A 57,671-nucleotide genomic window follows, 5' to 3' on the forward strand; every position below is an offset into this window, starting at 1 on the left:
CGAATTGAAGCAGGGTATGGAGAAATATCCACAGACCCTCATCAATGTGAAGATCAAGGAGCGCGTCAAGCTGGAAAGCATACCGGCGGTGCAGCAGGTCAAGGAGGAGGTGGAGCGGGAACTGGGGCAATCGGGACGGGTGCTGCTGCGGCCTTCCGGCACCGAACCCCTGATCCGGGTCATGGTGGAGGGACGTGACGCGTCGCAGGTGGAAAACCTGGCCCAGCGTATCGCCGGCGTGGTGGCCGAGTCCCTGGCAGCGTGACGGCCCGGAAGACTCAAGATATCCTTTCGCACTTGAAGGAAGCGCGGATTAACGCCGGCGGGATGGTTCGATAAATGAGAATTTTGCATACAATGCTACGCGTGGGAAATCTGGATCGTTCCATTGCGTTTTATACCGATGTGCTCGGTATGCGCCTTTTGCGTCGTGAGGATTATCCGGAGGGTTCCTTTACCTTGGCTTTTGTGGGGTATCAGGGCGAAAGGGAAGGCACGGTGTTGGAATTGACCCATAATTGGGACACGGACCATTACGACCTGGGTAGTGGTTTTGGCCATATCGCCGTCGAGGTCGAGAATGCGCAGGCGGCCTGCGAAAAGGTGAGGCAACTCGGGGGAAAGGTGGTGCGTGAAGCCGGTCCCATGAAGCATGGCAGGACGGTGATTGCCTTTGTGGAGGATCCGGACGGATACAAGATAGAATTCATCGAAAAAGGAACCCAAGGAGTGGATTGAATACGCGCCCTGTAAGGCCTCTATCGCGAAAAACTGTTTTTTATTCAGAGCCTGAGTCCGGCCCGAGAGCAAGTGGCGGATTGCGGTATTATCTGTTCTAATTTGATTTGGATTCGCTGGCCATGGGAGCCGGCGCAATAAGAATAAGGAGAAAGAGGATGTCAAAAGGGCAAAACTTGCAAGATCCATTTTTGAATGCGTTAAGAAAAGAACACGTGCCGGTTTCCATTTATCTCGTGAATGGCATCAAGCTGCAGGGAAAGATCGATTCTTTCGACCAGTACGTGATCATGCTGAAGAACACCGTCAGCCAGATGGTTTATAAGCATGCCATCTCCACCATCGTCCCCGCGCGGCAGGTGAGGGTACCTCACATGTCTGAAGGCGCCGAGGGCGAGGAATAGCCCCATCCGTCCAACCCGCATCCATCCGCCGTTCGGGTCATCGCGCGGGAATGGCAGGTCCGCTTACGCGGCAGTCCCCGCCCGTGCCATGACCAGCTTCGAGCCGATCCGCAAAGTGTTTGTCCCGCTTGGCGCGTTAGCATGCAGTAGCACGCTGAGGAGCCGTCGCGCCAAGGGGCGCCACCCCCTTGTTTGACAGGCCGCAAACCGGCGAACGCGCCGTCCTGGTTCACCTGGAAACCCGGGGCGATGGGGAAGACTTGCTGGAACTCAAGGAACTGGCCCGATCCGCCGGAGCGGAAACAGTCGGCGTAGTGACTGGCAAGCGGCAGATCCCCGACGCACGCTACTTCATAGGCAGCGGCAAGTTGGAGGAATTGGCTCTGACCGTGGCCGCAACGGGTGCTGAACTGGTTCTGTTCAACCATATGCTCTCCCCGAGCCAGGAGCGCAATCTGGAGAAGGCGCTCAATGTCCGGGTCGTGGACCGCACCGGCTTGATTTTGGACATCTTCGCCCAGCGGGCGCAGTCCTTCGAGGGCAAACTGCAGGTGGAACTGGCGCAGTTGCGTCATCTCTCCACCCGATTAGTTAGAGGCTGGACCCACCTGGAGCGGCAGAAGGGCGGCATCGGACTGCGTGGTCCCGGCGAGACCCAGCTGGAGACGGACAAGCGCCTGCTTGGCCACCGGATCAAGGTCATCCAGAAGCGGCTGGAGAAAGTGGCGCAGCAGCGCAATCAGGGGCGCAATGCCAGACGCCGGGCGGAAGTACCTGTGATCGCCCTGGTCGGCTATACCAATGCCGGCAAGTCGACCCTGTTCAACTGCCTGACCCGCGCCGAGGTCTATGCGGCCGACCAGTTGTTCGCGACCCTGGATCCGACCTTGCGCCGGCACCAATTGGACAACCGGCAGGTGATCATCCTGGCGGATACCGTGGGCTTCATCCGGCATCTGCCCCATGAATTGGTCGCGGCCTTCCGCTCCACCCTGAGCGAAGCCAGCGATGCGGACCTGCTGCTGCATGTCATTGACGTCAACGACGAGCGCATGGAGGACACCATCGCCGAGGTCGATGAGGTGCTGGACCAGATCGGCGCTTCCGATGTTCCGCAGATCAAGCTGTTCAACAAGATCGACCTCAAGGAGGAGCCCGAGCCGCGCTTCGAGCGGGACGAATCGGGCGCAGTCGACCGCATCTGGCTGTCCGCCCGTGAAGGGCTGGGCCTGGAACTGCTGGACCAGGCGTTGGCCGAACGCTTTTCCGGCGCGCCGCTGCGGATGGAACTCAGATTGAGGGCCGACCAGGGAGCGTTGCGGGCGCGCCTTTACACCGTGGCCCGGGTTTTGCGGGATGAGCCAGGCGAGGATGGGTGGACCCTGGAAGTGGAAATATCGAGGCGGGATGCGGCGTTGCTGCCTGTCGAAAGCCAGCGGCAATCACAGCCTGACGAGAGCGAGGCTGTCCGCGCCATGCTGGCCGATTGAAGCGGCTCTTCCGGTTTTTTGAATGAGCTGATGTTTTCCTGGATAATTTCCGTTACAGGATTGTCATTTAAAGTAGGCGTTCAACCGAGTGCCAACAAAAACGAAATAGCGAAGGAGTCACAACATGTCCTGGAACGAACCGGGCAGTAACAAGAAAGACCCCTGGAGCGGGCGGGACCCGCAAGATGCGCCGCCGGATCTGGACGAGGTCATGCGAGCCCTACAGGAAAAGATCGGCAAGTTCTTCGGCGGTGGCGGCGGAAGAGAACCGCGGGATCCCGTGAAGACTGCCGCAGTGCTTGCGGCGGTGCCTCTCGCCATCTGGGCCTTAACGGGTATCTATATCGTGGACGAAGGCAACCGCGGCGTCGTGACGCGTTTCGGCAAGTATGCCGAAACCACTTTGCCGGGCCCGCATTGGCATCTGCCCGCGCCGATCGAAAGCGTGACCATCGTCAATGTGGAGCAGCAGCGCTTCATCGAGGTGGGCTACCGCTCCGGTGGACGCCAGCAGTCCATGGGATCGGTGCCCAAGGAAGCCCTGATGCTGACCCAGGACGAAAACATTGTCGACATCCGGCTGGCCGTGCAGTACCAGATCAAGGATGCGAAGAACTACCTGTTCAACGTGCTCGATCCCGACGTGACCCTTAAGCAAGTTACCGAGAGCGCCGAACGCGGCATCATCGGCAAGAGCAGCATGGATTTCGTGCTCACCGAGGGCCGTGGCGGCATCGCCGAGGAAATCAAGGAGGAAATCCAGGCCATTCTGGACGGCTACAAGGCCGGCATCCGCGTCACCACGGTGAACTTCGTCGACGCCCAGCCGCCCGAAGAAGTACAGAGCGCCTTCGAGGACGCCATCAAGGCACGCGAGGACGAACAGCGCCTGAAGAACGAAGCCGAGGCTTATGCCAACGAAGTGGTGCCGAAGGCGCGTGGCGCGGCGGCGCGACTTCTGGAGGAGGCCGAAGCCTACCGGCTTAAATTGATCGCCAAGGCCCAGGGCGAGGCCGGCCGCTTCAAGCAATTGTTGGGCGAGTACGAAAAGGCGCCCGAGGTTACGCGCGAGCGACTCTACATCGATACCATCGAATCGGTCCTGGAGAAGTCCAATACCTTGATGCTGGACGTGAAGAGCGGCAACAGCCTGTTTTATCTGCCATTGGACAAGATGCAAAAACTACCGGCCCTGACTGACGCCGTGCGTGGATCAGACACCGAGACGGCTGCCGTGGAGGGACTGGATACCTCGGCTAGAAGTGGCGCGCGGGCTGCGGTGACGCGGGGCCGTGAGGGGAGGGGACAATAATGACCATGAACAAATCCATCATTGCGCTGCTGGTTCTGCTCGCGTTTGCATCCATGTCGATGTTCACGGTGGGTGAGTCGCAAAAGGCGATCAAGTTCAGACTGGGCGAGATCGTGGAGACCGACTATACCCCCGGCCTGTATTTCAAGCTGCCGCTCATCAACAACGTCAAGAAGTTCGACGCGCGCATCCTGACCCTGGAATCGAAGCCCGAGCGCTTCCTGACCTCGGAGAAAAAGAACGTCATCGTCGATTCCTTCGCCAAATGGCGCATCAAGGACGTGTCCAAGTACTACACGTCGGTGGCCGGTGACATCATCCAGGCCAACATTCGCCTCGACCAGATCGTCAAGGATGCCATGCGCGGCGAATTCAGCAAGCGCACCATCCGCGAACTGGTTTCCTCCGAACGCGGCCGCATTCATGATGTTCTGATCAAGTCCGCCAACCCGGGGGCGGATGAGATGGGTATCGAGATCCTCGATATTCGCGTGATGCGCGTGGACCTGCCCAGCGAAGTGAGTTCCTCGGTTTATCGCCGCATGGAAGCCGAGCGCGCCCGTGTTGCTCGCGAGTTCCGCTCGCGCGGCGCAGAAATGGCGGAGCGCATTCGTGCCGACGCCGACCGGCAGCGTGAGGTCATTCTCGGTGACGCGTACCGCGATGCGGAACTGAAGCGCGGCGAAGGTGATGCGGCCGCGTCGGAGATCTACGCCCAGGCCTATGGCAAGAACAAGGATTTCTTCTCCTTCTACCGCAGCCTGACCGGTTACAAGGCGGTCTTCCGCGGCGATGGCAACAGCATCGTGCTGGAGCCCGATTCCGAGTTCTTCCGTTACTTCAAGAAGTCCAAGTAAGCCAACAGTCCGCAGCAGGTTCCGCCCGGCCCCGGTTTTTTTTCGGAACCGTTTCCGGGCGGAATCGTATAAAATGGCGCCCGGTCCGCGCGAGGCTCATGCCTACTCGCGGCCGGGTGCCTTTTCGCGTCACACTAATCCCATAGTTCAGATCGTAAACATGTTGTCGCAAGACCGTTGGTTGTTGCCGGAAGGCATCGAGGAAGTTTTGCCGGCCGAAGCCCGGCGGCTCGAGGTCCTGCGGCGCAAGGTGCTGGATATGTTCGCCGCATGGGGCTACCAGCAGGTCATCCCGCCCTTCATCGAATACATCGAATCCCTGCTGACAGGAACCGGCCACGCCTTGGACCTGCAGACCTTCAAGCTGATCGATCAGATGTCCGGCCGGCTCCTGGGCGTGCGCGCCGACATGACCCCGCAGGTGGCGCGCATCGATGCCCGCAACGCCCTGCAGGATGTGCCGGCGCGCCTGTGTTACCTGGGAACCGTGCTGCATACCCAGTCGGACCATCTGGAGCGTTCGCGCAGTCCCATGCAGGTGGGTGCGGAACTGTACGGTCATGACGGCGCCGCCAGCGATCTGGAGATCATCCGCCTCATGCTGGAGATGTTCCATGTCGCCGCCATCGAACGCGTTTTCCTGGATCTCGGTCACGTGGGCGTATATCGCGGCCTGGTGCGGCAGGCGGGATTGGACGGCCAGCAGGAATCGGATCTGTTCGACATCCTGCAGCGCAAGGCCTATCCGGAGTTGGACGAGTTTCTCGGCGCCACGTCGGTGCCGGAGGGCTGCGCGGACATGCTCGGCGCCCTCATCGATCTGAATGGGGGGCTCGAGGTCCTGAGCGCGGCGCGGCAGAGGCTCGCCGCGGCGGAGCCCGAGGTGCATTGCGCCCTGGACAATCTGGAACTGATCGCTACCAGTCTGGCGCAGGCTTTTCCCGACCTGCCCATCCACTTTGACTTGGCGGAGCTGCGGGGTTACCACTATCAGACCGGGGTGGTTTTCGCCGCCTTCGTGGAAGGCTACGGCCGCGAGGTCGCGAGGGGTGGACGCTACGACGAGATCGGGAAGGTTTTCGGAAAGGCGCGTCCCGCGACCGGCTTCAGCGCGGATTTGAAGATCCTCGCGCGCCTGGGGCAGGTTGCCGATGAACCGCTGGAGCCGGTGTTTGCCCCTGCGGTGGACGATCCCGCCTTGGCCGATGCGGTGCGTGCGCTGAGGTCGCAGGGCCAGGTGGTGATCCAGGAACTCGAAGGCCAGCGGGTCGATGCCGCCGCCCTGGGTTGCCGATACCGCCTCGAACGTGGTCCGCGTGGCTGGGACAGGGTCGCGCTGGACGCCTGAGCGTGCGCCCAAAAAATTTTCGTAAAATTTGGAACAACAAGAATGGGTAAAAACGTAGTTGTCATCGGCAGTCAGTGGGGTGACGAAGGCAAGGGCAAGCTGGTGGACCTGCTCACGGAGCGTGCTGACAGCGTGGTGCGCTTCCAGGGCGGCCACAACGCAGGTCACACCCTGGTCATCGATGGTAAGAAGACCGTGTTACACCTCATCCCCTCCGGGATTCTGCATTCTGGCGTTCGTTGTGCCATCGGCAACGGCGTGGTGCTTTGCCCGGAAGCCTTGATGAAGGAGATCGGTGTGCTCGAGGCGGCCGGCGTTCCGGTACGCGAGCGCTTGACCATCAGCGAGGCCTGCGCACTCATACTCCCCGTGCATGTGGCGCTGGATCAGGCCCGCGAGCGCGCCCGCGGCAGCAAGGCCATCGGCACCACGGGCCGCGGCATTGGCCCAGCCTACGAGGACAAGGTGGCCCGGCGCGGCCTGCGCGCCGGCGATCTGCTAAACCCCGATGGTTTCGCGGAACGCCTGCGCGAGTTGCTCGAGTACCATAACTTCGTGTTGAAGCAGTACTACCAGGCCGAACCGGTGGATTTCACGGCAACCCTGGACCATCTTCTGGCCCTGGGCGACCAGGTGAAGCCGATGCTCGGCGACGTGGCGGAAATGCTCTACGCCTATCGGGATGAGGGCAAGAATGTGCTGTTCGAAGGCGCTCAGGGCGCCATGCTGGATATCGACCACGGCACCTACCCCTATGTCACCTCGTCGAATACAACGTCGGGCGGTGCCGCATGCGGTACCGGCATCGGCCTGCTGGATTTCGACTATGTACTCGGTATCACCAAGGCCTATTCCACCCGTGTCGGCAATGGGCCTTTCCCCACCGAACTCAGTGATGACGTGGGCCGCCATCTGTCCAGCAAGGGTGCCGAAGTGGGCGCCACCACCGGGCGGGCACGCCGCTGCGGGTGGTTCGATGCGGTGTTGATGCGCAAGTCAGCCAGGCTCAACAGCCTGAGCGGCCTCTGTTTGACCAAACTGGACGTGCTGGACGGCTTGGAGACCATCGGTTTGTGCGTCGCCTACCGAATGGACGGGCATGAGACCGACACCGTGCCGGTGGGCGCGGAGCGTTACGCGCGGTGCAGTCCGGTCATGGAATGGCTGCCGGGTTGGAGCGAATCCACCGCCGGCATCACCGATTACGATCAGCTTCCCGCCAACGCCAAGGCCTACATCCACCGCATCGAGGAACTGCTGGGCGTGCCGGTGGATATCCTGTCCACCGGCCCGGACCGGGTGGAAACCATCATTTTGCGGCATCCCTTCGCCTGAACCTGGCGAGGCGCGCCGCCTCTACCGGGTGATTGGAGACTGGCGCCTTCGTTGTCTGAGGGCGCCGTAGCAATTTTTGGCCGCTGCGCCTCCCCTTAATGACCCCGGCGGCTGACCAGGCCTCATAGCTCCCCGCCTTATACCTTCGGCCGACCTGAAGGCCGCAGCACGACCGTTCCAGGCTGACGCGGTCCTACGCGGAATCTGCGCCAGCCCCATTTCACCATTCTGACAAGCAACAGCGCATCAACACCTGCGTACTGGCAGGCATGCGTGCGTGCGGACAACCCGCGATCCGGTGCGTTGACATGCCATGAACGCATAAGCACCGATGTCCAAGCAACGGTCGACATAGCAAGGCGATACGAGTGAGGAATTTGTGTAGATGCCGCCGCTAGACGCTGCGTGACCGGGACTTTGGTGGTTGAGGTAACGCCAGCAGGCTGAGTACATTGCTTATGGGTGGGAGGTAAGGTATTAAGAACAGAATATCAAGGTTATACATATTTAATTCAATTATTTATTGACCAATTCGGCGTGCTTTTTGTTTCTCCGATTATAAGGTATTGGCGTATTTCTGATGGTTATGTTTTGATAATCGTAGGGTCCTCGTTGCTCTGGGTTAAATGGATAAAATAAGGAGTGTGAGTACCACTATATAACCTGTTTATTGAGTTATTTCACTCAGTTACTCCATCTGATCTAGTGGATTGATCTGTAGTAAGTTTATTGATTTCAGGGATATGCGACAGAGTTTTGCGTATGGCCCGAATCGTGCTCATTACTCGTGGCGGGTGAGGGGGTAACCGGATGTATGAAATTGCTTGGTTTGAATAGCAGGTTGCTTGTGTTTGACGCGGCCAATCTCTGCCTATCCAGACCAAGAATTTCGTCCCTCTCCCGTGTTTTGGCAGGGGCTCCCGGTCATAGGCCGGTAGTGCCCGTTCCGTGACAGGACTGACCGCAAGTCTGACTTGCAGAGCCAACGCGCCGCGTGCAAAGGGATGCTGCAGGCGGCGCCCACTAGAATGCACCAGCATAGGAGAACAGAATGTACGTATTGAATCATCGGAACCGAATTGCGCTGACGGCCGCCGCGGCGATGCTCGGCGGCCTGTCCAGCCAGGCGGCTAACGCGGAGTTGCAGGCGCGGGATCTCGACGGCAATGCCAGCACCACCGAGGCTTTCTACGACACCGCACTCAATTTGACGTGGGTCGCAAATGGCAATTTGTTCAAGACCCAGTACGACGCCAATCCCAATATCATCCAGGACATGATAGCCGGGGCGCCGGTCATGCCCGATCAGTTCAGTTCGGACCCGAGCGGCAACCACGTCTATACGGCCGATGACTGGAGCGACCCCAATGGAGCCGGTAGCGGCACTCCCGGCGTCAATGGCGCGATGAACGGGTTTGGCGCCAATGCCTGGGTCAGTTATCTCAACAGCACCCAATACGGCGGCGTGTCGAGCTGGACGCTCCCGAAAGTAACACCCAGGAACGGCACGGAGTTTGACTTTAATTCGAGTGGGTTGTACGACGGTACTACCGACAGCGGATACCGTATCGAAAGCACGACCAACCCGCTCTCCCACCTGTATTACGTCACTCTGGGTAATAAAGCTGCGGTCGACCTGTCCGGCAACGAAGCCCCCGGCGGCGGACTGCTGAATTCAGGGCCATTCACGAACCTGCAAAATGCCGGATATTGGTATGGTACTGCAGCGCCCACTGATCCGTTTACATCGTGGTTCTTCAGCAACTTTGACGGTTCCGCCAACGCATCCGGCGACAACCTGTTTTCCGTCAACTTTGCCTTGGCCGTGGCCGCTGGGGACGTTGCGGCAGGCCCGGGTGGTCCTGGACCCGCTCCGGTTCCGGTTCCGGCTGCCGTTTGGTTGCTGAGCAGCGCCCTCGCCGGGCTGGGTATTCTGGGTCGTAGGAAAACCGCCCCAGTGGCCTGATACGCCACAGGATGGGGTTGAGGGGCGGGGGAGCGGGACGCTCTCGCGGCGTTTGCGACACTCACTCCGTGCCCCCTGTCCCTATTTGCCGGTCGCTCTCGGTGATGAGAGCGACTGTGCTGTCTTTTCTGGCTCCCGGCGCGATCGCGCTTTGATGCCCGGACGTCGCGGCTAGGCACGAGGCCACAACAGTGTCTTGCCCTGGTGACCTATGTGGAGATTTTCAATGAACCGGCCAGTCTGCCACTTGCGGGCCGCTATCCGCCTGATGTTGTTTTGCGCGTCCGTCGGCGCCGCCGAGGCGGCTTGGCTGAAAGCTTACGGACCCGATCATGATGCTACCGGCTTCAGTGTGCGTCACTCACCCCTGGGCGATTACCATTTGACTGGAGTCTCCAATTCCAGAGAGTTTTTGGCCAAGATTGACGCCGATGGGCGCTTCCTCTGGGGCAGGCGTTTTGAGGCCCCGGTGCGCGTGGAAACAGCGCCATCCAATGCCAGGCCGCCGTACCAGCACATGTTCTCGGTGCCGGCCAGGCGCAATTCTCAAGCCTTCGCCTGGGGCAAGTTGCGCGTCAATGCAAAAACCGGCGCGATCAAGAAGATATTTTCCAAGACGATGGATACTGCCATGGACGGGAACTTTGTCCTGCAAGCGGTCGCATCGCCGGCATCCAGTCTGCACTCGGGCTATGTCATTACCGGTTCGCTGAATTCCAACTGGCGTGGCGGTCCCGACGTTGCCGGCGGCGACGTGGCCGTCGCCAAGGTCAATGCCGAGACCGGGGCATTGGACTGGAGCCGCGTGCTCGGCACGGATCTGGGTGGCCTCAAGCCCTCATCGGACAAGGTGTTCCCCTTAGTCACGCAGGTCGGGGGCACGCTCTATTATTCGTTCTCCATGAGCCTCCTGGACAGTGCCGCCGGGGCGAACCCGGCCAAACTCTGGTCCTTTATCGGGAAGCTCGATGCGAAGACCGGGGCGCTGGTCGGGACTCCGGTCATCTTTGACGGGGTCAATGTCTCCCATTCCAGCCTCCCTGACGGCAGCGTGCTTGCTTACGGCAAGGCCCTGAACACGGCTACGCGCCAACTGGACCTCGTGCTCGTCAAACTCAACAAGGACTTGAAATATGAATGGGGTAAATCCTACGCCAGCGCCAGCGGCGAAATCATGGATTTGTCCACCGGCGGGAATCTCACCCGCAGAAGTGGGGAAATCGAACTCACCGGCAGCCATTTTCTGAGTCTCGCGACAGCCGAGAATTACCCGGTGGCAGTAAGGGTCGGCGCAGCAGACGGCTCTATCGTGGCGCAAAAGGAATGGCGCCTTAGAGCCGCTTCAGCCCTCGACATACTGGCCCCGTCCACGATCAAGAAGCCCGTTACGGACTTTGACCTCATGCAAGGTTCGATCGAGAGCGCCCAACCCGGAGTCCGGGATATCGTATTCGGGAAGCTCGATGCCGACCTGGTAACGTCATGGGTGCGCTCGATCCCCGGTGCCGCCGTCAGCAAAGGGGCGGTCAGTTCGTGGCGACTATCCCCCAACGAAACCCGCGGCTCGTTCAGGGTCTGGGGAATTACCAGCGCCTTTGGAGCAGGGGGGGATCACCTGTTGTTGGGCCAGGTGGACAAGCATGGAAATATTCCGGGATGTTCCTATGTGCAGGAGGAGGCAACATTGGAGATCACGCCCGATATCCTCGCGCGAGAATTTGATTTCAACGCCTTGATACGGGCGGCAAGCATGTTGCACGATCAGGGCAGGCTGCCCACGGGTGTCAAGGATTACGGCGGCGTAAACTTGCGCACCAAAACCTATAGACTCGGTGCGACCGCCGTGTGCGGAAAATAGGATTCCCGATCGGCTTGCGCTTGTTCATCCCTCTCGCACCCATGGCCTCGATCTTCTATGCGTTTCCAGACTGGCAACTATAATAACCTCGTCGCGCCTGGGGTTGGCTGCCGGCCTCTGTTCGCGTCTTCAATTGAGGAAGCAGGAGATATCAGCCATGAGTGTGCAGGAGCAGGCAAACGGACGCCAGTTTCGGGTCGGGTTTCACTTTTCCCTTCTGATCGCGATTTTCCTGGCCGGATTCGCAATCTACGGTTATCTGTCGATGGGGGCGCTACGCGAACTACAGGTCAACGGCCCGGTGTACCAGCGGGTGGTGCAAGGCAAGGACCTGATCGCTGACATCCTGCCTCCGCCGGAGTACATCATCGAGTCCTACCTGGTGGCCTTGCAGATCGAACGGGCGGCATCGGCCGAGGAGCGTCAGGCCCTGGTCGAGCGGCTCAAACATCTGCAGACGGAGTACCAGGAACGCCACCGCTACTGGGAAGGTCAGGAACTTGACGCCGCGACCCGCCAGCACTTTCTGGAGGCGAGCCACCGTGCGGTGGAGGATTATTATCTCGCCGCCTTTGACCGCTACATTCCGGCTATTCTGCGCGGCGACCGGGCTGCTGCCAGCCAAGCGCTGGATGCCATGTCGCGCGCCTATCAGCAGCACCGCGCGGAGGTGGATCAGGTGGTGGAGATGGCCAATGCGCACAATGCGGAAAGCGAGGCTTACGCCAACGGGCGCATCGATTCCACCTACATCCTTCTCGCGAGCGTGCTGGCTTTGGCCACGGCGGTCGGTTGCAGCCACGGCGTGTGGCTGGCGCGCTATTTCGGCGGCAAGCTGAAAGAGATCAACCTGGGCGTGATCATTGCGGGGCGCATCGGACGCGGTGATTTTTCCGGCATCATTCCGCCCAGCGATGACCCGCACGGGCTGATGAACGCCCTGCGCCAGATGCAGGAAAACATCGGCCTGCTGGTCAGCAGCGCCTTGCAGCTTTCGGAAGGCGCGGCGCGGGGAAACCTGAGCTTCAGGGCTGATGACAGCAAGTTGCAGGGGGATTACCGCAAGATCCTGCAGGGCATGAACCAGACCCTGGATGCCATCGTCGGCCCGTTGTCACAGGCGGCCGAGTGCATCGACGGCATTGCCCGCGGGGACTTGCCCGAAAAGATTCAAAACGCGTTTCCAGGGGATTTCGACCGGCTGAGAAGCAACCTGAACCAGGCCATCGACAACGTCAACGCGCTGATCGGGGACGCCCTGGCCCTTTCCGGCGCGGCCGTGGCAGGTCGGCTCTCGGTGCGCGCGGACGTTGACCGCCATCAGGGCGCTTACCGGCGCATCGTCGCCGGCATGAACCAAACCCTGGAGGCGGTGGTGCGACCCTTCACGGCGGCGGCGGGTCATATCGAACTCATCGCCCAGGGCGCGCTGCCGGAACCTATCGCCGAGGATTATCACGGCGATTTCAATACCTTGCGAAACAACTTGAATACCGCGACCGATAACATCCGCGCGCTGATCAGCGACACCGTAAGCCTGTCGGGCGATGCCTCTCAGGGCATACTCACGACCCGGGTGGACTCGACGCGCCACCAGGGGGATTTCCGGCGTATCGTCGAGGGGGTGAACGCGACACTGGATGCCATCATCGGCCCCAATGAAGAGGCGTCCAGGGTATTGTCTGCCCTGGCTCGGGGCGACCTGACGCTGCGCGTGCAAGGCCATTACCCCGGCGCATTCGCGCGCCTGCGCGAAGACATGAACACGGCCCTGGACAACCTGGCGGAGATCCTCGGAACGATCCAGGATGCGGCGGCTACCGCCAATACCGCGACCGAAGAGATCGTGAAGGGCAATATGGACCTGGCCCACCGCACGTCGGAACAGGCTTCCACCCTGGAGGAAACCGCGGCGAGCATGGAGGAGGTCGCCGCTGCCGAGGAACACAACACGGGCAATGCGCGGCGCGCCAATGACATGGCGGTAGCCGCATCGGCGGTGGCGGCCAAGGGTGGCGACGTGGTGCAGGAGGTGGTCAAGACCATGCATGCCATCCATGAAAGCTCCAGGAAGGTGGTCGACATCATCGGCGTCATAGACGGCATTGCCTTTCAGACCAATATCCTGGCCTTGAACGCCGCGGTGGAAGCGGCGCGGGCCGGAGAGCAGGGCCGCGGTTTCGCCGTGGTGGCTGGCGAAGTGCGCAACCTGGCGCAGCGTTCCTCGGCAGCGGCGCGGGAAATCAAGGCGCTGATCAGCGACTCCGTTGGCAAGGCCGAAACCGGCGCCAAGCTGGTGATGGATGCCGGGAACACCATGCAGGATATCGTAACCTCGGTCAACGAGGTGACTGGCATCATGTCGGAGCTGGCGAATTCCTCGAACTCCCAGAATCAGAGCCTGCACCAGATCAACGAGGCGGTGATGCAACTGGACGGCATCACGCAGCAGAACGCCGCACTGGTGGAAGAATCCGCCGCCGCCACGGAGTCCCTGAAGGAAGTGGTGAACACCCTGCAGGAAGCAGCGTCGCGCTTCCGTCTGGAAGGGAGCGCACGCTCCTTCAGAAGCCGTGCGGTTGTCCCATGCCTCGGTCTGGCGTGAGGTTTCCTTGAGGACTGCCGGCCATGCGGTCCGGGCGGGATGCGAGGTCTGATCCGGCCGCCTTGTGACTTGCGCTACAGCGGGGCGAGAAGCTCAGGGAAAAATACCTGGACGCAGGTGCCGCCGGGCGGCCGTTCCGCCGCCGAGATCCTGACATCCGCCCCATGCAGGTCGGCTATTTCATGAACGATGGCCAGCCCCAGGCCGCAGCCTTTACCGGGGGTGCCCGGAATACGGTAGAAGCGTTCGAACACTCTGCTCGATTCCTGCTCCGAGATGCCCGGGCCGTCGTCCTCCACCTTGAGGCAGGCAGCGGGCTCGCTGTTCACGCTCACGACAATGTGTCCGCCGAGTTTTCCGTAGCGGATGGCGTTGTCCAGCAGATTGCCGAGCAGTTCACGTAACAGCGTTGTGTTGCCCGCAACGCTGACAGCTACCTCGGGCGCTTCGAATGCAAGATCCATGTCTCTTTCCAGGGCTTTGGGAACCCATTCCATGCAGCAATCGCGGGCGATGCGGGTCAGGTCCAGGGCCTTGAAATGACGAGGGCCCTGCTGCACCGACTCCGACCGTGCCAGCACCAGCAATTGGGTACTCAGGTGGGAGACCTGGTCGGCGGAGGACTTGATGTAGGTCAGGGCCGGTTGCAAGGACTCTCTGTCGTTGGCCCTGAGCGCCCGCTCTGCCTGGATTTTGAGCCCGGCCAGGGGGGTTCTCAGCTGGTGCGCGGCATTTTCGACGAAACGCTGCTGGGCCGCCATTGCACCAGCCAGTTTCTGCAGCAGGGCATTGATGGTATCGGTGAGGGCGCGCACTTCCAGCGGGACGCCGGAATCCGCAATGGGCTCCAATTGCCGGCCGGAACGGCGCGCGATAGCGCGGGCAAGATCGCGCAGGGGCCGCAGGCCGCGGTTGATTCCGGTCCAGATATGCAGGCCGCTGATCAGAAGCAGCAGCACCTGCGGTAGCAAGACCGCCAGCAGGATCTCGCCCATCATCCCGCGCCGCTTGTTCAGCGTCTCAGCCACCGAGACCAGCACGTCCTCCGCGCTCGTGGTGGGCGCGGTCAGCACGGAGACGGCCCGGACCGGCTTGCCTTGGATCTGGACGTCGGAGAAGTAAGGCCGTTCCTTTTCCAGGGCCGCGATGTCCGGGCTGGGCAAGGCCTTGTCACCGGCCATGAAACCGCTGGTGGTGGATTCGACCTTGAAGAAGGTCTTGTCCACGTCGTCCCAGCGAAAGACCTCGACAGCGATGGGCGGCAGGTCGAAGGTAACCTTGTCCTTCTTGGTCTTTACCTGCTGGGCCAGAGAGCGGGCCGAATCCAGCAGCCAGCGGTCGTAGGCCTGGTCGGCGTAATGCAAGGCGACGAAATAGGACAGCGCCGCGTCCAGGCAGACGATCAGCGCCAGCGGCAGGGCCAGTCGCAGCAGCAGTTGATAGCGGAGGCTTTGCGGCCTACTCACCGTCCGCTTCCAGCAAATAGCCCAGGCCGCGCAAGGTTCTGATCCGCAGGCCAAGACCCTCCAGGCGCTTGCGCACCCGGTGCACATAGACCTCGATGGCGTTGTCGGCCAGTTCTTCGCTGCGCACGGCCAGGCGTTGGGCGATGCGTTCCTTGGAGACCACGCGTCCTGACTGCAGCAGGAGTGCTTCCAGGACGCCGTACTCGCGTTGGGGCAGGATCAGCAGCTCGCCGTCCGCCAGAATCTGCTGGTTGTGCAGGTCCAGCACCAGGCGGCCAATCGTGATGTCCTGGCTGAATCCGCCGTGGCTGCGGCGCAGCAGGGCGCGGATGCGGGCTTCCAGTTCCCGCCATTCGAAGGGCTTGGTCATGTAGTCGTCGGCCCCCAGTTCGAGGCCATCGACGCGGTCGTTGAGACCGTCGCGGGCGGTGAGGATGAGTACCGGCACCATGGACTTGCGTGCACGCAGTTCGCGCAGGACTTCCCGGCCATCAGCATCGGGCAGGCCCAGGTCGAGAATGACCAGATCGTAGGTTTGCGTGCGTAGGGTGCTATCGGCAAAGGCGCCACAGTCGGCCAAGGTGACGTGGTAGCCGGCGTCGGCGAGGCTGCGGGAAAGTCCATCCGCGACGGTCTCGTCATCTTCGATCAGGAGAATCTGCACGCGGCCCGCATCATGAAAGGTTACTGAAAGCTTCGGTTTGTATCATGTCTTGAAGACCCGGCCCTCACAGCGACCGGTCGTCAAGGGGCTGTCGGGCGCCGGCCCGCGGCGGACCCATGACATGATTCCGCAGGTTGAAAAATCGAGCAAATATTCGCCATGACAACAAAGATAGCAAGGCGGAATGCAGCGACGGGAAATTACGACGTTCTGCCTGCCACCGCAGATACACCGCGCCCTGGCCGCATCCTGCAGGTGGACTTCTTCCGCGGCATTGCCCTGTTGATCATTTTCATCAACCACATGCCGTTCAATGACGCGTTCTATCTCACGCCATCCCGGTTCGGCTTCAGCGATGCGGCCGAAATTTTCGTTTATCTGTCAGGATTTGCGGCGGCGCTGGCCTTCGGACGCAGCTTCGAGCGGGCCGGCATCGGGCTCGGAACCCTGCGTGTGTTGCATCGCTGTGGCCAGGTCTACGCGTGCCATCTGGGGCTATTCGTCCTCCTGGCGGCGATCTGTGTGCTGGGCAATCGGGCCGGCTCGGAGGTCGACTATATCCACCGGCTTTACATCGATTATTTTTTCGACCATACCGATGGAGCGCTTGCAGGGCTGGTAAGTCTGCGCTACGTGCCCAACTTCTTCGATATCCTGCCCATGTACCTGGTCATCATGCTCTGGGTCCCGGTGGTTTGGGCCCTGTCGCGCGTGCACCGCTGGCTGGCTCTGGCTTTTCCCGTGGCGCTCTACGCGCTTTCCTGGCGATTTGGCTGGGAACTACCGGCAGATCCGGGGAGCGACAGGCCCTGGTTCTTCAATCCCTTCAACTGGCAGTTGATGTTCTTCACCGGGTTCGCCTTCGCGTCCGACTGGCTTGCGTTTCCTCGGCCGACCCCGGCGCTGCGGAGGCTATGCCTGGCGGTGGTCATTCTGTCCATTCCGCTGGCCCATGAGCCCACCTACCGTCTGCTGCCCTTCCTCGCCCACCTGCGTCAGTTCATCGAGCCCCTGGTGGACAAGAGCCATCTCGGTCTGCTGCGCTGGGTCCATTTTCTGGCGCTGGCTTATCTGATGAACCTTTGGTTTCGCCAAGGCCAGCACTGGCATGAGAGCGCGCTGGTGCAGCGCATCGCGCTGATGGGGCGGCAGTCCCTGCCCATGTTTATGTTCTGCATGGCCTTGTCCTATGTCGCCGGCATGGTTCTGGATTGGTCAGGCCGCGATGTCGTCAGCCTGGCCTGGGTCAATCTGTCCGGCTTGGCCCTGATGCTGGCCACGGGCAGCGGCTTGGCATGGCTGGCAGCCAAGCCATGGAAACAACTGCCGGCACAAGACCGGCCCGAAGCGCCTCCGGCTTGGCGCTGGCGTCTGTCTGGCTACATGGTGCGCCCCGCCCTGGTGGCCGCAGGCCTGTGCGGGTTGACGCTGGCGCCTACGCTGTTGATCCAGCTTCCGTCGCCTGAACAGGCCGTGGACAACGCGCAACTGAGCCAGGACTTTTCCCGGGAGACGGTTGCAGCGCCCGGTGAGTTGGACCCCGACGCGCCGGAATTGGTGGAATGGCAGGATGGCGTGTGAGCGAATTCCGCACGGGATCGCGCGCGCCGCGTTCTGCCCTAACCGATCGACGTCCGGCCTCGCCGGCCCTTTGGGAAACGCGGAATAATTCCATACGGGATTTTTCCGCGCCCGTCACCGTAAAGCGCCCTTTCCCGGTGACTGCCAAATTCAGTGACGTGCAGTGACCGGCTTTGCCAGGGCATCCCTCTACCGCATGAACCACGCATAAATCCGTGGCTCCCAAACACCCGCCGGTTGACGCGTTTCGCAAGAATTCCGCGATACTTGAAAACCGTCCGCCATGGATGAACGGGATAGTTCATTGGAAACACAGGCTGTACACCAGTTCTTTCTGAACCTGATGATCATCTTGCTGGCCGCTCGGGTCGGTGCGGAGCTGTTCGCGCGGTTCCGGAGTCCGCCGGTCGTGGGGGAGCTCCTGGCCGGCGTGCTACTGGGCCCCAGCGTGCTGGGCTGGCTGGAGGCCAGCCAGGTGATCAAGCTACTGGCGGAAATCGGCATCATCCTGCTTCTGTTCGAAGTCGGCCTGGAAACTGATATCGTCCAACTGGTGCGATCAGGCGTCCATGCCCTCCTGGTAGCCGTGTCTGGCTTCCTCTGGCCCTTCGTCTTCGGCTTCTCCTTAGCGCGCTACGGGTTTGATCTTAGCGTGCTGGAAGCCCTCTTCGTCGGCGGTACGCTGACAGCCACCAGCATCGGCATTACCGTGCGAGTGCTCACGGACCTCTCGCGCCAACACAGCCGCGAAGCTCAGGTGGTGCTGGGTGCCGCCGTGATCGACGACATCCTGGGCGTGATCCTGCTGGCGGTGCTCTACGAGTTTTCCGTGGCCGGGCAGGTGGATGTCGTCAATGCGGGCCGGGTCATGGCCTTTATCGCCGTTTTCTTTCTGCTTGCGCCCTTCTGTGCCAAGCTGATTTCGCTCGTGATCCGGGCGTTTGCCCAGGTCAGCCAGATGAATGGTCTGATTCCCACCCTGATCGTATCATTGGTGTTATTCTTCGCCTGGCTGGCCCATGCCATGGGGGCTCCCGAACTGCTGGGCGGTTTTGCGGCGGGCCTCGCGCTTTCAAGGCACTTCTTTCTGCCCTTCGGGCTCGCGCTACGGGCGGATCCGGATTTTGCCGGTCGCATCGAGTCACAGATGAAACCGATCATTCATCTTGTCGTACCGATTTTCTTCGTCATGGTGGGGCTGTCGCTGAACCTGCGCGACATCGACTGGCAATCCTCTTTTATCTGGTTATTTTCGCTGGGCTTGTTTGTGGTCGCGGTGTTGGGCAAACTGCTCGGGGCTTTGCCGGTGCCAGGTGCGTGGCGGGAGCGTCTCGCCATCGGTCTGGCCATGGTGCCGCACGGCGAGGTCGGCCTGATCTTCGGGGAACTGGGCCGGACTTCGGGCATACTCAAGAACGAAATTTATGCCGCCCTGATCATTGTCATCGCGCTGACCACCCTGCTCGCGCCCATTTCGCTGAAAAGCTTTTACCGCCGTTTCTGCACGGACCCGATCTGAACCGATCTCTGCTCTCTGTCGCGCAAAGGATTCACCCATGAAACCCTTCGAAAAACTGCTACTCGAAAACAAGGCCTGGGCCGAGGACAAGAAACTCAAGGAGCCCGAGTACTTCCAGCGCCTGTCCCACGATCAGACACCTGAATTCCTGTGGATCGGCTGTTCCGACAGCCGGGTGCCGGCTGAGATCATCGTCAATGCCGAGCCGGGTGAGATGTTTCTGCACCGCAACATCGCCAACCAGGTGATCACCACCGATTTCAACTGCCTGAGCGTGATTCAGTACGCCGTGGACGTGCTGAAAGTGGGGCACGTCATCGTCTGCGGCCACTACAGCTGCGGCGGAATCAAGGCGGCCCTGGCCAAGCAGCGTGCCGACCTGATGCTGACCAACAAATGGCTGATGCACATCAAGGATATCTATCGCTTGCACCAGGACGAGATCGAGGGATTGCCCACTCACCAGGAGCAGGTCAACCGCCTGGTGGAACTGAATGTGATCGAACAGGTGCAGCGGCTGTCCCATACGTCCATCATCCAGAACGCCTGGCGCCGGGAGAACCGGCCCATGCTGCACGGCTGGGTTTACTCCCTCGGCGACGGCATACTGCAGCAATTGATCACCCTTCCGCCTGGGAGTCTGATCAACGGCATCTACCAGTATGAGTACAACGAAGACTGAGCGCGGCAATTCGGCTGCAGTCATCGCCCTAACTTTCCACTGAGAAACGGCCTCGCATGATACACAAGCACGTGCACTACTACCTGGGGCACCTGGGTAACGACATCCCGGCGGGTATCGTCGTCTTCCTGGTGGCGCTTCCGCTGTGTCTCGGCATTGCGCTCGCGTCCGGCGCTCCATTGTTTTCAGGCATCATCGCCGGCATTGTCGGTGGTCTGGTCGTCGCCTGGGTCAGCGGTTCGCAGCTCAGCGTCTCGGGTCCGGCCGCCGGCCTGACCGTGATCGTGCTGGGCGCGATCGAGCAACTGGGGAGCTTCCAGGCGTTTCTGCTCAGCGTCGTGATGGCGGGCTTGATACAACTGATCCTGGGGTATCTGCGCGCGGGCGTGATTGGGGCCTATTTCCCTTCGGCCGTGATCAAGGGCATGCTGGCGGCCATCGGTCTGATCCTCATCATGAAGCAGATCCCCCATGCCGTCGGTTATGACGCCGACTTCGAGGGCGACGAATCGTTCCTGCAGGAGGACACCCACACCACGTTCAGCGAGCTGTATTACTCCCTGCAAGCCATCTCGCCCGGGGCCGTGTTGGTCAGCTTCACCTGCATCGTCATCATGTTGGTCTGGGAGACGCGCTGGATCAAGAACAGCAGGCTGTTGGCCCTGTTTCCGGGCCCTCTGGTGGCGGTCGGGTTCGGCATCCTGTTCAATCTTTGGAGCCAGGCCGATGCGCGGACGCTCGCCATCGCCCACGAGCATCTGGTCAACCTGCCGGCTATCGCCGGTCCCATGGATTTCATCAACCACTTCACGTTCCCGGATTTCAACCAGCTGGCCAATCCACAGATTTACACCATCGCCCTGACCCTGGCGGTGGTGGCCAGCCTGGAGACCCTGCTGAGCCTTGAGGCGGTGGACAAGCTGGATCCCTTGAAGCGCGTGGCGCCCACCAATCAGGAGTTGAAAGCCCAGGGGCTGGGCAATCTGATCAGCGGTTTGCTGGGTGGGCTGCCGATGACGGCGGTCATCGTGCGCGGTTCGGCCAACGTCAATGCCGGTGCGAGGACCAAGATGTCCTGTTTCATCCATGGGCTGCTGCTTCTCTTAAGCGTGATGTTCCTGGGCTCGTTTCTGAATCTGATTCCCCTGGCCAGCCTGGCCGCCATCCTGCTCTTGACCGGCTACAAGTTGGCCAAACCTTCATTGTTCAAGGATCTCTATGCCAAGGGTTTCAACCAGTTCGCCCCATTCGTGGTGACCATCCTGGCCATCCTGTTGACGGATCTGCTCAAGGGCATGGCCGTCGGCATGCTCGTCGGCCTGTTCTTCGTGCTGCGGGCGAACTACCACGCCGCCATCAGCCTGACCCAGGATGGCAGGAACTACCTGCTGCGCCTGCACAAGGACGTTTCCTTTCTGAACAAGGCCCTGATGCGCAACTCCCTGGAACGCATCCAGGAGAACAGCTATCTGATCATCGACGGGACGCGGGCGCAATTCATCGATCAGGATATTCTGGAGACCATCCAGGACTTCATGAACGCAGCGAGCGACGACAACATCACGGTGGAACTCAAGAATGTCAGAGGCTTGACCACCGAGGCGGCTGGCGCGTGAAACGCTGATACCGTGCCGATGTCCCCGCCGCGCTGCTCCATGCCCTCGTGAAAGCCCCGCCGCCATGGGCGTGGGTGGCCTTGGCTTGATCAATTTGATTGCGCCTGCATGCTCAGGCGCGCGATGCTAAGGTTTCGCGTCGAATACAGCAGGAACGGGTGGCCGGATGGACGGTTTGCGCTTTGAGTTGTTCGTGATTGCGTTGGTTGCGGCAGTTGCGCCGCTTCTGGCCGAATGGCCGACCCGGTTCCGCATGCCGATCGTGGCGGTGGAGATGCTGCTCGGGATTCTGATCGGCCCTCATCTACTGGGGCTTGCCTCACCCGATGGCCTGGTGGGCATGCTGGGCGAACTGGGCCTGACTTTCCTGCTCTTCATGGTGGGGCTGGAAATCAATCTCGGCGAAATGCGCGGAAGGCCGTTGAGCCTGGCCGTGGGCGGCTGGTTTCTTTCCTTCGGCATCGCCATGGTCTGCATGTTCGTGGTGCATGCGATCGGGCTGATCAAGGCGCCGCCGCTCATGGCCGCGGTCGCCCTGACCACCACGGCGCTGGGAATACTGGTGCCCATCCTGCGTGACGAGGGGACCCTGGACACGGAGTTTGGCAAGCTGCTCGTGCCCGCGGCAGCCATGGGGGAATTCGGCCCGCTGGTGGTGATATCCCTGCTCTTGATCCCGACCCACAGCACGGTTCTGCATTCCCTGTTCATAGTGGGCTTTGTCATCGTGGCTCTCATGGCCGCTTTTCTGGCGGTACACGTGCGTTCGTCAAAGCTGATTCAGGCTTTCGCCCATACGATGCAGAGCAGCGGTCAACTGCCGGTCCGCATCGCCATCATGCTGCAGGCCTTGCTGGTCGCGTTGGCCGCCAAGTTCGCCCTGAACGTCGTATTCGGCGCTTTCGCCGCCGGCATGGTGGCGGGGCTGGCGACACGCGGCGAGGGCGGGGCGATGCTGCGGCATAAGCTGGATGCGGTCGGGTATGGTTTCCTCATCCCGATCTTCTTCATCGTCGAGGGCATGCGCTTCGACGTCAGCGCTCTGTGGGGCAGCCCCCTGGTGCCGGTCCAGGTGATCGCCCTGCTCGGATTGCTGGTGTTCGTGCGCGGTGCGCCGGTTTTCCTGTACGGGAGGCTGTTGCCGCAGGCCGACCGGCTGCCCTTCGCCTTCTATACGGCAACAGGCCTGCCCTTGATCGTGATCGTGACCGAGATCGGCGTGTCGTCGGGGCTCATGGCCAACGACCGGGCCGCGGTGCTCCTGAGTGCCGGCATGATCTCGGTCTTTCTGTTTCCCATGCTGGCCGAGCGGGCACGGATGCGCGCGCGGGGCGGGAGCAGCTGAGTTGGCGAGAAAGGGATGCTGGGCGCGCACCAAGCTGGCGGCTAGCCCGGATAACGTTCGGGACGACGAATAAGCAATTGATTGGTCGCGTGTGGCCGGTATCTGCCCGCCCACACCGCCGGTATAATGGTTGGAAACCTCGCCACGCCGGACCAAGTGCTTCGTGAATTCAATACATAATCTGGGTTTGCTGGATAACATCGCCGTTGCCCTAGGCATTGCCTTTGTCGGCGGCCTGCTGGTGCAGCGCCTGGGGCTTCCCACCATCGTCGGCTATCTCCTGGCGGGCGTGGCCATCGGGCCGTTCACGCCCGGATGGGCAGCCGACCCGGAAACCATCAATGCCCTGGCGGAACTGGGCATCATCTTCCTGATGTTCGGGGTGGGGCTGCACTTCTCCTTTGCCGACCTGTGGAAGGTGCGCGACGTGGCCATCATCGGCACCCTGGGTCAAATGGTGACCATGCTGGCCCTGGGATACGCCCTCAGCCATTATTGGGGCTGGAAGCCGATGTCCGGCATGGTGCTGGGGCTGGTGCTTTCCATCGCCAGTACCATCGTGATGTTGCGCGGCTTCATGGATCGCGGCTGGCTCAATACCCAGGACGGGCAGGTGGCGGTGGGCTGGCGCGTCATGGAGGATATCGCCACCGTGCTCATCATCATGGTGTTGCCGAACCTGGCGGACCAGGGCGGCCCGGTGGACTGGCGCACACTCGGCCTGGCCCTGTCCTCCGCGCTCGGCTTTCTGATGGTCATGCTGTTTGCCGGCAAGCGCATCATTCCCTGGCTGCTGCTGCGCGTGGCGCATACACGCTCCCGCGAACTGTTCATCCTGGCCATCCTGGCGACTTCCTTGGGCGTAGCGCTGGGGGCGGCCAAGCTGTTCGGGGTGTCCCTGGCCCTGGGCGCTTTCGTGGCCGGCGCGGTGGTCAGCGAATCGCCCCTGAGCCATCGTATCGCCTCGGATCTTCTGCCCTTCCGGGAAGCCTTTTCCGTGCTGTTCTTCGTGTCCGTCGGCATGCTGCTGGACCCGGTTTTCCTCCTTGCCAACGTCTGGCCGGTGCTGGTGCTGACGGCGCTGGTGGTGTTCGGCAAGTTCATCGTCGCCGGAGCCTGGGTGCTGCCCTTTCCGCGTCCTGCCCACACTGCCCTGGTGGTGGCGGCCGGATCCTGCCAGATCGGCGAGTTCTCCTTCATCCTGGATCAGGCCGGCCTCAATCTGGGATTGCTGAACCACGACCAGCATGCGCTGATCCTGGCGACGGCCCTGCTGTCCATCGTCATCAATCCGCTCATGCTGCGCAGTGTGGATCCCCTCGGCAAGGCTTTGCGCCGGGTCAAGCCCTTGTGGCGCTGGCTCGACCGCCACGGTTCCTCTCAGACCCCGGTAGAGGAATCCGTGGCCGGCCACGTGGTGGTGGTGGGCTATGGACGTGTCGGCTCGCATATCGTGGACGTCATGGGGGAACTCGGCATTCCCTACCTGGTGATCGATTACCGTATCAGCCGCATCGAGCGGTTGTCCAAGCAGGGCGTGCCGACCTTGCTGGGCGATACCGCCAACTCGGACATTCTCACCCATGCCGCTTTGCACCGGGCGCGCCTGCTGGTGATCACCCTGCCCGAAGAGGCCGCCACCGAGCTGACCGTGGCTGCGGCGCGTGACATCGCGCCCAATCTGCCCATCATTGCACGGGCGGCGACGCGGGCCGGGGTGAAGCGGCTGTCCGAACTGGGCGCGCAACTGGTTATCCACCCGGAGTTGGAAGGGGGCCTGCAGGTGCTCCGGCATACCCTGTTGCAGCTCGGGTTTCCTCTGCACGAGGTGCGCCGATACGCGGATACGGTACGCCACGAGAATTACAACGCCCTGGTCAAGTCGCAAGGCGAACACGAGTTGTTGCGGGATCTGCTGGATGCCTCGGAACTGATCGACATCAACTGGCGCAAGGTGCCGGAAGACAGTCCCATGGTGGGCAAGACCCTGGGCGAGATGGCCCTGCGCACCCGCACGGGCGCCACCCTGGTGGCCATCAAGCGGGAGAGCCGACTGATCGTCAACCCGGGCACGGACACCGTGTTCCAGCCCAAGGACCGCATCGGCCTGTTGGGTAACGCGGAACAATTGGAAACCGTCGGCCGCCTGTTGGTGGGCGCCAACGCCGCGCACGAAGTGTCAGCCTAAGACCCAAGGAGAAGTCCATGACTGCTAGCGAACTGGAATTTGCCGTTGCCGGTCACACCATCGGCCTGCTACCGCGCATGGCCAACCGCCACGGCCTGGTGGCGGGAGCGACCGGAACCGGCAAGACCATCACCCTGCGTACCCTGGCGGAAGGCTTCAGCCGCCTGGGTGTGCCGGTCTTCCTCGCCGATATCAAGGGCGATCTGTCGGGCCTGGCGGAGAAGGGCGGCGATAACCCCAAGGTGCTGGAGAAGATGCGCCAGTTCGGCCTGTCCGAAGACACGCTGCGGGGTTACCCGGTGGAGTTCTTCGATGTGTTCGGCGAGCAGGGCACGGCGGTGCGCACTACCATCTCCGATATGGGGCCCTTGCTCATGGGCCGCTTGCTCAATCTCAACGACACCCAGAGCGGCGTGCTGGAACTGGTCTTCCGCGTGGCCGATGATGCCGGCCACCTGCTGCTGGACCTCAAGGACCTGCGCGCCATGGTGCAGTTCGTGGGGGATAACGCCGCGTCCCTGAAGACCGAGTATGGCAACGTTTCCACCGCCAGCATCGGGGCGATCCAGCGTGGCTTGCTAAGCCTGGAAGGGCAGGGCGGCGAGCATTTCTTCGGCGAGCCGGCCTTGAACCTGGACGATCTCATGCAGACGGACGGCGATGGCCTGGGCGTGGTAAACATCCTGGCCGCCGACAAGCTCGTGCACAGCCCCAAGCTCTACGCCAGTTTTCTGCTGTGGATGCTGTCGGAATTGTTCGAGAATCTGCCGGAGGCAGGCGACCCGGAAAAGCCCAAGCTGGTCTTCTTCTTCGACGAGGCCCATCTGCTGTTCGACGACGCGCCCGAGGCCCTGGTGGACAAGGTGGAGCAAGTGGTGCGGCTGATCCGCTCCAAGGGCGTGGGCATCTACTTCGTGACTCAGAATCCCCTGGATGTTCCCGATGCCGTTCTCGGACAGTTGGGCAACCGGGTGCAGCACGCGCTGCGCGCCTTCACGCCCCGGGACCAGAAGGCAGTGCAGGCGGCGGCGGAAACTTTTCGCAGCAACCCCAAGCTGGACGTGGCGTCCGTCATCACGGAACTGGGTGTGGGCGAAGCGCTGGTATCGGTGCTGGACGAGAAAGGCTCGCCCACCCCGGTGGAGCGGGCGCAGATCCTGCCGCCGCAAAGCCGGCTCAAGCCGCTGGACGCCGAAGAACGGGGCGCCTTGCTCAAGAAATCCAGCCTCTACGGCCACTATGCGCAAGCGGTGGACCGCGAATCCGCCTACGAGCAACTGAGCGCCAAGGCCAAGTCCAGCGCCGAGGAAGCGCCCAAGGGGCGTGCGCGCCAGGAGGACAACCAGGTGGCCGAAGTGGTAGAGGCCTTCGCTAAGAGCGCGGCGCGGGCGGTGGGCAGCCAACTGGGCCGGCAGATCATGCGCGGCGTGCTGGGCTCCATCCTGGGCGGAACCAGCTCACGCCGCCGCTGAACCCCCGCCGCTCAGGCGCGTCCCAGCGCCTGGATTTGAAGGTCGTGCATTCGTTTGAGCAGGGCTTGGGCCAGCATGGCGCCGAGCAGGGCCAGGGCCATGTCGCTCTGGGTGTCCCACTCGTATCCTTGCGTGCCGAGGAAGGACTCGGCCGCCTGCTTGGAGACCAGCGCCACCCACCACTCGATCAGCTCGTAAAACGCGCTGATGGCGAGGCAGATGCAGGTGACGATGAAGAACAGCCAGCCGGTCCGCTGCAATACCTGCAGCCGCAGCAGCAGCTCGCGCACCAGGATGGCGGGCACGAAGCCTTGCGACAAATGGGCCAGCTTGTCGTAGTTGTTGCGGCCGTGCTGGAAATACTCGCTGATCCAGTCGAACAGCGGGACATGGGCATAGGTGTAATGCCCCCCGATCATCAGCACCACGCACTCGGCCAGCAGTAGCCAGTAAGTCAGGGCCGTCAGGGGAAAGGACTGGCGCGTCGCCAGGAGGACCGCGAAGGTCACGATGGCCGGCGCGACCTCCAGGAACCAGGTGAGCCGGTCCGCCGGGGCGATGCCCGACCACAGGAAAAATCCCAGAAAAATGACGTTCCAGGACTTGTTCACGGTTGGCCGGGCAGGGCGGGCAACAGCGCCTAGATCTTGCCGTCCAGACCCATCTGGTAGTACTTGTGGACGATCTCTTCCTGATGCTCCAGCAGCCAGTCGATGTCGGGCTGGTGGTTCATGGCCTTGTGAATGGCCTTGGCCATGGCGCGGCGGTGGATGTCGAACAGGATCTTGTGGTCCAGATTATCGTCGGTGGCCACGCTGGGATTCAGCCAGACCGACACAATGATGCCCAGGTCATTGGCCTTTTCCTTGGGGATGTCGCCGGCGCGCACGGCATCCAGCACGCCGTTGGCGATGGCGGCCTGCACGGTGCCCATGAGAATGTTGGTGTAGCGGCTGTTGTTTACCGTGACTTTGCTGACCATCAGGGTCAGCGGCCTCACCTGTATGTCCGTGTTGAGGATGGCGAATACGCGGGTGTGTCCTTTTACCTGATCGCCGGTCAGGGTCGCCAGAGCCGTGCCTACCGGCCCGTCTAGTTCACCGATGATCACTTCCGGCTCCGCCGCCGTGCCCGGTGGTCCGCCCGCCACCAGGGCCTCACCGGATCTCAATACAATTCTGTCGCTCATGGTCTTGTCTCCCGTTTTATCGCCCGATGTTACCAGAGCGGGGGACTCCAGGCCACGTGCGCCGTGGCTTCAGCGTTTCAGTTCAGGTCCTCGATGACGTGATCCAGTATATCGTCCACCTGGGTCTCGGAGATGGCGAATCCGGATACGCAGGCACCGGCGTCCCTTACCGAGTGGGCGTCACCGGACACCAGGGGATGCCAGGCCGGCAGTTCGTCGCCCTCGGCAAGCAGGCGGTAGGCGCAGGTCGAGGGCAGCCAGTTAAAGGCCTGGAAGTCCTTGCGCAGATCCAGGCAATCGGCCACGGCCTGGGTCCTGCGCGCATATTCGCCGCAGCGGCAGGTCTTGATATCCAGCAGGCGGCAGCTCACCCGGGTGAAAAACAATTCCCCGGTGTCCTCGTCCTCGATCTTGTGGAGGCAGCATTTGCCGCAGCCATCGCAGAGCGACTCCCACTCCTCTAGGCTCATTTCAGTGAGGGATTTGCTGCGCCAGAATGGCTTCGGGTTTTGCTTCATGGCTGTTCTCAAAACAAAGACATCTGCTGTGGCCCCTTCGGGCGCGGCGGCTGGAACTGTGCCGTGTCCAGAGGCGGAACCGAGGTATTCAATCCCTGACGCTTGACTGCGAGGCGAAAACGCTGACGCATCAATTCGGCGTAGAGGCCGGTGCCGGATTGCCGCTCGGTGAAGGTGGCGCGGTACAACTGCCCGCCGTGCAACTCCGTGAGCCGGTTGAGGACATGCTCGCGCTTGAGGGGATAGTGTACCTGCAGCCAGTCGGTGACCAAATCCTTCAACTCCAGTGGTAGCCGCAGCATGATGTACTGGGCGTGGCGGGCGCCGGCGCCCGCCGCCTGCTCCAGCAAGTCTTCGAGTTCCGCGTCAGTGAGGAAAGGAATCACCGGGGCGATCAGCACCGTCACCGGTATGCCGGCTTGGCTTAGCTTGCGGATGGTCAAAAGGCGCCTTTCCGGAGCAGCCGCGCGCGGTTCCAGGCGGCGCGCCAAGCCACGGTCCAGCGTGGTGAGCGAGATTTGCACCTGCGCCAGGTTCTTTTCCGCCATGGCTGCGAGCAGTCCCAAGTCGCGTTCTATCAGGGCCGACTTGGTGGTGATGGTCACGGGATGGGCGCACTCCCATAGCACTTCCAGGACGGCATGGGTCAGCCGGTGTTCGCGTTCGATGGGCTGGTAGGGGTCGGTGTTGGCACCCAGGGCAATGGGCTTGCAGACATAGCTGGCCTTGGCCAGTTCCTTGCGCAGCAGGTCGGCCGCGTTGGGTTTGGTGAACAAGCGCGATTCGAAGTCCAGGCCGGGGGATAAGTCCAGGTAGGCGTGACTGGGACGCGCGTAACAATAGATGCAGCCATGCTCGCAGCCCCGGTAGGTGTTGATCGACTGCTCGAAAGGAACGTCCGGCGAGTCGTTGCGGGCGATGATGGACCGCGCCTTCTCCGCGGTAACGGTGGTTAGCAGCTTTTCGATGGCCTCCTCCCGGGACCAGCCGTCATCGAAGGGTTCGCGCGTGACCAGGCTGTAGCGGCTGCCCGGATTGCTCACCGCGCCGCGGCCCTTGTGTGGCGCATTGAACTTGGACTTCGGATCCTCGGACATCGCTGTTCTGGGAAGGGTTAAGGAAACGCCGCACGCGGCGGATACGCCAAATGCGACACGCTGATGACCATGAGACTTGCGCATGGCTGACATCTGACCACCAGCAGCGTCCTGATTCTAGTCTATTAAGCTGGCGGGGGGCATGGAGCACTGCCGCGGATCGGTGATGCGTCCGCAAACGCGGCGCTTTCGGTCGCGAGGCTGGATGGGTCGATTGGTCCAGGCGACATCGGCTTCGGTAGGTTGGTGTGACATTAGGAACCCCAACGAAGTCCAATTTTCGGGGCACTGATCGAAAGTGGATTTTCCCGGCGATTGCCGAAGGTCGAACGAATCAGCGCCAGTTGACGCGAAAAGGGGAACGGGGTGTCTGGCAGCGGCGCTATTGGGAGCACACGATCCGCGACGAAGACGATTTTCGCCGGCATGTGGACTATTTCATTACAATCCGGTCAAGCGCGGGTATGTCCGGCGTCCTTCGAATTGGTCCCATACCAGCATTCACCGGTATATACGCAACGGAATCCTGCCTGCCGGCTGGGGCGCGTCGTTTGATGTGGCTGCCGAATTCCAGGGTGGTGAATTTGGCGAAGCGGGTGGTGTGCATGCGAACGTCACGGCCGCGGAAGCATGCTGTAATCATTGGGGTTCCTGTCGTCGCCAAACCTACCGAGCTGGCAATCGACCAGGCTTTCAATTGACACTGCGTAGCCCAAATAGGATGCGCTTCACCCGGTGAAGCGCATCGATCGCGGCGCCGTGCGTCTGCCCCGGCTCTGCCTTTTCTTGGGGCCGGTCCGCTGTTCGTTCAGCGGACTCAGGCTAGACACTCGGGCCCAGTTATTTTGTCTTGGCCACGACCGCGTAGGGATCGATCAGGGTGAAGGTAAAGCTGGCGGCGGGTTCGCAGGTGAAGGTGCCGCGGTAATCTTCAAAAGCCCAACTGTACACGCGCGTCGAATTGCCATCGATGTTCGTGACGTAATCGGTGGTCGGCGGCAGGGTGCAGGACGCCGCGGTGTTGTAGGCATTCGCGCAGCAGTACTGGTCGGCGTCGGAAGACTGTTGCGCCGTGGCGCTGGCGCAGGGGCTGTAGCAGCCGCGTCCGACCTGCTCGTCCGCGGGGCAGGTGGCTGTCAGTGTTTTTGCGGCATTGGGGAATTGCGCCAGCACGGAGTTTGCCTTGTACAGCATGAAGTAAGGCGTTCCGCCCTCGCTGTCGGCGATGTAGCAGGCGGTGTCGCTGTTGACGGAGAGCTTGGCGCCCACGTTGAAGCCGTTCACCAAGGAAATGTCGATGGTGGTCGGGCCTCCGGTGTTCGCGGCGCTGGCGGGCCAATAGGTATATTCCAGGTTGGTGGCATAGACCTGGCCATTGCTGCCGGAACCCTTGCCGGTATTGACCCATCGACTTCCGGGCTTGGCCTTGAATGCGGCGATCTGCCCCAGGCCCGAGTTCACGCCGTTCTGCAGATCCTCCGCGGGTATCACGTAAGGTGTGTTGCGCTTCAGCGCAATGCCGCCGTTACCGCAGTTCGTGTGCGCGAATGAACTGTCGGTCTGTAGGCAGAGTTTCACGTTCGAAGTCGCATTGGTATAGGTCAATGTCCTGGAGGGCAGCGTGTTGTTCGGCTGGGGAGCCGGCGAGGGCGCGCTTGCCTGGGTGCTGGAGGGCGGAAACATGGCGGCGCCCATGTTGAAATAGGGCAGGTTTCCCGTCACTCCGCTCGGCGGAGCGACACTCACCACGCCGACACAGGTCGTGCCGGGGCCGTTCTCGCCGCTGGCGGTGATCTCGAAGATGCAGCTTTGCCATTGCGTATCGACCTGCTGCCAGAACTGGAAGTACTGATCCGACCCGTTCAGCGTCAGGAAAACCCAGGTTTGCGGGGCCGGGCCGCCGGGACCATTGAGGGACTTGGGCCAGCGGTGCACGTTGGTGATATGGCCGTAATCCGGGAGCTGTGTGATCGATGCGCAGCTTGAGTCCGCGCAGCTGTACAAATACAGATCGGAGCTCAATTCTCCCTCGCCAAGGACCGGAAAGCCGATGATCGCCTTGGATGTATCTGCCGTGGCGGCGAGCGAAAGGCCGAGCAAATTCAATGCAAGGGCTGTGCGAATGATGGGGGTGACAGTGGCCATAGGCGTGCTCCGAAAAGAGGGAAGGGCATGCGCTCACTGCGGGGGAGCCCGGTAGCCGGCGGGGTGGCCGGCTGGTCGGGAAACATGGCGCTCTGCCGAGTCGGAGTATAGTCAAGCCCGTAGAATGCATCGGCGCGCCGGACCTGGCATGGCCACGCGGATGCGGGGCGCCCGCTGAAGTCCAGCCGAGGTACAGTCGGGATGGAACAAGGCTGCCGACCCCAGCCTCATCGTTGGGGTTCATGTCGTCACCCCAAGCGACCGGGCTTCGCCTTCTATTCGATGACCTGCGTCCCGTAGCGAAAGACCTCGATGCTGTCGGACCAGTAATCCGAGGGCAACCCGGCTTTCGCCTTGAGATGGCGCAGGAAATCGGCAGGGAAGGGCAAGTCTTCCCAGACCGCGGGGAGGAAGGTGCCACGATGCGCGCCTTCGCGCAGGATCAACCCGTCGACGCCGGGGCGGAGTTGGCGCAGCAGGTCGGCTTCCGATTCGATGTGCATCGCTTCGGGTGCGGTGAGCAGCGAGATATGGAGTTCCAGTTCCGGTTCTTCCCTTGTTGTTACAGGGGGAAAGCGGGGGTCGCGGAAGGCGGCGGCGTAGGCGTTTGCTGCCACGTCCTCGGCCAGTGGGCGATGCGCTTCGAGGCTGCCCATGCAGCCGCGCAAGGTGCCGCTGATTTCCAGTGTGACAAAACTGGCCTGCTGACGCCGCAGCGCCGTCTCCATCGGGTCGAGATCCACCGGCAGCGCGCTTCCATGCTCCAGTCCGTGGCGGATGGAACGCCGCGCCAGGTCCAGCAGATACGCCCGCTGGGCCTGACTGAGCGGCTCAGTGCAGGACATAGGCCCCGTAGCCGACCACCCGGTCCTTGCTACCGGCGGTGTCCCCGGAATTGCGCAGGTCCACGGTGTGCACGGACAGCCCGTGTTCGCGCGCCGCCAGCAGCAGCCCGGCAATGGGGAGCCGGCCACAGGCGGCGTCGTAGTCCAGATCCTGAGGCCGCATCGCTTCGATGGACTTCGTGGTGGATTCATCCAGGCGCCGCGCGGTCGCGTAGTCGTGGAAATGGCTGAGGTCGGAGCTGATCACGATCAGGGTTTCCTCGCCCCCCCACAGGAGGTCGAGCACCTGCCGCACCTCGTCCGGCGTCGCGGAACCGACCACGACGGGCACCAGCGAGAAGCTCTCCAGGGTCTCCTGCAGGAAGGGCAGTTGTACTTCCAGGCTGTGTTCCTCGGCATGAGCCTCGTCCAGTTCACGCACCGACGGCAGTTCCAGTAGCTTCTTTACGGCCTCGCCGTCCACGGGAATTTCGCCCAGGGGCGTGAGGAATGCCGCGGCGCTGCTCACGGCCAGCCCCGGAAAGCCCACGTGATGGGCGGGACCCAGGAGTATCACGCGTTTAATACGCTGCCGCGCGGGCAATAGGCTGGCATAGGCGCTGGCGGCGATGGCGCCGGAGTAGATGTAGCCGGCATGGGGGGCGATCAGGGCTTTGGGCACCTGCTCCTTGCTGTGGCTGCCCTCGAGCAGGCTGCGCACCAGATGGTGCAACGGCTTGGCGTCGGCGGGATAGAACAAGCCGGCCACCGCCGGCTGACGTACGGTAACGTTCATGGCAACCTCCTTGGTATACGCGTTCGCTACACTTGTCATTATTCCACAATTTCCCTACTGTGAATCCTGCGCTTTTTACTATTCGGCAGGGGGTGCCCGTGGACACGCTCATCGATCCCACCGACGCTTTTCCCACCCGCTACTGGCGTAAGCTGGACGACGGCAGGGTGGAGTGTCTGATATGCCCGCGCTTCTGCAAACTGCACGAGAACCAGCGCGGCTTGTGCTTCGTCCGCGGCAACTTCGGCGGCGCCATCGTCCTGTTGTCCTACGGACGTTCCAGCGGGTTCTGCATCGACCCGATCGAGAAAAAGCCGCTAAACCATTTCCTGCCGGGCACGCCCGTCTTCTCCTTCGGGACGGCGGGCTGCAACCTGGCATGCAAATTCTGCCAGAACTGGGACATCAGCAAATCGCGGGAAACCGATTCCCTGCTTGACCGCGCTTCGCCCGAGGCCATTGCGCAGGCCGCCGCGCGCCTCGACTGCCGCAGCGTCGCCTTTACCTACAACGACCCGGTGATCTTTCACGAATACGCCATCGATACTGCAATTGCGTGCCGTGAACTTGGAATCAGGACAGTGGCGGTGTCGGCAGGCTATCAGTGCGCCGAGCCGCGGGCGGAGTTCTACCGCCACATGGACGCGGCCAACATCGACCTGAAGGCCTTCACCGAGGATTTCTACCACCGCCTGTGCGGCGGCCATTTGCAGCCGGTGCTGGAAACCTTGCAGTACATCCGGCACGAGACCCGGTCCTGGTTGGAGATCACGACCCTGCTGATCCCGGGCGAGAACGACTCCGATGAGGAACTGAACGCCCTATCGCAATGGGTGGTGGAGCACCTGGGGCCGGATGTGCCCCTGCATTTCTCCGCGTTTCATCCCGACTGGAAGCTGCTGGATCATCCGCCGACGCCCCCGGCCACCTTGCTCAATGCGCGCCGCATCGCCATGACCAACGGTGTGCGCTACGTCTATGTGGGCAATGTGCACGACAAGCAGGCGGACAGCACCTACTGCCACAGTTGCGGTGAATTATTGATCGGGCGGGATTGGTACGAACTGTCGGACTGGAATCTTACGCCAGAGGGCGCCTGCGCCGCATGCGGCGCAGCCTGCGCCGGCGTGTTCGAGGCGGCACCGGGGACCTGGGGCGCGAAGCGGGTGCCCGTCAGCATGTCGCGCTCAGCCACCTGATTCGGCCTCCCGCGTGTTGGCAACGGGCGGGGCCGGTGTCATCAGCGTATCCTGTGGCGGTTGCTGGTCGTCCGTCTCCGGGTAGTCCAGCGTGAAGTGCAGGCCGCGGCTTTCCTTGCGCTGCAAGGCCGAACGTATGATGAGTTCGGCCACCGTCACAAGGTTCCGCAGTTCCAGCAGGTCGCTGGTCACGCGGAAATTGCCGTAATATTCGGCGATCTCGCCCTTCAACAGTTCCACGCGCCTCAGGGCGCGCTGCAGGCGCTTGTTGGTGCGCACGATGCCCACGTAGTCCCACATGAAGCGCCGCAGTTCTAACCAGTTGTGGGTTACCACCACTTCTTCGTCGGAATCGCTGACCTTTGATTCGTCCCAGGGCGGCAGCGTCGGCGGCGACGGCGCGTCCTCGATGCAGGCGGCGATATCCTCGGCCGCCTGCTTGGCGAACACCAGGCACTCCAGCAGGGAGTTGCTGGCCATGCGGTTGGCGCCGTGCAGGCCGGTGCAGGCCACTTCGCCCACAGCATAAAGCCCTGGCACATCGGTGCGGGCCGAGAGGTCGGTGACCACGCCGCCGCAGGTGTAGTGCGCGGCGGGCACCACGGGTATGGGCTGCGAGGTCATGTCGATGCCCAGTTCCAGCAGCTTGGCGTGGATGGTCGGGAAGTGCTCGCGCACGAACTCCGGTGGCTTGTGGCTGATGTCCAGATATACGCAATCGATACCCAGCCGCTTGATCTCGTGGTCGATGGCGCGCGCCACGATGTCGCGCGGTGCCAACTCGCCGCGTGGGTCGAAGCGCTGCATGAAGGGCGTACCGTCCGGCAGCAGCAGACGCCCGCCTTCGCCGCGCAGGGCCTCCGTGATGAGGAAGGAGCGCGCGAGCGGGTGGTAGAGGCAGGTGGGGTGGAACTGGATGAATTCCATGTTGGCCACCCGGGCGCCGGCGCGCCAGGCCAGGGCGATGCCGTCGCCGGTGGAGACGTCCGGGTTGCTGGTGTAGAGATAGGCCTTGCATGCGCCCCCGGTGGCCAGGGCCACGATTTTGGCGGCCATGGGCACCACGAAATGGCGCCTGGAGTCCAGCACGTAGGCGCCGACCACGCGGTTGCCGACCCCCCCCAGCTTGTGCTCAGTGATCAGATCCACCACGTTGTGGTGCTCGTACAGCTTGATGTTGCCATGCTGCCGCGCGTGCTTTTCCAGGGACGTCTCGATTGCCCGGCCGGTGGCGTCGGCGGCGTGCACCACGCGCCGGTGGGTGTGCCCGCCCTCGCGTGTCAGGTGCAGTTGTACGCTGCCATCCTCGGATTGCACTTCGGTGAAGGGGACGCCCCGGTCCAGCAGCCAGTCGATGCACTCCTTCCCATGCGAGACCACCAAGCGCACGGTTTCTGGCCTGCACAGGCCGGCGCCGGCGATCAGCGTATCCTGAATGTGCGATTCCAGCGAGTCCTGGGCGTCCAGCACCGCGGAAACGCCGCCCTGGGCGTACAGGGTGCTGCCTTCGGAAAGCGCCACCTTGGAGAGGACGGCGATTTGGTAGCCCTGGTCGGCGAGGCGCAGGGCGAGGCTCAAGCCGGACGCGCCACTGCCAATGATCAATACGTCGAAGCTGGGGATGGGTTTGGGCATGGTGGTCTGCGGGCTGAGGTCGAACCCATCGTACAAGAAAAATGCCATACGTTGAATGGCGGGCAGGAAACGTTGATAATATCGCGCAGTTAAAGCGCTGATTCCCCAATCCTCTTATCACACCTGACATATCTGTTTGCGAGTTCGCATGCTAGCAGCCGACCATAACGGAAGACCGCGCGGGTCCATTGTCTTCCGATCGGCCATACTGTATTTCCCGTGCGGACGCCGCAAGGTCGGGCACGATGGGTGAACAAACCGACGAGGAACTGGTCAGACGTGTTCAGGCGGGGGACAAGAAGGCATTCGATCTGCTGGTACTGAAGTATCAGAATCGGATCGTTCAATTGATAAACCGCTATATCCGTGATCCCCACGAGGCCCTGGATATCGCGCAGGACACCTTCATAAAGGCGTACCGAGCGCTGCCGAGCTTTCGCGGTGAAAGTGCCTTCTATACGTGGATCTACCGTATTGCCATCAATACGGCCAAGAACCACATCGCGACCCGCTCGCGCCGGCCTACGGACGACGATATAGATGTCGAGGTCGCGGAACAATTTGAAAACGCACCCGGTCTAAGGGATCAGGAGACTCCGGAGGGTCTTCTTCTTACCGAGGAACTGGGCCAAGTGATCCAGGAAGCTCTGGACGAATTGCCTGATGAGTTGCGAACGGCGATTTCCCTGAGAGAGCTTGATGGACTCAGTTACGACGAAATTGCCGATGTGATGAATTGTCCTGTCGGAACAGTGCGCTCACGTATTTTTCGCGCGCGGGAATCCATCGACAAGAAGCTTAAGACGGTTTTGGGTTGAGGTAGCGTTATGGCAGACCGAGATAAGGAGCTGAAACTCAGGCTATCCATGCTCCTGGATGGCGAATTGGACGGGCGGGACAATCCACGCCTGATCGAACGGATCGAACACGAGGAGGATTTGAAGCAGACGTGGGCTCGCTACAACCTCATAGGTCAAGCCATGCGCTCGCCGCGCGGGTTGATGGTCGACGACGAATTTGCGCGCCGCATCAGCTCCGCGATTGAAAGGGAGCCGACGGTGCTGGCGCCTCGGCGTGGAATCGGCTCCAGTTCCGAGCGGCGTCAGCGGGTGGTGGGCTTTGCCCTCGCCGCGTCTCTGGCCGGCGTGGCGCTGATGGTGGGGAAATCGGTGATGGACCATGGCGGTGAACTGGTGGCCAACTTGAGTTCCAACCAGGCTGTTGCCATGGCGCCGGCCAGCGACAAGGTGGCCGAGGCACAATTCAACGACTACCTGCTGTCTCACAATGAAACCGCGTACATGGCGGGCTCGGCGGGGATGCTGCCTTATGTCAGGTCAGTCAGCTACGCCCAGGACAACCGTTAATACGCCATGCCAGGTTATCTGAGCGCACGCCATTCGCCGCACCCGATTTCCCTCGTTATCGTTGCGGTTTTGATGTTGCTGGGCTCTCCCGCCCAGGCAGAGCAGGGCGATGAGCACGACGCCAAGTCCTGGCTGGCTGCCACCAAGCAGGCCATGAGTCATCTCAATTACCAGGGCATGCTGGCCTACCTTAAAGATAACCGGGTGGAAAGCTTCAAGGTGTTCCACCGCTATGCGGACGGCGTCGAGCAGGAACGTCTGCTGTCGGTGAATTCGCCCATGCGCGAGGTGATCCGCAACGCCGACACCGTCACCTGCTATTACCCCGACTCCAAGTCCATGTCAGTGGAGGTGCGGCCAGCGCGCTCGTCTTCCCTGATCGACTTGCCCAGCAATCTGTCGGAACTCGGCCGCTACTACGGCTTCATGCTGGGTGATACGGCCTACGTGGCTCAGCGGCTCGCGCGCTCTGTCAGCATCATGCCTCTGGACGGCTATCGTTATGGGCGCCGCCTGTGGCTGGACGTGGAAACCAAGCTGCCGCTCAAGTACGAGGTGTTGGACGAAAACGAAAATGTGGTTGAGCAGATGGCCTTTAACAGCCTGAGCGTTGAAGAGTCCATCGCGCCTGAGAGCTTGCAACCGTCCACGCACTTTGACAGTACTTGGAAGGTCAAGCAGCACGAGAACCTGCCCGCCGACTCTCTCAGCTGGACCCTGGACGGCGTGCCGGGTGGATTCCGCATGATGTCCTATTCCCGCCTGTTGAAGCGGGGAAGCGACAATCGCACCATTGACCACATCCTCCTCAGTGACGGATTATCTTCGGTATCCGTTTACATCGATCAGGTCATGAACGAAATTTTCACCGCGCAGCCGCGCAAGGTGGGCGCCATCAACTCCTATACCCGCAAGATCGACAATTATCTGGTGACGGTGATGGGAGAAGTTCCGGAAAAAACGGTGCAGGTGATCGGCGACGGACTCCGCAAGCCGGCTCAGGGGGGGTTATGATTGAAGAAGAGGCCGTGGTCACCCGGGTGGATGGAAACCGGGTGGCGGTGGAGAAGGAACGCAAGTCCGCCTGCTCCGGCTGTCAACAGTCGTCCTGCGCTAGCGGCGTGACCAGCCGTTTGTTCGCGGGAAAGACAGTAAGCCTGTGGGCTTCCGCCAGCGGCGAATTCAAACCCGGCGACCGCGTCGTAATCGGCCTGCGGGAGGATGCCCTGGTGCAGGGCGCTTTCCTGATCTATCTGTTTCCCTTGGCCGGACTGTTCGCCGGTGCGCTTTTGGGCCAGTTTGTTGCCGCCCACACCGGTCTGCTTGATTCAGACACGCTGAGCGCCCTGGGTGGGCTCGGCGGCATGGCTCTGTTTTTCGCGGGAATCCGGTTTTCCAGTTTCAAACTCGGGACTGATGCCAGCCCCGTCGTTCTTCGCAAGATCAGCTAACCTCTTGCCAATTCCATTGATAGCGCCGGTTTCCGGCGGAAAGGTCACGATGACTCGGGAGTTCCTCATGTTCAAGCGCATGCAGACGGTATTTCTGCTGATGTTGGGTGTCTGGCTGATGCCGCCGGCGGGTGCCGTCGAATTGCCCGACTTCACCGGGCTGGTGGAGAAGAACAACGCGGCAGTGGTCAACATCAGCACCACGCAGAAGATTGCCGCCAGCGAACAGCAGCAACTGCCTGAGGGCATGGAGATTCCCGAGGGGACTCCATTCGACGATTTCTTCCGCCATTATTTCGGTGAGGGCGGCCCCGGAGGTCCCGGTGGCGGGGGTGAACCCGGGAACGGCAGCGGGCCCAGCGAGGCCAAGTCCCTGGGTTCCGGCTTCGTTATTTCCCAGGACGGCTTTGTCATCACCAACCACCATGTGGTGAAGGACGCCGACGAAATCGTCGTGCGCCTGCAGGACCGGCGCGAACTGGTCGCCAAGGTGGTGGGCTCGGACAAGCGCAGCGATATCGCCCTGCTGAAGATTGACGCCACAAACCTGCCGGTGGTGCGTCTTGGAAATTCGGACAAGATGCGGGTCGGTGAATGGGTGCTGGCCATCGGCTCGCCCTTCGGGTTCGAGCATTCCGTGACGGCGGGCATCGTCAGCGCCAAGGGCCGGAGCCTGCCCAGCGATAATTATGTCCCCTTCATCCAGACCGACGTGGCGATCAATCCGGGCAACTCCGGAGGGCCGCTGTTCAACATGGATGGTGAAGTCGTGGGCGTGAATTCCCAGATTTACAGCCGCACCGGCGGTTTCATGGGCCTGTCCTTCGCCATTCCCATCGAGGTGGCTATGAAGGTGGCCGACCAGCTCAAGGCCGAGGGCAAGGTTTCCCGCGGCTGGCTGGGGGTGCAGATTCAGGATGTGACCCGCGAACTGGCCGAATCTTTCGGCATGAAGAAGCCGCAGGGCGCCCTGGTATCCAAGATATTGCCGAAGAGTCCGGCCCAGGAGGCAGGGCTTCAGATCGGCGACATCATCACCGAATACAACAAGACTGAGATCACCACGTCCAGTTCGCTGCCGCCACTGGTCGGCATGACAAAGATTGGCGAGACCGCGAACATGACGGTGCTGCGTCAGGGTGCGGTGAAGGAACTCAAGGTCAAGATCGGCGCCCTGCCGGACGACGACGAGCCGGTCATGGGCTCCACCGAACAGCCGGGTGCCCAGGCCGTGTCGCGCCTGGCCCTGAGCGTTTCGGACCTGACTGCCGAGATGCGCGAGCAATTGGAAGTGCCGCAAAACGGTGTCCTGGTGCAGGAAGTGAAGCCCGGCGCGGCCTACAATGCCGGTATCCGCCGCGGCGACGTGATCCTGCAGCTACAGGATCATGTCATCAAGGATGCCAAGCAATTCAACGAGGTGGTCAAAGGGCTGCCCAAAGGCAAGTCCATCGCGGTGCTGGTGCAGCGACGCGGCGGCTCGATTTTCCTCGCCATGAAGCTGACCGATTAAACAGTGACCGACCTCAGACACATCCGAAATTTCTCGATCATCGCTCATATCGACCATGGCAAGTCTACCCTGGCCGACCGCTTCATTCAGATCTGCGGGGGGCTGAGCGCCCGGGAAATGGCCGAGCAGGTGCTCGACTCCATGGACATCGAGCGCGAGCGCGGCATCACCATCAAGGCGCAGAGCGTCACCCTGGACTACAAGGCCAAGGACGGCCAGACCTACCAGCTCAACTTCATCGATACGCCGGGGCATGTGGACTTCTCCTACGAGGTCTCGCGCTCCCTGGCGGCCTGCGAAGGCGCCTTGCTGGTGGTGGATGCCGCCCAGGGCGTGGAGGCGCAGAGCGTCGCCAACTGCTATACGGCCATCGAGCAGGGCCTGGAAGTGCTGCCGGTGCTGAACAAGATCGACCTGCCCTCGGCGGACCCGGAAAAGGTCATCCAGGAGATCGAGGACATCATCGGGGTTCCGGCCGAGGATGCTCCGCGCATCAGCGCCAAGACCGGGCTGAACGTCACCGATGTCCTGGAGCAATTGGTGGAGCGCATACCTTCGCCCCAGGGCGATGCTGATGCGCCGTTGCAGGCCCTGATCATCGATTCCTGGTTCGATAACTACCTGGGCGTGGTGTCCCTGGTGCGGGTAGTCAACGGCCGCATGGGGCGCAAACAAAAGATCACCATCATGTCCACCGGCCGCAGCCACCTGGTGGACAAGGTCGGCGTGTTCACCCCCAAGCGGGAGGAGCGCGAGGAACTGGGGCCGGGCGAGGTGGGTTTCATGGTCGCTTCCATCAAGGACATTTTCGGCGCGCCGGTGGGCGATACCATCACCGGCACCGACAACCCCTCCACCCAGTCCCTGCCAGGTTTCCAGCAGGTGCAGCCGCGGGTGTTCGCCGGCATCTTTCCGGTGGAGGCGGACGACTACGAGAACCTGCGCGAGGCTCTGAGCAAGCTGCGCCTCAACGACGCGGCCCTGCAGTATGAGCCGGAGACTTCGCAGGCCCTGGGTTTCGGTTTCCGCATCGGCTTCCTCGGCATGCTGCACATGGAGATCATCCAGGAGCGGCTGGAGCGCGAGTACGACCTGGACCTCATCACCTCGGCGCCGACGGTGGTGTATCAAGTCATGACCACCGACGGGGAGACGGTGCAGATCGACAACCCGTCCAAGCTGCCGCCTCCCAACGAGATCGAGGATGTACTCGAGCCCATCATCCAGGCCAACATCCTGGTGCCGCAGGACTACTTGGGCGCCGTGATCACTCTCTGCATCGAGAAACGCGGCGTGCAGAAGAAGATGCAGTACATGGGCAGCCAGGTTTCCATCGCCTTCGAGCTGCCCCTGAGCGAGGTGGTGCTGGACTTCTTCGACCGGCTCAAGTCGGTGAGCCGCGGATTCGCTTCCTTCGATTACGAATTCCTACGCTTCCAGAGCGCGCCACTGGTCAAGCTGGATGTGCTGATCAACGGCGAGAAGGTGGATGCGCTTTCCCTCATCTGCCATCGCAGCGTCAGCGAGAGCCGGGGCCGCGACCTGGTCGAGCGCATGAAGGACCTGATTCCGCGGCAGATGTACGAGGTCGCCATCCAGGCGGCGATAGGATCGAAGATCATCGCGCGCTCCACGGTGAAGGCCATGCGCAAGAACGTGCTGGCCAAGTGTTATGGCGGTGACATCACCCGTAAGAAGAAACTCCTGGAAAAACAAAAGGCGGGCAAGAAACGCATGAAGCAGGTAGGCAAGATCGACATTCCCCAGGAGGCTTTCCTGGCGGTGCTGCGCGTGAACAAGGATTCGTGATGGACATGGATTTTTCATTCTTCCTGGTGGTGGCCAGTGCCGTCACCGGCCTGATCTGGGGCGGCTACCTGCTATGGCTCAAGATGGCCGGCGAGGAAAGCCTGCCGGAGAAAGAGCCGATCCTGGTGGACTACGCCCGGTCCTTCTTTCCCATCATCTTCATCGTGCTGCTGCTGCGCTCCTTCCTGGTGGAGCCGTTCCGCATTCCTTCGGGGTCGATGATGCCGACCCTGCTCATCGGCGATTTCATCCTAGTGAACAAGTTCACCTATGGGGTCCGACTGCCGGTGCTCAACACCAAAATCGTGGAGATGGGCGAGCCTAAGCGCGGCGATATCGTGGTTTTTCGCTTTCCCAAGGATCCGACGGTGGATTACATCAAGCGGGTGGTCGGGCTGCCGGGCGACAAGGTGGGCTATTACAATAAGCAGGTATTCATCAACGGCGAACCGGTCAAGCAGACGCCCTTGGGCGAATACCACGGCACGGGCAAGGGAGAGAGCATGAGCGGCTCCATCCTGCTGTCGGAGGACCTGGCGGATGTGACCCACGATATACTCATACGGGAAGGCCAACCTACCGTGCAGGGTGAATTCACCGTGCCCGCCGGACATTATTTCGTTATGGGCGACAACCGCGACAACAGCAACGACAGCCGTTACTGGGGCACGGTCCCGGAGGCCAATCTGGTGGGGCGAGCATTTTTCATCTGGATGAGTTGGGACCTGGACAACGGCGGCGTCGCCTTCAACCGTCTGGGGACTGTCCTGAAGTGAACCGGCAAAGGGAGATCAGCATGAGTAGATTATCGCGTCAGTCGGGCATGACCATGATCGGCTTCCTGCTGATGTTTATGCTGGTCGGTTTCTTCACGCTGCTCACCATCAAACTGGTGCCCATCTATCTCGAACATTATAAGATCGTGAGTTCGCTGGAGGCCCTGAAGTCCGATCCGGACTTGGCGACCCGGCCCAAGGAGGAGATCCTCAAAACCCTGGAGAAGCGCTGGGACATCAACATGGTGAACCGGGTGACCGCCCAGGATGTGAAAATCACCAAGCAGGGCGGCCGGCTCACGGTTCAGATCGCCTACGAGGCGGTGGAGCACATCATGGGGAATGTGGATGTACTGGTGACCTTCGATGACAGTATCGAGGCGGGGGGCGATTGAGTAGACAGGTTGAAACCTTCGCCCGGAAGCTGGGCCTTCAGTTCAAGGATCCGGCCTTGCTACGCCAGGCGCTCACCCACCGCAGCGCCGACCACAAGCACAACGAGCGCCTGGAGTTCCTTGGCGACTCGGTACTGGGTTTCGTCGTGGCGGAGCGCCTGTACGAAAAGTTTCCGGAGGCGGACGAAGGTGTCCTCAGCCGCTTGCGCGCTACCCTGGTGAACCAGACCTCCCTGGCGGGCGTGGCCCGCAACCTGAACCTGGGCGACCATCTCATCCTCGGCTCCGGTGAACTCAAGAGCGGTGGCTTTCGCCGTGACTCCATCCTGTCTGACGCCTTGGAAGCGGTGATGGGCGCGCTGCTCAAGGACCAGGGTTACGAGATTTGCCGGGACTGGATTCTCAATCTGTTCGGCGAGGCCATCGAGGGGCTCAGCCCCGATGACCGCCGCAAGGACCCCAAGACACGCCTGCAGGAGATCATGCAGGGGCGTGGGTTGGAGCTTCCCATCTATATTTTGCTGTCCATGTCAGGCTTGCCCCACGACCAGCAGTTCCGCGTGGAGTGCCGCGTACCGCTGATGCCCGAATCCAGCGAGGGCGAGGGGCCGTCACGCAAGCGCGCTGAACAGCAGGCCGCCGAGCGCATGCTGCAGAAGCTGGCGGAACAGGACCAGGGCTTGTTATGAAAGCTGGCTATGTGGGTTTGATCGGGCGGCCCAACGCGGGTAAATCGACTCTGCTGAATCATTTGCTGGGACAGAAGATCAGCATCACCTCGCGCCGGCCGCAGACCACGCGGCACCGAATCCATGGAATCAAGACCACCGACGCAGGACAGGCGGTGTATGTAGACACGCCGGGGCTTCACGCAAGCGAAAAGCGGGCCATGAACCGTTACCTCAACCGCACCGCCGACAATGCGCTGCTGGGGGTGGACCTGATCGTGTGGGTGGTGGACTCCTGGTCCTGGACCCCGGATAACGAACTCATCCTGGGGAAGGTCAAGCAGGCCTCCTGCCCGGTGATACTGGCTGTGAACAAGGTCGACCAGTGCGAGGACAAGTCGCGCTTGCTGCCGTTCCTGGAGGATGCGGCGGCACGCTTCGCTTTCGCGGAAATCGTGCCCATCTCCGCGCTTAAGGGTACCAACCTGGATGCACTGGAAGACAAGATCATGTCCCTGCTGCCCGAGGGCGAGGCCATCTATCCGGACGATCAGGTCACGGACCGTCCCATGCGCTTTTTCGCGGCGGAAATCATCCGCGAGAAGCTGATCCGCAGCCTGGGACAAGAGGTGCCGCATGCTCTCACGGTGGAGATCGAGCAGTACAAGCATGAAAAGGGCGTGATTCACATCCACGCCGTAATCTGGGTGGAGCGTGACGGTCAGAAGACCATCGTCATCGGACACCGGGGCGAGGTGCTCAAGAAGGTCGGCCAAAGGGCCCGGGAGGACCTGGAAAAGATGCTGGAGCGCAAGGTCTACCTGAACCTTTGGGTCAAGGTGAAGCGCGGTTGGTCCGACAGCGAGCGGGCCCTGCAAAGACTGGGGTATTCCGACAGCTAACACCATGGGCGCGAAGGACAGGGTTCTGCTGGAAACCTGTTTTGTCTTGCATCGGAGGCCTTACCGGGAGACCAGCCTGCTGGTGGATGTGTTTTCCCGCGACAGGGGAGTGGTGAGACTGTTGGCCAAGGGAGCCACGCGCGGCAAGGGTGGACGGGCAGGCCTGTTGCAACCCTTTCTGCCACTTAGCCTGTCCTGGGCCGGAAGCGTAGAACTGCCGACGCTGACTGAAGCGGAGGCCGACGGCCCGGCCCATGCCCTCGCCGGCGCGGCGCTGTTTTGCGGCCTGTATCTCAACGAACTGCTGCTGCGGCTCCTTCCGGCACTGGATTCTCACCCCGCCTTGTTCGAGTGTTATCAAGACCTGCTCCTCGCCCTGGCAAGCGGCGAGCCAGCGGAACCGCAGCTGCGTTTCTTCGAGCTCAGCCTGCTGGACGAACTCGGTTACGGGCTGCTACTGGATTTCGAGGCGACCGGGGCCGAGCCGATCCGGGCGGATCGGCACTATGTCTATCACATCGAGGAAGGCGCGCGCGCGAGTGAGCCGCGCCGCGGGGCAGTCCGCGGTACCACCCTGCTCGGGCTGCGCCGGCGGTGCCTGCCGGGGCCCTTGGAAATCAGCGAAGCCAAGCAGTTGATGCGCTTCGTGCTCGGGCACTACCTGGGCGGCAAGCCGCTCAAGAGCCGCGAACTGTTCAAAGGGCCTGGCCGCAGGTGAGGCGCGGACCCGTTCGCAGATCAAAGAACTTAACCGACTCCATCCTATGCAAAGCAAGCAAAGCATTCTCCTGGGTGTGAACATCGACCATGTGGCGACCATCCGCCAGGCGCGGGGCACCCGCTATCCCGAAGTGGTGCAGGCGGCCCTGCTGGCCGAGCAGGCCGGCGCCGATGGCATCACGGCACACCTTAGGGAGGACCGGCGCCATATCCAGGACCGTGACATCGAGCTGCTGCGAGCCATGCTCAACTCGCGCCTGAATCTGGAAATGGCGGTGACCGAGGAAATGGTGGCCATTGCCTGCCGGGTGCGCCCGCAGGCCTGCTGCCTGGTGCCCGAGCGCCGGGAGGAATTGACCACGGAAGGGGGGCTGGACGTGTCCGGCCATTTCGAGCACGTGCGCGTGGCCTGTCAGCGGTTGGGCACTGCCGGCGTGGAGGTCTCCCTGTTTATCGACCCTGAACCGCAGCAGGTGGATGCCGCCGCCCGGGCCGGAGCCCCGGTCATCGAACTCCACACCGGGCAGTACGCGGAAGCCGCCAGTGGGGCCCAGCAGCGACAGGAGCTGGAGCGGCTCGCCCGGGCGGCCTTGCAGGCGGAGGGCCTCGGATTGCAGGTGAATGCCGGTCATGGACTGCATTACCACAATGTGGAGCCCATCTGCCGCATTGGCCAGTTTCGCGAATTGAACATCGGCCATGCCATCGTGGCGCGAGCCTTGTTTGTGGGCATGGAACGCGCCGTTTCCGACATGAAAACCCTGATGGTCAAGGCGCGGGCGGAGAATTGACCCGGTATGGCCATTCTGTCATATTAACCGGCCAGGCGGTGGCGCCATGATACGGCTTGCCGCGTGCCCCGGGGACAAAAATGCAAGATAACAAAGACAGTAGCCGGACCGTCATCACCTTGGTGCGCGCCGAACTCGCCCCGAGTCCAATTCCGGACTTGCAGAAGCGCGGGCAGGTGCTGGCCCTGGTGTCGCTCGTTCTATTGCTTCTGGTCAGCGCGGCGCTGCTGTGGAACTCAAGCCATCTGGTCACCCGCTTCGAATCGCGCCAGGCGTCTGTCTCGGGCAACGACAAGATCAAGTTGTACGGTGAGCAACTGGCTTCCCTGCAGCAGCGCATGGCCGGGTTCATAGCCGAATCCGTGGAAGACCGTCTGCGCAAGCTGGAGGGCAGGGTTGCGGCGGGGACCGTGGGAGCCGCGGAAATCCAGGCCTTCGAAGATCTACGAAATGAATTGAGGCTGCTGGAAAGCTACGCCCAGGGCAGGGAGCTGCGGGAGGCCGACCTAGACCGCACCGACCATGCCAGGTATCAAATGAGCCCCGGGTCGTCGGTTAAAGCCGCTGAGAGCGATCTGCTGGGCGAGGTGGTGGAACTGAAGAACCTGACCTACTTCAGCATTGCCAGCTGCGGCTTTGCCGCCCTCCTGGTGAGTGGCTACTGGTGGCAGCAAAACGCGCGCTTGAAGCGACTCGCGAGCGACCTGGGCCACCGCCCGCTGCTGCCGCGCTCGCCGTCCGGGCCCAGGGATTCCTGAGTCCTTCCGCGATATATCAGACCGCGCCGGCGCGCGGTCCAACGCGTCCTGCCATGGTTTCGAATTTCACAAGCCCGCGGTCATGCCCTTCGCGCCGTCTGTCGCTGGCACCCATGCTGGAGTGGACGGACCGTCATTTCCGCTACTTTCTCCGCCTCATCACCCGTCACACCCTCCTGTATACCGAGATGATCACCACGGGCGCCGTGCTCCACGGCGACCGCGAGCGGTTGTTGGGCTACGACCCCCAGGAGCACCCGCTCGCCCTGCAACTGGGCGGCAGTAACCCGGCCGAACTGGCGGCTTGCGCCAGGATCGCCGAGGACCTGGGCTACGACGAGGTCAATCTGAACGTGGGCTGTCCCAGCGACCGCGTCCAGAACGGCCGCTTCGGCGCCTGCCTGATGGCCGAGCCGCAACTGGTTTCCGAGTGTGTGGCCGCCATGAAGGCAAGCGCGAAGCTTCCCGTCACGGTGAAGACCCGGATCGGCATCGACGAGCGGGACTCCTACGAGGAACTGTGTGCCTTCGTGGAGACGGTGGCAGCAGGGGGCTGCGAGACTTTTATCATCCACGCCCGCAAGGCCTGGCTTCAGGGCCTGTCGCCTAAGGAGAACCGGGAGATCCCACCACTGCGCTACGATGTGGCGCTGGCGCTGAAGCGCGACTTTGCCGGCCTGCAGGTCATTCTCAACGGCGGTATCCAGAGCCTGAACGAGAGTCTGGAGCACCTGCGCGAATTTGACGGTGTAATGATCGGCCGGGCGGCCTATCACAATCCCTACGCGCTCGCTGAGGCGGACCGCCTGATTTTCGGCGATGCGCACCCGGTACCATCGCGGCATGAGGTGCTGGATGCTTTCCTGCCGTACGTGGAAGCGCAGTTGTCCACGGGCGTCAGACTGCAAAGTATGAGCCGACATATCCTGGGCTTGTTCCACGGCACAGGCGGAGGCAGGCGCTGGCGGCGTCATCTGAGCGAGCACGCCCACAAGCAAGGTGCGACAGCGGCGGTGCTGCGCGAAGCGGCAGCGCTCACCATTCCGGCCCAAGCCGAGCCGGCCTAGGCGTCGTCGAGACCAACCCGTGCGAGTCGCGCCGGGGCACTTTCCAGCCCATATCGGGTCGAAGCGATCTGGGATGCCCAATTACGATCAATAACAAGGCAACACGACAATGGAAAACCATTTTGCAAATCTGATTCAGGATATTGGCGAAGACTTGACACGCGAGGGCCTGGTCGATACCCCCAAGCGTGCCGCGGCAGCCTTCAAGTACCTGAATAGCGGCTACCACCTCTCCCTCGACAAGGTATTGAACAACGCGATTTTCGAGGCGGACACCGAGGACATGGTGATCGTCAAGGATATTGAACTGTATTCCCTGTGCGAGCATCACCTGCTCCCCTTCATCGGTAAGTGCCACGTGGCCTATCTCCCCAAGGGCAAGGTGCTGGGGCTTTCCAAGGTGGCGCGCATCGTCGAGATGTATGCCCGCAGGCTGCAGATCCAGGAGCGCCTTACCAAGCAGATCGCCGATGCCATCCAGACAGCGGTTAACCCTGCGGGGGTTGCCGTGGTCATCGAGGCAAAGCATCTTTGCATGATGATGCGCGGTGTGGAAAAGCAGAATTCCTCCATGATGACCTCGTCCATGTTGGGCTTGTTCCGCCGCCAGATCAGCACCCGCTCCGAGTTCCTCGAACTCATCAACCGGCGCTGAGGCGAGCGGATATGGAACAGACCCCGACCACCGCCGAAACAGCGGTATTGCTGGTCAATCTGGGCACGCCGGACGCGCCAACCGCATCGGCGGTACGGCGTTATCTGGGCGAATTTTTATCGGACCCGCGAGTCATCGAGATACCCAAGCCGCTGTGGTGGCCCATCCTGCACGGGGTGATCCTGCGGGTGAGGCCGCGCAAGTCCGCCAAGGCCTATGCCACGATCTGGGGTGAGCGCGGCTCGCCCTTGCTCAGCTTGACCACCGATCTGGGCGAAGCCGTCAAGGGGCGGCTCGAAGCAGCCGGGCTGCAAGGCCTCCGCCTGGAAATCGCGATGCGCTACGGCAACCCTTCCATTACCGCGCAGTTGGAAAGACTCAAGGCGGAGGGCGTCAAACGAATCGTGGTCCTGCCCTTGTATCCGCAATATGCCGCCGCCACCAGCGCCTCCATCTTCGATGCGGTGGCCGATACCTTCCGCCGCTGGCGTCATCTGCCACATCTGGATTTCATCAGCGACTACCATCTCGATGGCGGCTATCTCGACGCCGTGGCGGCCAGCATCGCCGAGTTCTGGCAGTCGGGCGAGGGGCGGGCGCCGCTGCTGCTGTTCTCCTTCCATGGCCTGCCTGAGCGCTGCCGGGAACTGGGCGACCCGTATTACCAACAATGTCTGGCTAGCGCCAAGGAGATCGCGGCGCGCCTTGAATTGAAGGAGTCCGACTGGCGTGTGGTGTTCCAATCGCGCTTCGGGCCTGCCAAATGGATCCAGCCCTACTGCGTGGATACCTTGCGGGCCTTGCCGGGCGAGGGAATAAAGTCGGTCGATCTGGTCTGCCCCGGATTCGCGGTGGACTGCCTGGAGACCCTGGAGGAGATCGCTATCGCCAACCGGGAGGTATTTCTGGAGGCTGGCGGAGAACGCTACCGCTATATCCCGGCCCTCAATAGCCGTGCCGACCATGCGGGAGCCCTGGCGGCCATCCTGCGTCGTCGCCTGGGTGTCTGAGCGGCCGAGCTGGCAAGCGCGCAAGAGGGGAAGCGGTGGGAGTTTGCCTCAGCGGTCCTGGAAGATGGTGCTAAAAACGCTGAGAAATTCCGTCTCCACTTGAGGCAGCACCTCGCCCAGCACCTCCCGGGTGAGCCCGATGATTTCCCAGACCTCGGCATGTTCACTCAACTGCTTGTCGAGCCAGGCGTTATCGCGAAAGTCCATCACATGGAGTTGGTAGGCGATGCACACGAGTGCCGTCTGCAAGCTGAATTCGCCGGCGCCCCCCGGCGCCTCGTGGAACTCGATGCTGCTCACGATCACCTGGGGCAGCCGCCAGCGCCGGGCCAATTCGGCACCCACGGCATAGTAGTCAAAGCCGAACACGTGCCGCTGCGCCTGAAATTCCGGGATATTATCCCGCGTGGCCAGCAGCACGGCGGCGCGGGACGGCTCGGGCAGGCGCTGATAGACGATGAGTCGGCCGATTTCGTGCAATAATCCGCAGACGAAACTGGCGCCGAGTTGCTGCTTCTGCGGGTGGCGTTCCGCCAGGAATTTGGCGATCAGCGCGCAACGCACGCTCATCATCCAGAAGTTGCGCATCGAGATGAGCCCGTTGGGCAGGGAAGAGAAGCGGTCCACCACCAGGGTTGCGAGGACGAGATCCCGCAGTTCCTGGTAGCCGATGATCTTGACGGCGTCCCGGATGGAGGAGACCGGACTTGGAAAATGGTAGAGCGCGCTGTTGACGATTTTGAGCAGGCGTGCCGTCAGCCCGGCATCGTGTTCGATGAGAAACGTCACTTCTCCCAGACTGCCGTTCGGATCGTCAAGTATCTTGTTGATCTTTAGGAATATCTCAGGGGGTGAGGCGAGTTGGACATTTCCTGCGAGAATTTCCCTGATGCTTACGCTGACGTGGTCCTTCATGCTTCTTCCTTTAACGACAATGGACAGACTCCGTATGGTATACACCATGCGATGATTCAATTGTTGTCTATATTCTGAAAAAGGTCGAGCTATCCTGCCCTGCAGGCGCTTTTCGCAAGGGTTGTCGGATGGTATTCAGGCCGAATTCGGGTGGACCGTGAGTATAGGTACACTGCACTATGATTGAAGAGGGGGCGCGGCACGGTATCCTCGTGGCCGAAGCGCGAGCTGAGCGCCGAGTCTGGTTTGAGCATGCGCTGGCGAAAGCCGGCCTGTCTGCGGTTTTTGTCCCAGAGAGGGATTTCGGGCCGGTGGCCTGGGAGTGCTGTCAAGCGCCTCCGGACGGCGTGCGCCTGTTCCTCTGGTCGCTGGAAGGTCCATTGCCAAAGGCTGAACAGGTCCGCGAAGTGGTGGCATCAGGCGTCACCGTGGTGATATTGCGTGACAAGCGGTGTGAGTCGTTGCCAACCTCGGAGGCCCTGCTGATGGCGCTGGATGAGGCCGGTGCGCTGATGGTGACGGCGCCTACCGATCCGGCAGGCGTGGACATACTGGTGAGCCTGGCTCTGCGCTTATGTCCCGAGCGTGCCCGGCGCGCGGAGGAGCAGACGCGCCTGCTGGACGAACTGGCGGACCGCCGGGTCATGGAAGCCCGCCTCCAGTACCTGGTAGCCCATGATGAGCTGACCGGCTTGGCCAATCGCCGCAGCCTGGAAGCCGCTCTGCAGGGTGACCGGGGAATCCGGACAGGTGCCTTGCTATACCTTGATCTGGACCGCTTCGATCTGGTCAATGACCTGGAGGGACACGGCAGCGGTGACCGGTTGCTGGTGGAAGTGGTGGGCGTGTTGCATCGCATGCTGGCGCCGGAACAACTGGCTGCGCGAATCGGGGCCGACGAGTTCTGCATTTTTCTGCCGGATGCGGACAAAGAGGCAGCCGCGGCGATGGCCGAACGTCTGCGCCGTGCCCTGGACGGTTTCCACTTTCTCCCGGGACGCGACAACTACCGGATTTCCGCCAGCCTCGGTGTCGCGCTGCTGGATGGTCGCAGCCGCCTGCAGCACCCCGGGGAGGCGATCACCCGCGCCCACCAGGCCTGCAATGTGGCGAAGAGCAACGGTCGTAACCGTGTGCATTGCTATAACGAGGACGATCAGGACGTCTACACCCGGCATCGCGATGTCCTGTGGGTGCCTATCCTGCGCGAGGCCTTGGTCGAAAACCGATTCTTTCTGGTGTTTCAGCCCATCGTACGGGTTGCGGACGGGGCGGTGACACACTACGAAGTGTTGCTGCGCCTGCAGGGCCGGAGCGGACAGGTGCATCTGCCCTGCGAATTCATACCGGTGGCAGAACGCATGGGTCTGATCCACGCCATCGATCTGTGGGTGGTGGAAAACGCCGTCGACTGCCTGGCGACCCTGCCCGAGCACCAGGCCGGGCTGGGCTTCTCCGTCAATCTGTCGGTGCATGCGTTTCATCAATCCTCGCTCTACTCACTTTTGCAATCCACGCTGGCCGCAAGGGGCGTCGCGCCTGACCGTATCACCTTTGAAATTACGGAAACCGCTGCCGTCTCCAGTCACCAGCAGACGCGGGAACTCATCGCAAAAATCAGGGCCCTGGGGTGTCACTTTGCCCTGGATGATTTCGGGGCTGGATTCAGTTCCTTCGACTACATCAAAAAGTTTCCCGTCGACTATTTGAAGATCGACGGCCAGTTCATCAGCAACCTGCTGCATGATGAAACGGATCAGGTACTGGTTAAGGCGATGATCGATATCGCCAGGAAGCTGGGCAAGCGGACTGTCGCCGAATACGTGGAAACGAACGAGGTCTTTCAACTGCTGCGCGAGTTCGGGGTCGACTACGTCCAGGGCTATCTGCTGGGCCGGCCCAGTGCCCAGTTGCTGGATCTTTCGGCGCTTCCTCTCCACCAACCGCCTTTTTCCACAGTCGAATGCCGCCCCGAACGGGCCTTCTGATTTTCCTTTCCAAAACCCAGCCAGGCTTTTTTCATGAGCATGTTACGACGTCGGGCTCCCCAGAGACGGGAAGGCTCGGCTTTATCCCGCGGTATGAGGCGGCTTACGGTGTTGCTCCTGCTCTTTATGGCCGTGCTCACGCTGTCCTATGTGGCGTATCAGGACTATACCGTCAGGCAGCATTTCGAGGGCAAGCGGTGGGCTTTGCCCGCCCACGTGTTTGCCAGTCCGGCCGAACTGTTCGCTGGGGCCAAGTTGGACGCAGGTCGCCTGGAAGCCCTGCTGCGGGAACTGAAATACCGTGCTGACCCGCAGTTGACGACACAAGGCGCTTTCGTGCGCTCTGGCAGCGAAATACGGCTCAGGACCCGGGAGTTTCATTTCTGGGATGCGAGTGAACCCAGCCGCCAACTGCGCGTCACGTTTGGCGGCGGGGAAGTGATCGCGGTGGAGGATATTGATAGCGGAGAGTCGCTGCCGATCTACCGGCTGGAGCCGGTCCAGATCGGGAGCTTCTATCCGGCCTTGAAGGAGGACCGGGTGCTGGTCAAGCTGGATCAAGTACCCAAACCCCTGATCGACGCCTTGCTATCGGTGGAAGACCGGGATTTCTACGAGCATTTTGGAGTCTCGCCCAAGGGGATCGCCCGGGCCATGTGGGCCAATGTGCGCGCCGGCGACATCGTGCAGGGGGGCAGCACCCTGACCCAGCAATTGGTCAAGAACTTCTACCTCAGCTCGGAACGTACCTGGTGGCGCAAGCTCAACGAGGTGCTCATGTCCCTTTTGCTGGAAGCGCGCTATTCCAAGCAGGAAATTCTCGAGGCCTATCTCAACGAAATCTATTTGGGGCAGGATGGCGCCCGCGCCATCCATGGCTTCGGGCTCGCCAGCCAGTTCTATTTCAGCCGTTCCGTGGAGGAGTTGGACCTGCATCATGTGGCGCTGCTGGTGGCGCTGGTGCGCGGGCCCTCGTTCTATGATCCGGTGCGCATGCCAACGAAGGCACGGGATCGGCGGGATCGTGTGCTCGATGCCATGGTAGAGCAGGGCTATCTCGCGCCGCAGCAAGCACAGGCCGCCAAGCTGCAGCCACTGGATGTGCAGAGCAATCCCCACCAGGCGATCAGCCGTTATCCCGCTTTCCTTGATCTGGTAAAGCGGCAATTGCAGCAGGAATATCGGAACGAGGATCTGACCACGACGGGGCTGAACATATTCACCACCCTCGATGTGGAGGTGCAACAGCAGCTTCAGGCCGCAGTCGACCGAACCCTGACGAGGCTGGACAAGCAACGAAAGTCCGGCAGCTTGGAAACCGCCGCAATTATCACGCGGCGCGCGACGGGCGAGATCGCTGCTCTGGTCGGGGGGCGTGATGCGGAATCGACAGGTTACAACCGGGCCCTGGATTCGGTCCGCCAGATCGGCTCATTGTACAAGCCGGTGGTATTCCTGACGGCACTCGCCGACCCGCGCCGCTATACCCTGGTTTCGCCCCTGCAGGATCGCGCCATTCGCGTGGCCGGAGGCGGAGCCGCGCCTTGGACGCCGAAGAATTACGATAACCGCGAACACGGCACGGTCCCGCTGTACTCGGCTCTGGCCCATTCCTACAACCTTGCGACGGTGCGCCTGGGTCTGGATGTAGGGGTGCCGCGTACGGTACAGACATTTCACAGCCTGGGGGTGGAGCGCGATCTGGCGGAATTTCCGGCAACCCTCCTGGGGGCGGGGGAACTGACTCCCATGGATGTCATGCAGATGTATCAGACGCTGGCCAACGACGGCTTCGTGACGCCCCTTCGGGCCATCCAGGCCGTGGTGGCGCAGGATGGCCACACCTTGCAGCGCTATACCCTGGACGTGAAGCAGAGCCTCGATCCGGCCGCTGTCTATCTGGTGAACCGGGCCTTGCAGGAAGTGACCCGGGAAGGCACTGCGCGGGCCGTATATTCCTATCTGTCCAGGGATTTTGACGTGGCTGGGAAAACCGGCACCACCAATGATATGCGCGATAGTTGGTTCGCGGGTTTCACCGGTGACTACGCGGGCGTGGTCTGGCTGGGGCGCGATGACAACAAGCCGGCCGGATTGACCGGGGCTCAGGGGGCGCTGCATATCTGGGCGGCCACCATGGGCAAGGTCAGTCGTGAACCCCTGCAATTGGATGCGCCGGACAATGTGGAAAGCGTCTGGATAGACCGCAGCAACGGCCTGCGCGCCAGTGAGGCCTGCGCAAGCGCCACGCCGCTTCCATTCATAACCGGGTCTGCGCCGGCGCTTTACTCCGCCTGCGGAGGCAGTGAGTCAGACGAGGGTGAAGGAGGCAGTTGGCTGGACAGGCTGTTCTGAAGGGGCCCGATGCGGTTCGGAAACCGTCTGGCTTAAAGAACCTGCCAAGGATTGTCGAGGGGCGCGCCGCGCCGCCAAGCCGGAGAACGACCGGAGCGCGGTGGGTTTCAGGACTTGTCGATCTTGGCCAGAAGGGCCGTGGCTTCCTTCTTCTGGGCCTCGTTGCCGCGCGACAGGACGTCGGCGATGATCTCCCGGGCCGTGGCGGAGTCGCCCATGTCGATGTAGGCCTTGGCCAGGTCCAGCTTGGTTTCCTGCTCGTCCATATCGGTGAGGCTGGCGAACAGCTCTTCGTCGCTGGCATCGAGGGTGGGCGCAGATGCGGGCGCCTCCGGGGGCTTCTCCACGGGGAAGTCCAGCCCCATGTCGAAATCCAGTGCCGCCACTTCGTCCGTGCCTTCGTCCTTGGCTCCCATCTCGACGAGGATGTCGTCCAGGGACTTGTCTTGATCTGCCGCTGGCTTGGATGCCTGGCCTGCGCCCGCTTTCGGGCCGGGTTCGAATGGGATCAGGTTGTCCAGGTCGAGGGCCATGTCCGGCTTGTCTCGCTTAACTTCTGATTTGGCGGATGGAACCTCGAAATCGAGGGCGCCCAGAGTGTCTTCCGTGTCCGAGTCCGTCTGAGGTGGGGCCAGGTCGAGGGCATCGTCGAAGTCGAAGCTCGCCAGATGCGCACCCGGGTCCGCATCGGACTTGCGATTGCCCTCCTCGAAGCGTTTCAGCTCGGCGATGAAATCGTCTTCGATTTCGGGGCCACCTTGCTCATCCAGAAGCTCGCCTCCCAGGTAGGCACTTTCCGCCGCATCCAGCTTGATGTCGCCGACGCCCGAGAACAGCGGATTTCCGGGGCACAACTCCCGCCCCATCTCCTTGACTTTGTCCCAGAAAACGCCATCGGCATCTTTTCCGTCCTCGAACAATTCGACGGCATACTTCTCGAAAGCGCCGCGATTCTCCGTCGCGTAATGGATTTCCAACAGCTTGAGCTTGCATTCGTCGCGTTCGGGATGCTGGGCGATGGCACTGGTGATCAAATCCTCCGCCTGCTTGTAGCGCCCGTAAGCCAGGTACACGTCGGCTTCGGAGATGGGATCCACCTCGTCGGCTTCGCCGCTCAGGGCGTCAAAATCGCTGGGCGTGAATTCGCTGAGGAAGGAACTCTTGGACGAAACCACGATATGTTCCGTGGGCATCGCGTCCAGTATGGGGGTGGGCGTCGGGGTCTCCGCGATGCGGTCGCGCAGGTTCGGAGCCAGGATGCTCTCCGCCTCATCCTGCAGGGCGGCGCGCCGCCGCATGGCGGACCAGGCGATGAAACCGAGCAGGAACAGCGAACCCAGGCCGACGGTGCCAAGCAGCAAGGGTTCATCCAGGAAGGCATCCAGCAGACTCGGCTCCTCCATCGGCGGGGGCGCCGGGCGGGGAGGCTTCACAGCCGGCTTGACCGCCGGTGGTGTCACCGGCGGCAGGGCCTGTTGCTTGGGCGCGGTGGCCGCCTCCGGGGCAGGCGTTATTACCGGTGCCGGAGTAGCCTGCGCGGTTACCGCCGGCTCCGCCGCAGTCGTCGGTGCGGGGGTGGTCACCGCAGGGGTTGCAGTGGGTTGTACCGCAGTCGCCGCCGCCGGCGTGGGCTGCACTTCCGGCGCTACAGCCTGGCCTTGCAGGTTGGCGATCTGCTGATCCTTCAGGGTGAGCAAGCGCTGCATGGCGGTGAGCTGTTGCTCAAGCTCGTTCAGGCGCGAACGAATTTCCTCGTTCTCCTGCTTGACGGTATCGGCCACTTCCAAGGCGATATCGCCCTTGGATTTGCCGCTCTCGTCGCGTCCCGTGCCCGCTTTGCCTTTCTCATCCTGGGGGCTGAGCAGTTTCAGCTGGCTTCCGGAAACCGTCTCGCCGGAGTCAGGTGCCGTCTCCGGTCGCTGCTCCGCAAGCCGCCCCTGTTTGGGCGCGCTGCCTGCCGCTTCCCTCGGCATCCGCGAGGGAAGACTCAGAATCGTATCCCGATCCGGGATCGCCAGCGTCTGGCCGGCTCTCAGTGCGTTGATGTTGTTCCTGATGAAAGCCTGCGGATTGGCCTGATAGAGGGCCGCCATGGCCTGATCCTGGGACACGCCCAACTCGCGCGCCACCAGCCTGGCGATACCCGACAGGGTCTCATTGGTCCTCACGGGACCGTAGCTGGCCCCACGGATGCGCGTCTTGTCCGGGGTTTCGACGCCGACACGGTTGCTCCGGGCGGCGCGCCGCGGCATGTAGTCTTCCTCGGGCGCGGGCCGGGTGCTTCGGACCTCGTCGCTGGTTTCCGGCAACTCCGTGCTTGGGACGGTTTCTTCCTTGAAGGTGGAAGGCGGGTCGAGCAGAACCGTGAATTCGCGCAACATCCTGCCTTGAGGCCAATTGACTTCCAGCAGGAAGTTCAGGAAGGGTTCACGGATCACGTCCTGCGAACTGACGCGGATGGCGTAGCTGCCATCGCGTCTCTGTACCGGCTTGAAGCGCAGTTTGGTCAGCGCGTAGCTGCGTTCGATGCCGGCTTTGCTGAAAGCTTCCGGGGAAGCGAGGCTCACCTTCACATCGTCCAGGGTTTCGGAGCCGGAAGTGACCAGGGGGATTTCCGCGTTCAGGGTCTGGTTCAGTGAGGAACGCAACCGGATGTCTCCGATGCCCAGGGCGCTGGCGCCG

49 protein-coding genes (2 of these 49 running past the window's edge) are annotated in these 57,671 nt (G+C 61.8%); 37 read left to right on the plus strand and 12 right to left on the minus strand.

Annotated features, from left to right (window positions below; translation table 11 throughout):
• The 11 genes from glmM to EK23_RS13345 form a co-directional block, all read left to right on the plus strand.
• Positions 1-265, plus strand: the 3' end of a protein-coding gene (gene glmM / locus EK23_RS13295; protein WP_045225858.1) for a phosphoglucosamine mutase. It extends 1,079 nt beyond the left edge of the window; only the last 265 of its 1,344 coding nucleotides appear in the window; its start codon lies beyond the left edge, outside the window; the stop codon is at positions 263-265.
• A 74-nt stretch (positions 266-339) separates the two neighbouring features.
• Positions 340-738 carry a lactoylglutathione lyase gene (gloA, locus tag EK23_RS13300; RefSeq protein WP_045225859.1) on the plus strand — a complete coding sequence of 133 codons (399 nt, stop codon included), beginning with the start codon at positions 340-342 and terminating at the stop codon, positions 736-738.
• 158 nt (positions 739-896) lie between these two features.
• Positions 897-1,142 carry an RNA chaperone Hfq gene (gene hfq, locus EK23_RS13305; protein WP_045225860.1) on the plus strand — a complete coding sequence of 82 codons (246 nt, stop codon included), beginning with the start codon at positions 897-899 and terminating at the stop codon, positions 1,140-1,142.
• Positions 1,143-1,330: 188 nt separating this feature from the next.
• Entirely contained in the window at positions 1,331-2,632 is a 1,302-nt protein-coding gene (hflX, locus tag EK23_RS13310) for a ribosome rescue GTPase HflX (protein WP_045225861.1), read from the plus strand.
• Between the two features lie 124 nt (positions 2,633-2,756).
• A complete protein-coding gene (hflK, locus tag EK23_RS13315) occupies positions 2,757-3,944 on the plus strand; it encodes an FtsH protease activity modulator HflK (protein ID WP_045225862.1) in 1,188 nt (395 codons plus the stop codon).
• Positions 3,944-4,801, plus strand: coding sequence for a protease modulator HflC (hflC, locus tag EK23_RS13320; RefSeq protein WP_045225863.1), 858 nt, complete (start codon positions 3,944-3,946; stop codon positions 4,799-4,801). Before hflK ends, hflC begins: the two co-directional genes overlap by 1 nt.
• Before the next feature lie 160 nt (positions 4,802-4,961).
• Positions 4,962-6,149 (plus strand): ATP phosphoribosyltransferase regulatory subunit, encoded by a 1,188-nt coding sequence (locus EK23_RS13325; protein ID WP_045225929.1) that lies wholly within the window; start codon positions 4,962-4,964, stop codon positions 6,147-6,149.
• A 42-nt stretch (positions 6,150-6,191) separates the two neighbouring features.
• Positions 6,192-7,484: an adenylosuccinate synthase gene (locus tag EK23_RS13330; protein ID WP_045225864.1), complete on the plus strand. Its 1,293-nt coding sequence runs from the start codon at positions 6,192-6,194 to the stop codon at positions 7,482-7,484.
• Between the two features lie 1,051 nt (positions 7,485-8,535).
• Positions 8,536-9,450, plus strand: a complete 915-nt coding sequence (locus tag EK23_RS13335; RefSeq protein ID WP_045225865.1) for a VPLPA-CTERM sorting domain-containing protein — start codon at positions 8,536-8,538, stop codon at positions 9,448-9,450.
• Between the two features lie 226 nt (positions 9,451-9,676).
• Positions 9,677-11,308 carry a hypothetical protein gene (locus EK23_RS13340; RefSeq protein WP_145998660.1) on the plus strand — a complete coding sequence of 544 codons (1,632 nt, stop codon included), beginning with the start codon at positions 9,677-9,679 and terminating at the stop codon, positions 11,306-11,308.
• A gap of 157 nt (positions 11,309-11,465) precedes the next feature.
• Positions 11,466-13,913 carry a methyl-accepting chemotaxis protein gene (locus EK23_RS13345; RefSeq protein WP_052808166.1) on the plus strand — a complete coding sequence of 816 codons (2,448 nt, stop codon included), beginning with the start codon at positions 11,466-11,468 and terminating at the stop codon, positions 13,911-13,913.
• 74 nt (positions 13,914-13,987) lie between these two features.
• Here EK23_RS13345 and EK23_RS13350 read toward each other — a convergent pair whose 3' ends face one another.
• Both EK23_RS13350 and EK23_RS13355 read right to left on the minus strand, forming a co-directional pair.
• Positions 13,988-15,379, minus strand: a complete 1,392-nt coding sequence (locus EK23_RS13350; protein WP_045225867.1) for a sensor histidine kinase — start codon at positions 15,377-15,379, stop codon at positions 13,988-13,990.
• On the minus strand, positions 15,372-16,043 hold the full coding sequence (locus EK23_RS13355) for a response regulator (protein ID WP_045225868.1): 672 nt from the start codon (positions 16,041-16,043) through the stop codon (positions 15,372-15,374). The genes EK23_RS13350 and EK23_RS13355 overlap by 8 nt, the downstream gene beginning before the upstream one ends.
• 159 nt (positions 16,044-16,202) lie before the next feature.
• Here EK23_RS13355 and EK23_RS13360 point away from each other — a divergent pair, with 159 nt between their 5' ends.
• The 7 genes from EK23_RS13360 (at position 16,203) to EK23_RS13390 (ending at position 26,446) form a co-directional block, all read left to right on the plus strand.
• Entirely contained in the window at positions 16,203-17,624 is a 1,422-nt protein-coding gene (locus EK23_RS13360; protein WP_082054181.1) for an OpgC family protein, read from the plus strand.
• Positions 17,625-17,928: 304 nt separating this feature from the next.
• Positions 17,929-19,143 (plus strand): cation:proton antiporter, encoded by a 1,215-nt coding sequence (locus tag EK23_RS13365; RefSeq protein ID WP_200892157.1) that lies wholly within the window; start codon positions 17,929-17,931, stop codon positions 19,141-19,143.
• A 37-nt stretch (positions 19,144-19,180) separates the two neighbouring features.
• Complete coding sequence (locus EK23_RS13370) at positions 19,181-19,825, plus strand: carbonic anhydrase (RefSeq protein WP_045225870.1); 645 nt, start codon at positions 19,181-19,183, stop codon at positions 19,823-19,825.
• 56 nt (positions 19,826-19,881) lie between these two features.
• Complete coding sequence (locus EK23_RS13375; protein ID WP_045225871.1) at positions 19,882-21,441, plus strand: SulP family inorganic anion transporter; 1,560 nt, start codon at positions 19,882-19,884, stop codon at positions 21,439-21,441.
• Between the two features lie 166 nt (positions 21,442-21,607).
• Entirely contained in the window at positions 21,608-22,786 is a 1,179-nt protein-coding gene (locus EK23_RS13380) for a cation:proton antiporter (RefSeq protein WP_045225872.1), read from the plus strand.
• Positions 22,787-22,949: 163 nt separating this feature from the next.
• Positions 22,950-24,974 (plus strand): monovalent cation:proton antiporter family protein, encoded by a 2,025-nt coding sequence (locus EK23_RS13385; protein WP_200892158.1) that lies wholly within the window; start codon positions 22,950-22,952, stop codon positions 24,972-24,974.
• A gap of 17 nt (positions 24,975-24,991) precedes the next feature.
• On the plus strand, positions 24,992-26,446 hold the full coding sequence (locus EK23_RS13390; RefSeq protein WP_045225873.1) for a helicase HerA-like domain-containing protein: 1,455 nt from the start codon (positions 24,992-24,994) through the stop codon (positions 26,444-26,446).
• An 11-nt stretch (positions 26,447-26,457) separates the two neighbouring features.
• Here the strand turns inward: EK23_RS13390 and EK23_RS13395 are convergent, their stop codons facing one another.
• From EK23_RS13395 to amrB, 7 genes are all read right to left on the minus strand, one after another.
• A complete protein-coding gene (locus tag EK23_RS13395; RefSeq protein ID WP_045225874.1) occupies positions 26,458-27,057 on the minus strand; it encodes a DUF2238 domain-containing protein in 600 nt (199 codons plus the stop codon).
• Positions 27,058-27,086: 29 nt separating this feature from the next.
• Positions 27,087-27,635: a formaldehyde-activating enzyme gene (fae, locus tag EK23_RS13400; protein WP_045225875.1), complete on the minus strand. Its 549-nt coding sequence runs from the start codon at positions 27,633-27,635 to the stop codon at positions 27,087-27,089.
• A 77-nt stretch (positions 27,636-27,712) separates the two neighbouring features.
• Positions 27,713-28,153 carry a YcgN family cysteine cluster protein gene (locus tag EK23_RS13405; protein WP_045225876.1) on the minus strand — a complete coding sequence of 147 codons (441 nt, stop codon included), beginning with the start codon at positions 28,151-28,153 and terminating at the stop codon, positions 27,713-27,715.
• A gap of 8 nt (positions 28,154-28,161) precedes the next feature.
• A complete protein-coding gene (locus EK23_RS13410; RefSeq protein WP_045225877.1) occupies positions 28,162-29,250 on the minus strand; it encodes a PA0069 family radical SAM protein in 1,089 nt (362 codons plus the stop codon).
• Positions 29,251-30,090: 840 nt separating this feature from the next.
• The gene (locus EK23_RS13420) at positions 30,091-31,395 is read right to left on the minus strand and encodes a thaumatin family protein (protein ID WP_045225879.1); all 1,305 of its coding nucleotides are present in this window, start codon (positions 31,393-31,395) and stop codon (positions 30,091-30,093) included.
• 275 nt (positions 31,396-31,670) lie between these two features.
• The gene (gene amrA / locus EK23_RS13425) at positions 31,671-32,240 is read right to left on the minus strand and encodes an AmmeMemoRadiSam system protein A (protein WP_045225880.1); all 570 of its coding nucleotides are present in this window, start codon (positions 32,238-32,240) and stop codon (positions 31,671-31,673) included.
• Positions 32,227-33,015 carry an AmmeMemoRadiSam system protein B gene (amrB, locus tag EK23_RS13430; RefSeq protein ID WP_045225881.1) on the minus strand — a complete coding sequence of 263 codons (789 nt, stop codon included), beginning with the start codon at positions 33,013-33,015 and terminating at the stop codon, positions 32,227-32,229. The genes amrA and amrB overlap by 14 nt, the downstream gene beginning before the upstream one ends.
• A 98-nt stretch (positions 33,016-33,113) precedes the next feature.
• On the opposite strand from amrB, the gene amrS reads away from it, so the two are divergent.
• A complete protein-coding gene (gene amrS / locus EK23_RS13435) occupies positions 33,114-34,214 on the plus strand; it encodes an AmmeMemoRadiSam system radical SAM enzyme (RefSeq protein ID WP_045225933.1) in 1,101 nt (366 codons plus the stop codon).
• On the opposite strand, the gene nadB is transcribed toward amrS, so the two are convergent.
• A complete protein-coding gene (gene nadB / locus EK23_RS13440; protein ID WP_045225934.1) occupies positions 34,203-35,849 on the minus strand; it encodes an L-aspartate oxidase in 1,647 nt (548 codons plus the stop codon). The two genes, amrS and nadB, sit on opposite strands and share 12 nt — an antisense overlap.
• Positions 35,850-36,094: 245 nt before the next feature.
• Between nadB and rpoE the strand changes: the two genes are divergently transcribed.
• From rpoE to hemH, 16 genes are all read left to right on the plus strand, one after another.
• Positions 36,095-36,667, plus strand: a complete 573-nt coding sequence (rpoE, locus tag EK23_RS13445) for an RNA polymerase sigma factor RpoE (RefSeq protein WP_045225882.1) — start codon at positions 36,095-36,097, stop codon at positions 36,665-36,667.
• 9 nt (positions 36,668-36,676) lie between these two features.
• Positions 36,677-37,216, plus strand: coding sequence for a sigma-E factor negative regulatory protein (locus tag EK23_RS21805; protein ID WP_082054182.1), 540 nt, complete (start codon positions 36,677-36,679; stop codon positions 37,214-37,216).
• A gap of 6 nt (positions 37,217-37,222) precedes the next feature.
• Positions 37,223-38,230 carry a MucB/RseB C-terminal domain-containing protein gene (locus EK23_RS13455; protein ID WP_052808168.1) on the plus strand — a complete coding sequence of 336 codons (1,008 nt, stop codon included), beginning with the start codon at positions 37,223-37,225 and terminating at the stop codon, positions 38,228-38,230.
• Complete coding sequence (locus EK23_RS13460; protein WP_045225883.1) at positions 38,227-38,667, plus strand: SoxR reducing system RseC family protein; 441 nt, start codon at positions 38,227-38,229, stop codon at positions 38,665-38,667. Before EK23_RS13455 ends, EK23_RS13460 begins: the two co-directional genes overlap by 4 nt.
• A 67-nt stretch (positions 38,668-38,734) precedes the next feature.
• The gene (locus EK23_RS13465) at positions 38,735-40,180 is read left to right on the plus strand and encodes a DegQ family serine endoprotease (protein ID WP_045225884.1); all 1,446 of its coding nucleotides are present in this window, start codon (positions 38,735-38,737) and stop codon (positions 40,178-40,180) included.
• 3 nt (positions 40,181-40,183) lie between these two features.
• Positions 40,184-41,989, plus strand: coding sequence for a translation elongation factor 4 (gene lepA / locus EK23_RS13470; protein ID WP_045225885.1), 1,806 nt, complete (start codon positions 40,184-40,186; stop codon positions 41,987-41,989).
• The gene (gene lepB / locus EK23_RS13475) at positions 41,989-42,765 is read left to right on the plus strand and encodes a signal peptidase I (protein WP_045225886.1); all 777 of its coding nucleotides are present in this window, start codon (positions 41,989-41,991) and stop codon (positions 42,763-42,765) included. Before lepA ends, lepB begins: the two co-directional genes overlap by 1 nt.
• A gap of 20 nt (positions 42,766-42,785) precedes the next feature.
• Positions 42,786-43,160, plus strand: coding sequence for a DUF4845 domain-containing protein (locus tag EK23_RS13480; protein WP_045225937.1), 375 nt, complete (start codon positions 42,786-42,788; stop codon positions 43,158-43,160).
• Positions 43,157-43,849: a ribonuclease III gene (rnc, locus tag EK23_RS13485; RefSeq protein ID WP_045225887.1), complete on the plus strand. Its 693-nt coding sequence runs from the start codon at positions 43,157-43,159 to the stop codon at positions 43,847-43,849. The genes EK23_RS13480 and rnc overlap by 4 nt, the downstream gene beginning before the upstream one ends.
• Positions 43,846-44,730 (plus strand): GTPase Era, encoded by an 885-nt coding sequence (gene era / locus EK23_RS13490; RefSeq protein WP_045225888.1) that lies wholly within the window; start codon positions 43,846-43,848, stop codon positions 44,728-44,730. The genes rnc and era overlap by 4 nt, the downstream gene beginning before the upstream one ends.
• A 4-nt stretch (positions 44,731-44,734) precedes the next feature.
• The gene (gene recO, locus EK23_RS13495; RefSeq protein WP_045225889.1) at positions 44,735-45,448 is read left to right on the plus strand and encodes a DNA repair protein RecO; all 714 of its coding nucleotides are present in this window, start codon (positions 44,735-44,737) and stop codon (positions 45,446-45,448) included.
• A 46-nt stretch (positions 45,449-45,494) separates the two neighbouring features.
• The gene (gene pdxJ, locus EK23_RS13500; protein WP_045225890.1) at positions 45,495-46,241 is read left to right on the plus strand and encodes a pyridoxine 5'-phosphate synthase; all 747 of its coding nucleotides are present in this window, start codon (positions 45,495-45,497) and stop codon (positions 46,239-46,241) included.
• An 80-nt stretch (positions 46,242-46,321) separates the two neighbouring features.
• Positions 46,322-46,999 carry a hypothetical protein gene (locus EK23_RS13505; protein WP_045225891.1) on the plus strand — a complete coding sequence of 226 codons (678 nt, stop codon included), beginning with the start codon at positions 46,322-46,324 and terminating at the stop codon, positions 46,997-46,999.
• 53 nt (positions 47,000-47,052) lie between these two features.
• Positions 47,053-48,066, plus strand: a complete 1,014-nt coding sequence (gene dusA / locus EK23_RS13510; protein ID WP_045225892.1) for a tRNA dihydrouridine(20/20a) synthase DusA — start codon at positions 47,053-47,055, stop codon at positions 48,064-48,066.
• A 109-nt stretch (positions 48,067-48,175) separates the two neighbouring features.
• Complete coding sequence (gene folE / locus EK23_RS13515; RefSeq protein WP_045225893.1) at positions 48,176-48,721, plus strand: GTP cyclohydrolase I FolE; 546 nt, start codon at positions 48,176-48,178, stop codon at positions 48,719-48,721.
• A gap of 11 nt (positions 48,722-48,732) precedes the next feature.
• A complete protein-coding gene (gene hemH / locus EK23_RS13520) occupies positions 48,733-49,731 on the plus strand; it encodes a ferrochelatase (protein ID WP_045225894.1) in 999 nt (332 codons plus the stop codon).
• Positions 49,732-49,779: 48 nt separating this feature from the next.
• Here the strand turns inward: hemH and EK23_RS13525 are convergent, their stop codons facing one another.
• Positions 49,780-50,646, minus strand: coding sequence for an HDOD domain-containing protein (locus EK23_RS13525; protein ID WP_045225895.1), 867 nt, complete (start codon positions 50,644-50,646; stop codon positions 49,780-49,782).
• Positions 50,647-50,825: 179 nt separating this feature from the next.
• On the opposite strand from EK23_RS13525, the gene EK23_RS13530 reads away from it, so the two are divergent.
• Complete coding sequence (locus EK23_RS13530; protein WP_052808169.1) at positions 50,826-52,634, plus strand: putative bifunctional diguanylate cyclase/phosphodiesterase; 1,809 nt, start codon at positions 50,826-50,828, stop codon at positions 52,632-52,634.
• A 108-nt stretch (positions 52,635-52,742) separates the two neighbouring features.
• Entirely contained in the window at positions 52,743-54,989 is a 2,247-nt protein-coding gene (gene mrcB / locus EK23_RS13535) for a penicillin-binding protein 1B (protein WP_235282058.1), read from the plus strand.
• Between the two features lie 107 nt (positions 54,990-55,096).
• Here the strand turns inward: mrcB and EK23_RS13540 are convergent, their stop codons facing one another.
• Positions 55,097-57,671 carry the 3' portion of a motility hub landmark protein FimV gene (locus tag EK23_RS13540; protein ID WP_045225897.1) on the minus strand. It continues 50 nt past the right edge of the window, so 2,575 of the gene's 2,625 nt are visible here — the last part of the coding sequence; its start codon lies off the right edge, out of view; its stop codon occupies positions 55,097-55,099.

This window comes from Methyloterricola oryzae, from assembly GCF_000934725.1.
GTDB classification, from domain to species: domain Bacteria; phylum Pseudomonadota; class Gammaproteobacteria; order Methylococcales; family Methylococcaceae; genus Methyloterricola; species Methyloterricola oryzae.

Bases quoted from the DNA above. Each gene is read 5' to 3' on its own strand.
- gloA (WP_045225859.1), top strand. From the start codon at position 340: ATGAGAATTTTGCATACAATGCTACGCGTGGGAAATCTGGATCGTTCC.
- hfq (WP_045225860.1), top strand. From the start codon at position 897: ATGTCAAAAGGGCAAAACTTGCAAGATCCATTTTTGAATGCGTTAAGA.
- hflK (WP_045225862.1), top strand. From the start codon at position 2,757: ATGTCCTGGAACGAACCGGGCAGTAACAAGAAAGACCCCTGGAGCGGG.
- hflC (WP_045225863.1), top strand. From the start codon at position 3,944: ATGACCATGAACAAATCCATCATTGCGCTGCTGGTTCTGCTCGCGTTT.
- EK23_RS13325 (WP_045225929.1), top strand. From the start codon at position 4,962: ATGTTGTCGCAAGACCGTTGGTTGTTGCCGGAAGGCATCGAGGAAGTT.
- EK23_RS13330 (WP_045225864.1), top strand. From the start codon at position 6,192: ATGGGTAAAAACGTAGTTGTCATCGGCAGTCAGTGGGGTGACGAAGGC.
- EK23_RS13335 (WP_045225865.1), top strand. From the start codon at position 8,536: ATGTACGTATTGAATCATCGGAACCGAATTGCGCTGACGGCCGCCGCG.
- EK23_RS13340 (WP_145998660.1), top strand. From the start codon at position 9,677: ATGAACCGGCCAGTCTGCCACTTGCGGGCCGCTATCCGCCTGATGTTG.
- EK23_RS13345 (WP_052808166.1), top strand. From the start codon at position 11,466: ATGAGTGTGCAGGAGCAGGCAAACGGACGCCAGTTTCGGGTCGGGTTT.
- EK23_RS13360 (WP_082054181.1), top strand. From the start codon at position 16,203: ATGACAACAAAGATAGCAAGGCGGAATGCAGCGACGGGAAATTACGAC.
- EK23_RS13370 (WP_045225870.1), top strand. From the start codon at position 19,181: ATGAAACCCTTCGAAAAACTGCTACTCGAAAACAAGGCCTGGGCCGAG.
- EK23_RS13375 (WP_045225871.1), top strand. From the start codon at position 19,882: ATGATACACAAGCACGTGCACTACTACCTGGGGCACCTGGGTAACGAC.
- EK23_RS13380 (WP_045225872.1), top strand. From the start codon at position 21,608: ATGGACGGTTTGCGCTTTGAGTTGTTCGTGATTGCGTTGGTTGCGGCA.
- EK23_RS13390 (WP_045225873.1), top strand. From the start codon at position 24,992: ATGACTGCTAGCGAACTGGAATTTGCCGTTGCCGGTCACACCATCGGC.
- fae (WP_045225875.1), bottom strand. From the start codon at position 27,635: ATGAGCGACAGAATTGTATTGAGATCCGGTGAGGCCCTGGTGGCGGGC.
- EK23_RS13405 (WP_045225876.1), bottom strand. From the start codon at position 28,153: ATGAAGCAAAACCCGAAGCCATTCTGGCGCAGCAAATCCCTCACTGAA.
- EK23_RS13410 (WP_045225877.1), bottom strand. From the start codon at position 29,250: ATGTCCGAGGATCCGAAGTCCAAGTTCAATGCGCCACACAAGGGCCGC.
- EK23_RS13420 (WP_045225879.1), bottom strand. From the start codon at position 31,395: ATGGCCACTGTCACCCCCATCATTCGCACAGCCCTTGCATTGAATTTG.
- amrA (WP_045225880.1), bottom strand. From the start codon at position 32,240: ATGTCCTGCACTGAGCCGCTCAGTCAGGCCCAGCGGGCGTATCTGCTG.
- amrB (WP_045225881.1), bottom strand. From the start codon at position 33,015: ATGAACGTTACCGTACGTCAGCCGGCGGTGGCCGGCTTGTTCTATCCC.
- nadB (WP_045225934.1), bottom strand. From the start codon at position 35,849: ATGCCCAAACCCATCCCCAGCTTCGACGTATTGATCATTGGCAGTGGC.
- rpoE (WP_045225882.1), top strand. From the start codon at position 36,095: ATGGGTGAACAAACCGACGAGGAACTGGTCAGACGTGTTCAGGCGGGG.
- EK23_RS21805 (WP_082054182.1), top strand. From the start codon at position 36,677: ATGGCAGACCGAGATAAGGAGCTGAAACTCAGGCTATCCATGCTCCTG.
- EK23_RS13455 (WP_052808168.1), top strand. From the start codon at position 37,223: ATGCCAGGTTATCTGAGCGCACGCCATTCGCCGCACCCGATTTCCCTC.
- EK23_RS13460 (WP_045225883.1), top strand. From the start codon at position 38,227: ATGATTGAAGAAGAGGCCGTGGTCACCCGGGTGGATGGAAACCGGGTG.
- EK23_RS13465 (WP_045225884.1), top strand. From the start codon at position 38,735: ATGTTCAAGCGCATGCAGACGGTATTTCTGCTGATGTTGGGTGTCTGG.
- lepB (WP_045225886.1), top strand. From the start codon at position 41,989: ATGGACATGGATTTTTCATTCTTCCTGGTGGTGGCCAGTGCCGTCACC.
- EK23_RS13480 (WP_045225937.1), top strand. From the start codon at position 42,786: ATGAGTAGATTATCGCGTCAGTCGGGCATGACCATGATCGGCTTCCTG.
- era (WP_045225888.1), top strand. From the start codon at position 43,846: ATGAAAGCTGGCTATGTGGGTTTGATCGGGCGGCCCAACGCGGGTAAA.
- recO (WP_045225889.1), top strand. From the start codon at position 44,735: ATGGGCGCGAAGGACAGGGTTCTGCTGGAAACCTGTTTTGTCTTGCAT.
- pdxJ (WP_045225890.1), top strand. From the start codon at position 45,495: ATGCAAAGCAAGCAAAGCATTCTCCTGGGTGTGAACATCGACCATGTG.
- EK23_RS13505 (WP_045225891.1), top strand. From the start codon at position 46,322: ATGCAAGATAACAAAGACAGTAGCCGGACCGTCATCACCTTGGTGCGC.
- dusA (WP_045225892.1), top strand. From the start codon at position 47,053: ATGGTTTCGAATTTCACAAGCCCGCGGTCATGCCCTTCGCGCCGTCTG.
- folE (WP_045225893.1), top strand. From the start codon at position 48,176: ATGGAAAACCATTTTGCAAATCTGATTCAGGATATTGGCGAAGACTTG.
- hemH (WP_045225894.1), top strand. From the start codon at position 48,733: ATGGAACAGACCCCGACCACCGCCGAAACAGCGGTATTGCTGGTCAAT.
- EK23_RS13525 (WP_045225895.1), bottom strand. From the start codon at position 50,646: ATGAAGGACCACGTCAGCGTAAGCATCAGGGAAATTCTCGCAGGAAAT.
- EK23_RS13530 (WP_052808169.1), top strand. From the start codon at position 50,826: ATGATTGAAGAGGGGGCGCGGCACGGTATCCTCGTGGCCGAAGCGCGA.